Source organism: Streptomyces sp. NPDC006283, assembly GCF_040613325.1.
Lineage (GTDB): Bacteria > Actinomycetota > Actinomycetes > Streptomycetales > Streptomycetaceae > Streptomyces.
On record NZ_JBEXRZ010000034.1, the window covers coordinates 1 to 46,775 of the forward strand.

At 70.1% G+C, this 46,775-nt stretch carries 71 protein-coding genes and 3 pseudogenes; 52 read left to right on the forward strand and 22 right to left on the reverse strand.

The annotated features are described in order from the left end of the window. The 15 genes and pseudogenes from ABZ070_RS10115 to ABZ070_RS10185 all read left to right on the forward strand — a co-directional run. Window positions 1-93 (forward strand): annotated as a pseudogene (locus ABZ070_RS10115) (3,4-dihydroxy-2-butanone-4-phosphate synthase); the annotation flags it as partial. Between the two features lie 464 nt (window positions 94-557). Continuing rightward, window positions 558-995, forward strand: coding sequence for a hypothetical protein (locus ABZ070_RS10120; protein WP_356631908.1), 438 nt, complete (start codon window positions 558-560; stop codon window positions 993-995). Further along, entirely contained in the window at window positions 992-1,228 is a 237-nt protein-coding gene (locus ABZ070_RS10125) for a hypothetical protein (protein ID WP_356631910.1), read from the forward strand. The genes ABZ070_RS10120 and ABZ070_RS10125 overlap by 4 nt, the downstream gene beginning before the upstream one ends. Continuing rightward, complete coding sequence (locus ABZ070_RS10130; RefSeq protein WP_356631912.1) at window positions 1,225-1,602, forward strand: VVA0879 family protein; 378 nt, start codon at window positions 1,225-1,227, stop codon at window positions 1,600-1,602. The genes ABZ070_RS10125 and ABZ070_RS10130 overlap by 4 nt, the downstream gene beginning before the upstream one ends. Window positions 1,603-1,640: 38 nt before the next feature. After that, entirely contained in the window at window positions 1,641-2,078 is a 438-nt protein-coding gene (locus tag ABZ070_RS10135; RefSeq protein WP_356631914.1) for a hypothetical protein, read from the forward strand. 85 nt (window positions 2,079-2,163) lie between these two features. Then, window positions 2,164-2,955: a hypothetical protein gene (locus tag ABZ070_RS10140; RefSeq protein ID WP_356631916.1), complete on the forward strand. Its 792-nt coding sequence runs from the start codon at window positions 2,164-2,166 to the stop codon at window positions 2,953-2,955. Continuing rightward, window positions 2,952-3,266 (forward strand): helix-turn-helix domain-containing protein, encoded by a 315-nt coding sequence (locus ABZ070_RS10145; RefSeq protein WP_356631917.1) that lies wholly within the window; start codon window positions 2,952-2,954, stop codon window positions 3,264-3,266. The genes ABZ070_RS10140 and ABZ070_RS10145 overlap by 4 nt, the downstream gene beginning before the upstream one ends. Window positions 3,267-3,282: 16 nt before the next feature. Next, window positions 3,283-3,612, forward strand: a complete 330-nt coding sequence (locus ABZ070_RS10150; protein ID WP_356631919.1) for a hypothetical protein — start codon at window positions 3,283-3,285, stop codon at window positions 3,610-3,612. Further along, complete coding sequence (locus ABZ070_RS10155; protein WP_356631921.1) at window positions 3,609-4,223, forward strand: WhiB family transcriptional regulator; 615 nt, start codon at window positions 3,609-3,611, stop codon at window positions 4,221-4,223. Before ABZ070_RS10150 ends, ABZ070_RS10155 begins: the two co-directional genes overlap by 4 nt. After that, complete coding sequence (locus ABZ070_RS10160) at window positions 4,220-4,426, forward strand: hypothetical protein (protein ID WP_356631923.1); 207 nt, start codon at window positions 4,220-4,222, stop codon at window positions 4,424-4,426. The genes ABZ070_RS10155 and ABZ070_RS10160 overlap by 4 nt, the downstream gene beginning before the upstream one ends. A gap of 2 nt (window positions 4,427-4,428) precedes the next feature. Then, on the forward strand, window positions 4,429-4,785 hold the full coding sequence (locus ABZ070_RS10165) for a hypothetical protein (protein ID WP_356631925.1): 357 nt from the start codon (window positions 4,429-4,431) through the stop codon (window positions 4,783-4,785). Further along, on the forward strand, window positions 4,782-4,970 hold the full coding sequence (locus ABZ070_RS10170; protein ID WP_356631927.1) for a hypothetical protein: 189 nt from the start codon (window positions 4,782-4,784) through the stop codon (window positions 4,968-4,970). The genes ABZ070_RS10165 and ABZ070_RS10170 overlap by 4 nt, the downstream gene beginning before the upstream one ends. Further along, complete coding sequence (locus ABZ070_RS10175) at window positions 4,963-5,547, forward strand: hypothetical protein (protein ID WP_356631929.1); 585 nt, start codon at window positions 4,963-4,965, stop codon at window positions 5,545-5,547. The genes ABZ070_RS10170 and ABZ070_RS10175 overlap by 8 nt, the downstream gene beginning before the upstream one ends. Next, the gene (locus ABZ070_RS10180; RefSeq protein WP_356631931.1) at window positions 5,544-5,909 is read left to right on the forward strand and encodes a hypothetical protein; all 366 of its coding nucleotides are present in this window, start codon (window positions 5,544-5,546) and stop codon (window positions 5,907-5,909) included. The genes ABZ070_RS10175 and ABZ070_RS10180 overlap by 4 nt, the downstream gene beginning before the upstream one ends. 10 nt (window positions 5,910-5,919) lie before the next feature. Next, entirely contained in the window at window positions 5,920-6,267 is a 348-nt protein-coding gene (locus tag ABZ070_RS10185; RefSeq protein WP_356631933.1) for a hypothetical protein, read from the forward strand. A gap of 46 nt (window positions 6,268-6,313) precedes the next feature. On the opposite strand, the gene ABZ070_RS10190 is transcribed toward ABZ070_RS10185, so the two are convergent. The 5 genes from ABZ070_RS10190 to ABZ070_RS10210 all read right to left on the reverse strand — a co-directional run bounded on the left by ABZ070_RS10190 (window position 6,314) and on the right by ABZ070_RS10210 (window position 7,808). Beyond that, the gene (locus tag ABZ070_RS10190; protein WP_356631935.1) at window positions 6,314-6,538 is read right to left on the reverse strand and encodes a hypothetical protein; all 225 of its coding nucleotides are present in this window, start codon (window positions 6,536-6,538) and stop codon (window positions 6,314-6,316) included. An 80-nt stretch (window positions 6,539-6,618) separates the two neighbouring features. Beyond that, entirely contained in the window at window positions 6,619-6,897 is a 279-nt protein-coding gene (locus tag ABZ070_RS10195) for a hypothetical protein (protein WP_356631937.1), read from the reverse strand. Between the two features lie 85 nt (window positions 6,898-6,982). Continuing rightward, window positions 6,983-7,327, reverse strand: a complete 345-nt coding sequence (locus tag ABZ070_RS10200) for a DUF6233 domain-containing protein (RefSeq protein WP_356631939.1) — start codon at window positions 7,325-7,327, stop codon at window positions 6,983-6,985. Between the two features lie 10 nt (window positions 7,328-7,337). Next, entirely contained in the window at window positions 7,338-7,517 is a 180-nt protein-coding gene (locus ABZ070_RS10205) for a hypothetical protein (protein WP_356631941.1), read from the reverse strand. 30 nt (window positions 7,518-7,547) lie between these two features. Further along, on the reverse strand, window positions 7,548-7,808 hold the full coding sequence (locus tag ABZ070_RS10210; protein ID WP_356631943.1) for a hypothetical protein: 261 nt from the start codon (window positions 7,806-7,808) through the stop codon (window positions 7,548-7,550). 179 nt (window positions 7,809-7,987) lie between these two features. On the opposite strand from ABZ070_RS10210, the gene ABZ070_RS10215 reads away from it, so the two are divergent. The 36 genes from ABZ070_RS10215 (at window position 7,988) to ABZ070_RS10390 (ending at window position 33,436) form a co-directional block, all read left to right on the forward strand. Continuing rightward, window positions 7,988-8,833: a DUF2637 domain-containing protein gene (locus ABZ070_RS10215; RefSeq protein WP_356631945.1), complete on the forward strand. Its 846-nt coding sequence runs from the start codon at window positions 7,988-7,990 to the stop codon at window positions 8,831-8,833. Window positions 8,834-8,842: 9 nt separating this feature from the next. Then, window positions 8,843-8,995, forward strand: a complete 153-nt coding sequence (locus tag ABZ070_RS10220) for a hypothetical protein (protein ID WP_356631947.1) — start codon at window positions 8,843-8,845, stop codon at window positions 8,993-8,995. Window positions 8,996-9,003: 8 nt separating this feature from the next. Further along, window positions 9,004-9,504, forward strand: a complete 501-nt coding sequence (locus ABZ070_RS10225; protein WP_356631949.1) for a hypothetical protein — start codon at window positions 9,004-9,006, stop codon at window positions 9,502-9,504. Continuing rightward, a complete protein-coding gene (locus ABZ070_RS10230) occupies window positions 9,504-9,875 on the forward strand; it encodes a hypothetical protein (protein ID WP_356631951.1) in 372 nt (123 codons plus the stop codon). Before ABZ070_RS10225 ends, ABZ070_RS10230 begins: the two co-directional genes overlap by 1 nt. A 93-nt stretch (window positions 9,876-9,968) precedes the next feature. After that, the gene (locus ABZ070_RS10235; protein ID WP_356631953.1) at window positions 9,969-10,112 is read left to right on the forward strand and encodes a hypothetical protein; all 144 of its coding nucleotides are present in this window, start codon (window positions 9,969-9,971) and stop codon (window positions 10,110-10,112) included. A 7-nt stretch (window positions 10,113-10,119) separates the two neighbouring features. After that, window positions 10,120-10,527, forward strand: coding sequence for a DUF6221 family protein (locus tag ABZ070_RS10240; protein ID WP_356631955.1), 408 nt, complete (start codon window positions 10,120-10,122; stop codon window positions 10,525-10,527). Between the two features lie 160 nt (window positions 10,528-10,687). Next, complete coding sequence (locus tag ABZ070_RS10245; protein WP_356631957.1) at window positions 10,688-11,158, forward strand: hypothetical protein; 471 nt, start codon at window positions 10,688-10,690, stop codon at window positions 11,156-11,158. 97 nt (window positions 11,159-11,255) lie between these two features. Continuing rightward, the gene (locus ABZ070_RS10250; RefSeq protein WP_356631959.1) at window positions 11,256-11,672 is read left to right on the forward strand and encodes a hypothetical protein; all 417 of its coding nucleotides are present in this window, start codon (window positions 11,256-11,258) and stop codon (window positions 11,670-11,672) included. Further along, window positions 11,669-13,012, forward strand: coding sequence for a terminase family protein (locus tag ABZ070_RS10255; protein WP_356631961.1), 1,344 nt, complete (start codon window positions 11,669-11,671; stop codon window positions 13,010-13,012). The genes ABZ070_RS10250 and ABZ070_RS10255 overlap by 4 nt, the downstream gene beginning before the upstream one ends. Window positions 13,013-13,025: 13 nt before the next feature. After that, a complete protein-coding gene (locus ABZ070_RS10260) occupies window positions 13,026-15,335 on the forward strand; it encodes a phage portal protein (RefSeq protein ID WP_356631963.1) in 2,310 nt (769 codons plus the stop codon). 2 nt (window positions 15,336-15,337) lie between these two features. Beyond that, complete coding sequence (locus tag ABZ070_RS10265) at window positions 15,338-15,682, forward strand: hypothetical protein (protein ID WP_356631965.1); 345 nt, start codon at window positions 15,338-15,340, stop codon at window positions 15,680-15,682. After that, complete coding sequence (locus tag ABZ070_RS10270; RefSeq protein ID WP_356631967.1) at window positions 15,682-16,320, forward strand: HK97 family phage prohead protease; 639 nt, start codon at window positions 15,682-15,684, stop codon at window positions 16,318-16,320. Before ABZ070_RS10265 ends, ABZ070_RS10270 begins: the two co-directional genes overlap by 1 nt. A 215-nt stretch (window positions 16,321-16,535) precedes the next feature. Beyond that, window positions 16,536-17,759, forward strand: coding sequence for a phage major capsid protein (locus ABZ070_RS10275; RefSeq protein ID WP_356631969.1), 1,224 nt, complete (start codon window positions 16,536-16,538; stop codon window positions 17,757-17,759). Window positions 17,760-17,795: 36 nt separating this feature from the next. After that, window positions 17,796-18,098 (forward strand): hypothetical protein, encoded by a 303-nt coding sequence (locus tag ABZ070_RS10280; RefSeq protein ID WP_356631971.1) that lies wholly within the window; start codon window positions 17,796-17,798, stop codon window positions 18,096-18,098. Window positions 18,099-18,101: 3 nt separating this feature from the next. Then, a complete protein-coding gene (locus tag ABZ070_RS10285) occupies window positions 18,102-18,779 on the forward strand; it encodes a hypothetical protein (protein WP_356631973.1) in 678 nt (225 codons plus the stop codon). Then, window positions 18,779-19,228 carry an HK97-gp10 family putative phage morphogenesis protein gene (locus ABZ070_RS10290; RefSeq protein WP_356631975.1) on the forward strand — a complete coding sequence of 150 codons (450 nt, stop codon included), beginning with the start codon at window positions 18,779-18,781 and terminating at the stop codon, window positions 19,226-19,228. The genes ABZ070_RS10285 and ABZ070_RS10290 overlap by 1 nt, the downstream gene beginning before the upstream one ends. Next, window positions 19,228-19,680, forward strand: coding sequence for a hypothetical protein (locus ABZ070_RS10295; RefSeq protein ID WP_356631977.1), 453 nt, complete (start codon window positions 19,228-19,230; stop codon window positions 19,678-19,680). The genes ABZ070_RS10290 and ABZ070_RS10295 overlap by 1 nt, the downstream gene beginning before the upstream one ends. Then, window positions 19,677-20,006: a hypothetical protein gene (locus ABZ070_RS10300; protein ID WP_356631979.1), complete on the forward strand. Its 330-nt coding sequence runs from the start codon at window positions 19,677-19,679 to the stop codon at window positions 20,004-20,006. Before ABZ070_RS10295 ends, ABZ070_RS10300 begins: the two co-directional genes overlap by 4 nt. 46 nt (window positions 20,007-20,052) lie before the next feature. Next, entirely contained in the window at window positions 20,053-20,619 is a 567-nt protein-coding gene (locus ABZ070_RS10305; protein WP_356631981.1) for a phage tail protein, read from the forward strand. Between the two features lie 93 nt (window positions 20,620-20,712). Beyond that, window positions 20,713-21,216, forward strand: coding sequence for a hypothetical protein (locus ABZ070_RS10310; RefSeq protein ID WP_356631983.1), 504 nt, complete (start codon window positions 20,713-20,715; stop codon window positions 21,214-21,216). Then, window positions 21,189-21,329 carry a hypothetical protein gene (locus tag ABZ070_RS10315; protein ID WP_356632039.1) on the forward strand — a complete coding sequence of 47 codons (141 nt, stop codon included), beginning with the start codon at window positions 21,189-21,191 and terminating at the stop codon, window positions 21,327-21,329. Before ABZ070_RS10310 ends, ABZ070_RS10315 begins: the two co-directional genes overlap by 28 nt. A gap of 13 nt (window positions 21,330-21,342) precedes the next feature. After that, entirely contained in the window at window positions 21,343-23,961 is a 2,619-nt protein-coding gene (locus ABZ070_RS10320) for a hypothetical protein (protein ID WP_356631985.1), read from the forward strand. Next, a complete protein-coding gene (locus ABZ070_RS10325) occupies window positions 23,954-24,808 on the forward strand; it encodes a phage tail domain-containing protein (RefSeq protein ID WP_356631987.1) in 855 nt (284 codons plus the stop codon). Before ABZ070_RS10320 ends, ABZ070_RS10325 begins: the two co-directional genes overlap by 8 nt. A gap of 13 nt (window positions 24,809-24,821) precedes the next feature. Next, window positions 24,822-25,874 (forward strand): hypothetical protein, encoded by a 1,053-nt coding sequence (locus ABZ070_RS10330; RefSeq protein ID WP_356631989.1) that lies wholly within the window; start codon window positions 24,822-24,824, stop codon window positions 25,872-25,874. After that, window positions 25,871-27,079: a hypothetical protein gene (locus tag ABZ070_RS10335; protein WP_356631991.1), complete on the forward strand. Its 1,209-nt coding sequence runs from the start codon at window positions 25,871-25,873 to the stop codon at window positions 27,077-27,079. Before ABZ070_RS10330 ends, ABZ070_RS10335 begins: the two co-directional genes overlap by 4 nt. Before the next feature lies 1 nt (window position 27,080). Beyond that, window positions 27,081-27,563, forward strand: coding sequence for a hypothetical protein (locus tag ABZ070_RS10340; RefSeq protein WP_356631993.1), 483 nt, complete (start codon window positions 27,081-27,083; stop codon window positions 27,561-27,563). A 10-nt stretch (window positions 27,564-27,573) separates the two neighbouring features. After that, a complete protein-coding gene (locus ABZ070_RS10345; RefSeq protein WP_356631995.1) occupies window positions 27,574-28,593 on the forward strand; it encodes a peptidoglycan recognition family protein in 1,020 nt (339 codons plus the stop codon). Between the two features lie 8 nt (window positions 28,594-28,601). Beyond that, window positions 28,602-28,826 carry a holin gene (locus tag ABZ070_RS10350; protein WP_356631997.1) on the forward strand — a complete coding sequence of 75 codons (225 nt, stop codon included), beginning with the start codon at window positions 28,602-28,604 and terminating at the stop codon, window positions 28,824-28,826. Window positions 28,827-28,841: 15 nt separating this feature from the next. Continuing rightward, window positions 28,842-29,153, forward strand: a complete 312-nt coding sequence (locus ABZ070_RS10355; RefSeq protein WP_356631999.1) for a hypothetical protein — start codon at window positions 28,842-28,844, stop codon at window positions 29,151-29,153. Next, the gene (locus tag ABZ070_RS10360) at window positions 29,150-29,851 is read left to right on the forward strand and encodes a collagen-like protein (RefSeq protein ID WP_356632001.1); all 702 of its coding nucleotides are present in this window, start codon (window positions 29,150-29,152) and stop codon (window positions 29,849-29,851) included. Before ABZ070_RS10355 ends, ABZ070_RS10360 begins: the two co-directional genes overlap by 4 nt. Before the next feature lie 83 nt (window positions 29,852-29,934). Further along, window positions 29,935-30,411, forward strand: coding sequence for a hypothetical protein (locus tag ABZ070_RS10365; protein WP_356632003.1), 477 nt, complete (start codon window positions 29,935-29,937; stop codon window positions 30,409-30,411). A 109-nt stretch (window positions 30,412-30,520) separates the two neighbouring features. Continuing rightward, a complete protein-coding gene (locus tag ABZ070_RS10370; protein WP_356632005.1) occupies window positions 30,521-31,771 on the forward strand; it encodes a helix-turn-helix transcriptional regulator in 1,251 nt (416 codons plus the stop codon). 264 nt (window positions 31,772-32,035) lie between these two features. Continuing rightward, complete coding sequence (locus ABZ070_RS10375; protein ID WP_356632007.1) at window positions 32,036-32,305, forward strand: hypothetical protein; 270 nt, start codon at window positions 32,036-32,038, stop codon at window positions 32,303-32,305. Next, window positions 32,302-32,433, forward strand: a complete 132-nt coding sequence (locus ABZ070_RS10380) for a hypothetical protein (RefSeq protein WP_356632009.1) — start codon at window positions 32,302-32,304, stop codon at window positions 32,431-32,433. The genes ABZ070_RS10375 and ABZ070_RS10380 overlap by 4 nt, the downstream gene beginning before the upstream one ends. Window positions 32,434-32,561: 128 nt before the next feature. Beyond that, on the forward strand, window positions 32,562-32,990 hold the full coding sequence (locus ABZ070_RS10385) for a hypothetical protein (protein ID WP_356632011.1): 429 nt from the start codon (window positions 32,562-32,564) through the stop codon (window positions 32,988-32,990). A 65-nt stretch (window positions 32,991-33,055) separates the two neighbouring features. After that, the gene (locus ABZ070_RS10390) at window positions 33,056-33,436 is read left to right on the forward strand and encodes a hypothetical protein (RefSeq protein ID WP_356632013.1); all 381 of its coding nucleotides are present in this window, start codon (window positions 33,056-33,058) and stop codon (window positions 33,434-33,436) included. 57 nt (window positions 33,437-33,493) lie between these two features. Here the strand turns inward: ABZ070_RS10390 and ABZ070_RS10395 are convergent, their stop codons facing one another. The 17 genes and pseudogenes from ABZ070_RS10395 to proS all read right to left on the reverse strand — a co-directional run bounded on the left by ABZ070_RS10395 (window position 33,494) and on the right by proS (window position 45,635). After that, window positions 33,494-33,733, reverse strand: coding sequence for a helix-turn-helix transcriptional regulator (locus tag ABZ070_RS10395; protein ID WP_356632015.1), 240 nt, complete (start codon window positions 33,731-33,733; stop codon window positions 33,494-33,496). Between the two features lie 180 nt (window positions 33,734-33,913). Beyond that, the gene (locus ABZ070_RS10400; protein ID WP_356632017.1) at window positions 33,914-35,341 is read right to left on the reverse strand and encodes a recombinase family protein; all 1,428 of its coding nucleotides are present in this window, start codon (window positions 35,339-35,341) and stop codon (window positions 33,914-33,916) included. A 41-nt stretch (window positions 35,342-35,382) separates the two neighbouring features. Continuing rightward, window positions 35,383-35,634, reverse strand: a pseudogene (locus ABZ070_RS10405) (magnesium chelatase domain-containing protein); the annotation flags it as partial. Then, complete coding sequence (locus ABZ070_RS10410; RefSeq protein WP_356632019.1) at window positions 35,634-35,996, reverse strand: YraN family protein; 363 nt, start codon at window positions 35,994-35,996, stop codon at window positions 35,634-35,636. The pseudogene ABZ070_RS10405 and the gene ABZ070_RS10410, both read right to left, overlap by 1 nt. Before the next feature lie 194 nt (window positions 35,997-36,190). After that, complete coding sequence (locus tag ABZ070_RS10415) at window positions 36,191-36,499, reverse strand: DUF2469 domain-containing protein (RefSeq protein WP_005311352.1); 309 nt, start codon at window positions 36,497-36,499, stop codon at window positions 36,191-36,193. A 56-nt stretch (window positions 36,500-36,555) separates the two neighbouring features. Then, window positions 36,556-37,065 (reverse strand): NUDIX hydrolase, encoded by a 510-nt coding sequence (locus tag ABZ070_RS10420; protein WP_356632021.1) that lies wholly within the window; start codon window positions 37,063-37,065, stop codon window positions 36,556-36,558. After that, entirely contained in the window at window positions 37,055-37,798 is a 744-nt protein-coding gene (gene lepB, locus ABZ070_RS10425; RefSeq protein WP_356632023.1) for a signal peptidase I, read from the reverse strand. Before lepB (ABZ070_RS10425) ends, ABZ070_RS10420 begins: the two co-directional genes overlap by 11 nt. Window positions 37,799-37,869: 71 nt before the next feature. After that, window positions 37,870-38,775: a signal peptidase I gene (gene lepB / locus ABZ070_RS10430; protein WP_356632041.1), complete on the reverse strand. Its 906-nt coding sequence runs from the start codon at window positions 38,773-38,775 to the stop codon at window positions 37,870-37,872. After that, window positions 38,711-39,752 (reverse strand): annotated as a pseudogene (gene lepB / locus ABZ070_RS10435) (signal peptidase I); the annotation flags it as partial. The pseudogene lepB (ABZ070_RS10435) and the gene lepB (ABZ070_RS10430), both read right to left, overlap by 65 nt. Further along, window positions 39,745-40,539, reverse strand: a complete 795-nt coding sequence (gene lepB / locus ABZ070_RS10440) for a signal peptidase I (protein WP_356632025.1) — start codon at window positions 40,537-40,539, stop codon at window positions 39,745-39,747. The pseudogene lepB (ABZ070_RS10435) and the gene lepB (ABZ070_RS10440), both read right to left, overlap by 8 nt. A 71-nt stretch (window positions 40,540-40,610) precedes the next feature. Next, window positions 40,611-40,961 carry a 50S ribosomal protein L19 gene (rplS, locus tag ABZ070_RS10445; RefSeq protein WP_100109387.1) on the reverse strand — a complete coding sequence of 117 codons (351 nt, stop codon included), beginning with the start codon at window positions 40,959-40,961 and terminating at the stop codon, window positions 40,611-40,613. A 126-nt stretch (window positions 40,962-41,087) separates the two neighbouring features. Then, entirely contained in the window at window positions 41,088-41,909 is an 822-nt protein-coding gene (gene trmD / locus ABZ070_RS10450; protein ID WP_356632027.1) for a tRNA (guanosine(37)-N1)-methyltransferase TrmD, read from the reverse strand. Beyond that, window positions 41,909-42,454, reverse strand: a complete 546-nt coding sequence (gene rimM / locus ABZ070_RS10455) for a ribosome maturation factor RimM (protein ID WP_356632029.1) — start codon at window positions 42,452-42,454, stop codon at window positions 41,909-41,911. Before rimM ends, trmD begins: the two co-directional genes overlap by 1 nt. Window positions 42,455-42,532: 78 nt before the next feature. After that, entirely contained in the window at window positions 42,533-42,772 is a 240-nt protein-coding gene (locus ABZ070_RS10460) for an RNA-binding protein (RefSeq protein WP_003980229.1), read from the reverse strand. A gap of 2 nt (window positions 42,773-42,774) precedes the next feature. Further along, window positions 42,775-43,215, reverse strand: a complete 441-nt coding sequence (gene rpsP / locus ABZ070_RS10465; protein ID WP_356632031.1) for a 30S ribosomal protein S16 — start codon at window positions 43,213-43,215, stop codon at window positions 42,775-42,777. Window positions 43,216-43,448: 233 nt separating this feature from the next. After that, the gene (locus tag ABZ070_RS10470) at window positions 43,449-44,078 is read right to left on the reverse strand and encodes a hypothetical protein (RefSeq protein WP_356632033.1); all 630 of its coding nucleotides are present in this window, start codon (window positions 44,076-44,078) and stop codon (window positions 43,449-43,451) included. A gap of 144 nt (window positions 44,079-44,222) precedes the next feature. Next, entirely contained in the window at window positions 44,223-45,635 is a 1,413-nt protein-coding gene (gene proS, locus ABZ070_RS10475) for a proline--tRNA ligase (protein ID WP_356632035.1), read from the reverse strand. A 209-nt stretch (window positions 45,636-45,844) separates the two neighbouring features. Between proS and ABZ070_RS10480 the strand changes: the two genes are divergently transcribed. Continuing rightward, window positions 45,845-46,657, forward strand: coding sequence for an SAM-dependent methyltransferase (locus tag ABZ070_RS10480; protein WP_356632037.1), 813 nt, complete (start codon window positions 45,845-45,847; stop codon window positions 46,655-46,657). The last annotated feature ends 118 nt before the right edge of the window (window positions 46,658-46,775 follow it).

The window sequence follows — 46,775 nt, forward strand, 5'->3', positions numbered from 1 at the left end:
GCCTTCACCGTCTCCGTCGACGCCGGACCCGCCTACGGCGTCACCACCGGCATCTCCGCCGCCGACCGCGCCACCACCCTCCAGTTGCTGGCCGGGCTGCCCACCCGCCCGGCCGCGGCCGGGGCCAACACCCCGTACGTCATCACCCTCCGCCCCCGGCTCAAGCTCCTCAACTCCAACCAGCGCCTCCACTACAAGCGCCGTGCCGAGTACACCGGCAAGATCCGCGCCGCGGCCATGGAAGCCGTCAGCGAATGCCCGTCCCTGATGGAGGCGCTCGCCGCCGCCAAACCCGGACCGCTGTTCCAGCGCGCTCACGTCCTCGGCATCCTCCACCCGCCGACCGAGGGCCGCAGGGACCCCGCCAACTGGTACGGCTCGTTCAAGGCCGCCGTGGACGGGATCGTCGACGCCGGCCTCCTCGACGACGACGACCACACCCGCCTCCTCGGCCCGGACATGCGGCTCGGCGAGAAGCGCCCCGGCGGCCAGCTGGTGCTCGTCATCCGCGGTCTGGCGCCCGACGAGGACCCCCTCCGCTACGAGGCGGTGGCCCGATGAAGATCCGCGCCGATGTCGCCGAGCTCCTCCGCGCCGGACTCCCCGACCGGGCCATCGCCCGCCAGCTGCACGTGGACCACAAAGGCGTGAGCAAGGCCCGCGCCGCGCTCGGCCTGCCGAAGGCCAAGCCCGGGCTTCGGGCGGCCGGTAGCGCCGAGGACCTGTTCTGGCGGCGCGTCCAGCTCGTCGAGGGCGGGCACATGCTGTGGACCGGCAGCGTCAGCAACGACGGCTGCCCGGGCATGCGGCACGGCGGAAAGCACATGTCTGCCTACCGGATCGCGTTCAAGATCCGGCACAAGCGGGAGCCCGTCGGCAAGGTCACCAGCGCCTGCGACCGGGAGCTGTGTGTCTCCCCGCACTGCGTCGAAGACCGTGTGATCCGGCAGCGGACGGAAGCCACGTACGCCGCGATCTTCGGAGCGGCGGGGTGACCGGCCGCCGTCGGCGCCGCGCACCGCCTCCCCCGCCCCCTGGCGCGCTCCTCGACTGGGGCGACTCCTCGCACTGGTCCCAGAACGAACGCCCCTGCCGCTACTGCGGCTTCCCTACCAACCTCCGCGACTCGAAGCGCAGCCCGGCACACAAGGTCTGCGCCGAGGACGCCCTCTCAATCCAGGCCCGCGAAGCGGCCGACGCCTACCAGCAGAACGGACAACTCGGATGACCACCACCGCCAGCACACACCGCAAGCTCACCCAAGACGAGCTGCTCGCCGAGGCCCGCGAGCGCTTCGGCGACGACCCGCTGAAGTGGGCCTTCATCTGCCCGTCCTGTGGCGACACAGCCAACGGCGACGACTTCGCCAAGGCACTGGCCGACCACCCGCGCCAGCACCCGTCAGGCGAAGCGGTGATCGCCTCCGACGTCGTCGGCCAGGAGTGCATCGGCCGCACCCTCGGCGCACTCGAAACGTCCGACGAGGCCTGGAAGGGACGGGGCTGCACCTGGGTCGCCTACGGCCTGTTCTCCGGCCCGTGGGAGATCGCCCTGCCCAATGGCCGCACCGCCTACGGCTTCCCTCTCGCACCGTCCGTCTGACCCACCCACCCGCGCACCACACCCGGGAAGGAATCCCGATGCCCAAGCTCCCCGCCCACCAGACCCCCGAGGTCAAGCTCGACAGCGCCGCCGGGTTCATCGAGAACAGCCTCTCCAGCGAGCAGCGCCGCGGCCTGTTCGAGAAGCCCGGCACCGTCGTCGTCGCCATCGTCGAACTCACCTCCAAGTCCTACACGGGCCACGCCGACGGCGAAGAGAAGGACCCGCAGGTGAAGGTCCGCGTCACCGGCTGCGAAGTGGCCCGCACCAACGAAGACGCCGCCGCCCTGCTCGAGGCCAAGCGCGCCATGTGGCGCGGCCGCCGCATGGACGGAACGTTCGACGAGATCGGCGAAGGCCCGCAGCGCCCGGACGGCGACCTTGCCGACCTCACCGCCGACAAGCCCACCGAGGCCGAGTGGAAGGCCCACCAGCGCGCCGCCGAAGAGCGCCGCCGCGCCGAGTTCGTCCGCTGACCCACCCCGCTTCACCGTCCGGGGCGGCCGGCCCCGAGCCCCGCCCCGGACGACGACCCGCACCACGCCGACGTCGGAGACCCCCTTGAGCACAGACGAGCAGGCCACCCGCGCCGCCGGGAGCGTCCCCAACGCGTACGGGAACGCCCTCGCTTGGCGCTGGTCACGAGAGATGCCCACCGCCCTCCGGCGCGGCTTCCTCACCCTGCTCTACGCCCTCCGCGCCATGGCCAACGCCAACGGCGAACTCCGCTTCCCCGACAAGCCCATCCGCATCCAGGACATCGCCAAGGCCGCCGGGGCCAGCGAGAAGGACGCCCGCCGCTACATCAACGCCGCCATCGCCGCAGGGGTGATCACCGTCAAGGGCGAGCAGCGCCGCGGCAAGCCCACCCTGTACGTCCTCATGGTCGACCCGTCACCGGACTGGGCCGCCGCCGAGTCGTCGCTCAAGAGCACCCGCCGGCCGTCCGGGAAGGGCCCCGCTCCCTGGCAGTCGGACACCGAAAGTTCGGGGGACCGCGACCCGAACCAGTTCGGGGGACCGCGACCCGAACTTGATGCCCCGGAGCCGGAAGAAGTTCGGGCCCCCGCGACCCGTATGGGTTCGGGCCCCCGCGACCCGAATGGTTCGGGGGACCGCGACCCGAACAACCCAGGTACTACCCATGAGTCTTCCCATGACGCGGCCGGGGTGGTCTTCAAACCTCAGGTTGTTGGGCGCTCCCCAGCCCCAAAGATCGACTCCGCCCAAGAACAAGACCACCACGAGCAGCCGCCCGCCGACTTCATCCGCTGCGCCCGCTGCCACACCCCGATGGTCCCCCGACCCGGCCGCACCACCCACACCCACTGCACCGAGAGGACCGCGTCATGATCCGCCACCGCTGCCGCATCACCAACTGCCCCCGCACCCCGCAAGACGGACGCACCCTCTGCGACACCCACCGCGGCCGCCTCTACCGCCACGGCAACCCCCACCAGCCCCACACCCCCACCGACCAGCACGCCATCGAAGCCGCCGTCAGCAACCGCCGCACCCTTCCCGGCCTCCGGCCCGCCGAACGACGCGCCGCCGGCCTCACCCTCAGCGCCCTCGGCCTCCCCGCCTCCGAGATCGCCCGCATCTTCAGCGTCACCCCCCGCACCGTCTACCGCTGGCGCTCCCAGACCACGAACGCCGCCTGACCACAAGGAGCAACGCATGTACCCCACCCTCTTCACCACCCCCGGCGTGAAGACCTTCGCCGAGGCGATCGACACCGAGCGCCAGGCGCAGCTCGCCAAGTTCGGCGACCAGAAGCACCCCGACGGCACCAGCAACGACCCGACGTCCCGCCTGATGCGCGACTCCGCACGGTTCCTGTGCGAGCTCGCCGCGCAGCGAGGTGACGTTACGTGGGCGCGCATCCTCGACGAGGAGTGCCGCGAGGTCATGGCCGAGACGGACCCGGCCAAGCTGCGCGCCGAGCTGGTTCAGGTGGCCGCCGTCTGCGCCGCGTGGATCCACGACCTCGACCGCCGCGCCGCATGACCAACACCCCCTCCGCCAACCCTCCCGAGAGGACGGCCATGAACCAGCTGCTGCCCGACTTCCTCACCCTCGGCCGCGCCTCCTGCACCGCCACCCCCGACCTCTTCTGGTCCCGCATCCCCGACGACGAGCAAGCCGCCAAGAGCCTCTGCCACACCTGCCCGCTCCTCCTCGACTGCCAGACGTGGGCCATCGACCAGCGCGAGGACTGGGGCACCTGGGGCGGGCTCACCGCCACCGACAGGCTCCGGCTCCGACGCGGCAACGGCTGGTGGGTCGACCTCGAGGGCCGCATCCGGCACCCCTGCGGCACCGCGCAGGCCATCGGCCAGCACCGGAAGTTCACTGACCCCTGCGACGTGTGCGAGGCCGCGGAGGCGCAGCGCATCGAGGAGCAGCGGCGGGCCGTCCTCGCCGTCGAGCACGCGCTGGCGGCCGGCGGGTCCGTGCGCGGTTACGACACCCACCGTCGCCTCGGTGAGGAGGCGTGCGGACCGTGCAAGGCCGCGAAGGCTCGTGCGTCCGCTACCAAGCCGGACAGGCCCAAGGGCAGAGCGCGACGGGCCGCGCAGGCCGCGGCTGCTGCTGGACCGTTGGCGCTCGCGTCATGAGCGCCGTCCTGGCCGTTCTGGTCGTGTTCCTGGTCGTCATCGTGGCCGGCCTGCCGCTCGGCCACTTCATGTACCCGCCGAGGCTGCGCCGCCGCGAACGAGCCCGAGTTGCTGAACGTGCCGCCCGCCCCGTCGTCGACCCGGCGGCCGCCGCACGGAACGCCGCTGCGACCCTCCGCGCCCGGATCACCGAGGAGCGCTGACCGTGATCACAGAGTCCCTTGCCCTGTTCGACCTCACCCCGGCCTCGCAGCCCGTCGTCCCCGCGCCCGCGGTTGAAGTGCCGTGCATGTGGCATCACGGCCGCGGCCCCGAGTCCACGCACCGTGTCGTGTTTGCCGTCGACCTCATGGACTCCCGGTGGTGGCGGTGGGGCGGCATCCGCCCCGACGGCGCTCTCCAGTCCGCCGGCTTCCACCGTCAGCCCCTGTTCTGGGTCGGCGCTGGCCACTGCACGCCCTGCGTCGACCGAGACGCCGGGGTGGGAGACCGCCCCGGAATCGTCCAGCACTACACCCCGATGCCGCGGCGTAGCGCACAGAAGGAGACCGAGCAGCGATGACCGGCCCCTCATCCACCCCGCGCGGCGAGAAGGCCAGCCGCCCCGGCATCACGTGGGACACCCGCCTCGTCGTCGTCGAGACCGTCGTCCCCGACGACGACGCAGACGACGACGCCCCGACGTCCCGTCCGAACCGCGCCACCAGGCGCGCCCTCGCTCGCAGGAAGAAGGACCACCGTGCCTGACCCGTACCGCAGACTGACCGCCGCCGTCGTCGAGATCGGAACGCAGCTCCAACGCATCGCCGACCACATGAGGACACCCGTCGACGCAGGGGAGACGACAGGTGTCGCCGAGGCACGCGCCGAGCTGACCCGGTCCGAGAATGCCCGGGATTACCTCCGCCGCCGCGTCAAGATCGCCGAGACCGAACTACGCACCCTCCGCTCCGGCATCCTCGCCCTCGGCGGCGACCCCACCACCATTCAGAACCTGTGGGCGCAGATCAGCCTCCGCAACCGGCAGTGGCGAGAGACGAAACTGGAGCGCGACACCCTGCGCAGGTGGCTCGACGGCGACAGCCTCCGCACCATCGACGAGATGGTCGACGAACACGCCAAGCTCAGCGACCGGGCTCGCGCCGCCGAGGAGCAGCGCGACCAGCTGGCCGCCGCCCTCCGCGAAGTCCTCGGCCTCTTCGCCCCCGTCCTGGTGAACGGGAAGTGCGCCTTCTACCAAGCCAACGAGCAGCCCATCGCGCCGCAGGACTACCAGCGTTGGCGCGCCGTCCTCACCCAGCCGGCCACCGCGGAGCAGCCGTGATCGAGCTAAGCGACCCCCGTGTCTGGTTGGGAGACGGCGACGGATGGACCGAGCTGTCCGGCATCACCCGCATCACCATCGAGGAGAAGCACGCCATGCAGCCCGTGGCGCCGCCCCCGGACGACCCGCTCTCCGTGCTGCACCGAGACTGCGCCGAGGGCCCGCACTACGGTCCTCCCGACCTGATCGTGGGCTACGGCACCGGCGACATGCGTGGGATCCTCGCGTGGCTGAACGAGCCGCCGGGACCGCCTTCGATCGAGCGGGCCCTAGACATCCTCCGGCCGCTCCTCGCCCGCGAACCGCTGTACCGCCCGACCAGAACCTGCAACCGAGCCTCAACTGTCCGTGCTGAAAGGTAGGTTCCCGCCCATGGGACAAAGCGACAAGCTGCTCGAACAACTCATCAAGCGCGTCAACCAGACCGGAGCCCTTCTCGACATCACCATCATGGTCGGCGGCGCCATGATCACGGGTAAGCTCGCGGCTCGCGACGACTGGCTCAAGACGATGTCTGACGAGCTCGGCGACACATCAGCCGCCGACTTCGCCGTCGACTTCCGCAGCGAAGCCAGCATTGTCGACAGCGAGGAGTACCTCCACATGAGCGGCGGCAAGGTCATGTTCGGCACGGGCCCCCTGCCGACAAAGGGCGGCCTCATGCGCGTGCGCACTTCGGCAGTCGACTCCTGGATGATCGGTCGCATCGCTACCAAGTAATCGCAGCGACCTGGCCCCGCCGCCTATGCCGGACGACGGGGCGTCGTCACGCCGCGCCCCACTGGTGCGCCCGGCCGCCCCGCCACTCCACCCACGTCGGATCGTCGAGGAGCGGCTCCGGGTCCAAGATCCCCGCCTGCTCGAGGAACACGACCACGTCGTAATCGTTGTGGGCCAGGCCGAGGATCTCGTCCCGCTCGCCCCGGCGCACGGTGACGCGCCGGCCGCCGCTCGGGGACAGCCGGTGGACGACGATCGGCGCGCCGTTCATCTGTCCATGCTGCGCTGGTACTGGTGGGATCGCATCTCCCAGCAGCAGAACGCCCGCCCCTCACGGGGCGGACGCTGGCACTACATGGCTTGCTGCTCCTGATGCTGATGCAGCGGGTGGACGCTTGCGGTGAGCGTGCCGTCCTGCTGCTCATAGTGGGAGAGGGCGAGTCCGAGGCCAAAGAAGGTGGGCGCCCATTCGCCGACGAAGATGCCCCACCGGTCGGCGCGGGCGATGCCGGCGCCGGGCTCGGCGTTGAGGGATAGGGCCCAGGTGGCGATGGACAGGCCGATGGACGCGAAGGCTGCGGTGTAGGCGTGTTCGCTGCGGAGGCCTTTCTCGTGCAGCTTCTGGATCATCACGTGTCTCCCTGGTGTGTGGGGGGTCAGGGCACTTTCACCAGGGTCACCCGACTGGCGGACCTTCGCATCCGGGAGCGCCGTTCTAGCCGAGCACACCGAGCTCTGTGTCCGGACGGCAGAAGGCGCAGGCCTCCACGCCGCCCGTCGTGATCGCTTCGAGTGCCTGCTCCCGGCTGACGGTCTTCGTGCGCTTCGCCATGCCGCAGCCGCCGACGTGCACCTCGATGGGCCGCCGCTGGGCGCCGATGTCGTAGGACAGGCACCAGCTGGGTTCGGCGGCCATGCGTGCCCGATGTTCCGCTGCCCGGTGGGCCTGGGCGGCGGCGCGCTCCTCGACGGCGATGTCCTCGTCTACGCGGCGGAGCTGCCAGGCGAGCCAGGCGCGGACGCTGCGGAGCCGCTCGAGACGAGACACGTTTTCGGACACATATTCGATTCTAGGTCGGGGGCTCCGGGAGTCGCCGGGCGAGGCGCATGATCAGCTCGTCGGCCGCCTCGGCATCCTCACCGCCCTCGTCGGCGACAGGCTGCAACAGGCGTAGCACGGCGTGCCCCTCGCCGATCGTGAGCAGCGGTTCCCGGTCGCCGGGGGTGTCGAGGAGGTCGTCGAGATCCATGCCCGGACAACCGACGACGCAGGTCAACGGTTACGACGACGCCCGGCCCCGGCCTGCCGCGATCTGCCCGACCGCCTCGCCCGTCATCCCGAGCCGCTCGCCGATCGCGCGGTACGTCACGTTCTGCGCCTTCGCTGTGAGCACCGCCTGCTGCCGCACATCCGCCACCAGGCGGTGCAGCTCCGGCCACTCGCGCAGCAGCTCCGTACATGCGGCCGCCCGATCCAGCGCATCCGGGATCGCCTCCAGCGCCCGCAGCGCCTCACGCACCCGCTCAACCTCACCCGCCACCTGCGACACCTCCCCGCCCGGAGCGTAGGTCTGCACACAGCGCCGCCCAAGGGGTACCCTCTGGATCCAAGGGGTACCCCTTGGGCCCGTCGGGACGCCCCGACGACGCCCTACAACTGAACGAGGCCCGCAGGTGCGCTAACACCGAACGGGCCTCTGACCACCGGAGAGTGACCTCCATGGCTGACCAGCAGCCTACCCGCGCACGCCGCATCGGCGGCCCCATCCGAGCCGCCTGGTTCTTCGTCCTCGTCATGATGCTCGCCGCCGCCGCATGGTCCATCAGCGGCAAGCTGACGGCCTGGGGCATGGACCCCCGCCTCGCCTGGGGCCTGTCCCTGATGTTCGACCTGGCCGGCCTCATCTGCGCCGAGTACGCCCGCCGCGCCATCGAACGCGGCTCCCCCGCCGGCCTGGCCCGCCTCTCCATCGCCGGGTTCGTCGTCGTCTCCGGCGCCCTCAACTTCAGCCACGGCCGCCAGATCGGCGGCCTCGTCGCCGGGTGCGGCCTCGCCTCCATCTCCGGCGCCGTCGAGCTGCTCTTCGAACTGCACCGCCGCGACGTCCGCGACGAGCAGCGCGCCGCCCGAGGACTCATCGCCGAACGCATGCCGCACATCCCGCTCCTCGGCTGGGTCATGTTCCCCGCCCGGTCGTGGCAGACACTGCGCGGCGCGGTCGGTGCCCGGCTCGACGTCCTGGACCCGGTACAGCAGCCGAGGACAGTCGTCGTCGAGCGCGTCGTCACCCCGCCGCCGACGGAGAATCCGGCACCGCAGCTGCCGCCCGCCGAAGAGGAAACCACCGCGCTCATCACGTACCGAGACCCGCGCTGCGCCGTGATCCGCCCGCTGTACGCCGACGGCACCCGGCCCGGCACCAAGGCCATGCGCGACGCCCTCCGCGCAGCCGGGCACGGCGTCGTCGGCGACTCCACGATCCGCGGCGTCCTGCGCGCCGAGGTCGAGGAGCACGAGCCGCACCTCGCTGCACTGCCGCCCGCGATCACCCCGCGCACCGCGTAGGGCCGCGTCATGTTCGCCATCCTCGGCGTGTTCTTCGCCTTCGCCGTCCTCGGCAGCTTCCTCGCCCTCTGCGTCGTCGCCGCCCACGACGTCCCGCTCATCGCCGGGACAGCCGCCTTCATCCTGACCCTCGCCGCGCTCGGCGTGGCCATCCTCCACTGAGGACCCCCGTGAACATCACCAACAACCTCGTCACCCTCGGCGGCGTCGTCGTCGGCCTCGCCATCCTCACCACCACCCTCATCCGCTGGGTCTTCCAGGAAAAGAAGCGCCCCGCCGCCCTGGCCCCGTTCCTCCTCGCCCTCGCCTACGGCATGCTCCTCATCCTCTCGGCCGGCGGGATCCTCGGCGCAGCCGCGGACATCGCTCTGTGGGGAGCCAACGGGCTCGGCGACTTGACCCTCGTCTGGGGTGTCGGCGGCGGCACGCAGAACGTCACGCGGGCCGCGCAGATGGCGCTCACCAACGGCGGGCACGCGGTCGTCATCCTGCTGACCGTCGCCCTCCTTGCACTGTGGAAGTTCGCGGGCAAGGTCCCGAACGGCAAGCTCGCCGCGGGCATCCTGTGCGGCATCTGCCTCGGCCTGTCCGGCGCGGTCGCAGGCGCAGCCGCGGTGCCCCTCGCGTCCGGCGCGAACCTGCTCGGCCTCGGCCTGACGGCGGTCCTGTGATGGGCCGCGCCGCGAGGGCCGGCCACCGGCTCGCCGCCGGGACCGGGCGCCTGCTGTACGGGCTCGGCGACGTCCTCGACTCCCCGACCGGCTGGGGTGCGCTCGGCCGCATCGTGGGTGTCGGGGGCGGGGCGCTGTTCGTCGGTGCGCTGATCGTCCGGGCCCCGGTCCTGGTGTACGCCGTGCCGCTGGTGTGGGTGGCCGCAGCGTGGCGTCTGTCCGATTCGTCCGCCACTCCCCCACCGAGAGGGGCTGGCCTCTCCGGCGACGTTCTCGCAGTTGAGCGCGCCGAAGTCGCGAGAGTGGTGCCGATCGCGGAAGGGGTTGGCTGCATCCTGCATCCAGTCCGCGAGGAACACCCGCAGCCCTGACCACGCGAGCTCAACAGACCCCGGGGCGGCCGCCATCCGCCAAGACATCGGCCGCCCCGGTCCCCATCCCAACCAGGAGACAGGACCGCCATCATGGCACTGCGCAAGACGATGCCCGCCCGCGACGAGAAGCAGGCGACCCCGGACAACCCGCACTCCCGCGAGTACTCCGCATCTCGCGGCGGCTACGTGCAGGCCGAGCCGAAGCCTGTGCCCGGCACGCCGAAGAAGGGATGATCGGCACATGAATGCTCTGGTGCAGTTCGTTCGTGAACGGCTCGACTACGACGAGCAGTTGGCGCGGTGGGCCGAAGGACAATCCCCCGCCTGGTACGCAAGTTCGGCGTCCGATGAGCCCAACAACCCAGATCGAGCCTGCGTCGTCAACGGAAAGGACGAGTCCATCACCGGGGATACCGACGCGGGATACGCGGACCACATCCGAACTCACGACCCAGAGCGCACTCTGCTCCGCGTTGCGGCCGACCGTTCCCTGGTGGAGGCGTATGCCGATGTGGCCGACTTGGACACGGACGATCCAGAGCCGTCATTCGCCTCAGGGCGAGCCGTCGGGCTCGGTATCGCGGTACGAGCACTGGCAGCCCTGCACTCCGGACACCGCGACTACCAGTCCACGTGGGCCCCGCGGTAACAACCGTTGTCAGTGCCCCGGCGTAGCGTGGATGCATCCCACCCGCGCTTGCTGGCTGCAGCGCTGCTGAGACCGGAGCCCTTGCCGAACGGTCCCCCGTCGGCAGGGGCTTCGCCGTACCCTGGCCCCCTCTCATCACCGCCACGTCCTTGGGGGGACCATGCGCCACACCACCGCCGCGGCCGCCGCCGTGCTGCTTCTCGCCCTCACCGCCTGCTCCACCGAGTCGGACAACCCGCCGGCCACCGCCTCGCCGAAGCCTGGCCAGACCGCCGCCACCGAGCAGACCGAGCAGCCGACCGACAGCCAATCGCCGGCCGACGAAGCCACCGCGAAGGCACTGGAGCAGGCCGTCCGCGCCTACTCCGACGCCTACTTCGCCGCCGACACTAAGAAGGCGCACGGCATGATGACGAACCGCTGCCAGGCGACGGCACCGATCGAGGTGTACGGCCCGGTTGTCGAGGCGGCCGTGAAGCAGTACGGCCAGCAGGAGATCAAGACGTTCGCCGTGGACCAGCTGTCGGGCGATCTGGCGCGCGTGACGTACACGTACTCCGTGCCGATGCTCGATCAGAAGCAGCAGCCGTGGGCGCGTGAAGGCGGCGCGTGGCGGTTCGACGGCTGCTGACCACCGCAGCCGACGGGGCTGCGGCTTGCGTAAGTTGCAGCCCCCAAGATCGTGATCTTTCGTTTTTTCGTACCTTCCCCACCAGGGAGGTACGGGCATGGCGACCAAGCAGAACGAGGAGATCGCGCGGCAGCGTGAGGACGAAGTCGTCCTGCTCTACACCCGTGACCGGCTCACCTTCCGTGAGATTGCCGAGCGCATCGGCGCCGACGTCAAGAACACGCACCAGGCGTGGAAGCGCGGCAGGGCTCGGCTCCACAAGGAAGCGTCCGAGGCGTTCGGCGAGATGGTCGGCGGCCAGCTCGCCACCTGCAAGCAGATCATCGACGGCCTGATGCCCGTAGTCCTCCGCGGCGACGCCAACTCGGCCAAGGCCGGTGAAGCGATCGTCCGCGCCATGGACCACGAGGCCAAACTCCTCGGCCTGTACGCCCCCGTCCGCGCGAACGTCACCGTCACCGACGAGATGACCGAGCGGGTGAAGGCCCTCGCCGCCGAGCTGGCCGAGCTGTGACCGCCGACCTCGACGAGCGCCTGGCCGCCATGTCGCCGGCCGAGCTGGAGCTCCTCGAATCCGAGCTGCGCGCCGCACTGTGGCAGAAACGGTGGAACCGCTGGACGCCGTACCCGTGGCAGGTCCCGCCCGACGAGATCCCCACCATGGGCTGGTGGCTGCAGCTCGGCGGCCGCGGCACCGGAAAGACCGACGGCTGCGCCCGGTACATGGTGGAGCACGTCAACGGGCCCGCCTGTGACCCCCGTCTGCGGGGCGGGCACCGCATGGCGATCGTCGCCCCGACGCAGGGCGACGCCGTCGAGGCCTGCGTGAATGGCCCGTCCGGGCTGCGCGCCCACGACCCGCGCGTGACGCTGAGGACGACCGCGGGCGGCACGTTCGCCCGCTGGCCCACCGGCGCCGAGGCCAAGCTGTTCGGCGCCCACTCACCCGACGACATCGAGCGCCTGCGCGCCGGTGGCAACAGGTGCCTGGTGTGGATGGAAGAGGTCGCGGCGCAGCGACGGCTGAAGGAAGCGATCACACACTCGGAGATGGGGCTCCGCATCGGCCCGAACCCCCACTACATCGCGAGCACCACCCCGAAGCCCCGCACCGAGATTGTCGAGCTGACGCAGCGCGCGGACGTCGTCATGACCCGTGGCCGCACACGCGACGCTGTTCACCTGCCGCAGGACATGCGCGACTTCCTCGTCCGGAAGTACGCCGGCACCCGGCTGGAGAAGCAGGAACTCGACGGAGACCTCCTCACCGACATCGAGGGCGCGCTGTGGAAGCGGGCCCGGCTGGACGCCACCCGCGTCGGCGCGGCCCCGCCCATGGTGCGGATCGTCGTCGCGATCGACCCGGCGGCCAAGGGCGGCGACGAGTCCGACGAGATGGGCATCGTCGTCGCCGGGCTCGGCCAGGCCTACATCCCCGACCGCAACGGCTACCCGCGCAGGCACGGCTACGTCCTCGACGACCTGTCCGGCCGCATGTCGCCCGAAGAGTGCATGCGCAAGGCCGCGCAGGCGTACCACGCGTGGAAGGCCGACGCAGTCATTGCCGAGGTCAACAACGGCGGAGACTGGATCGGGACGACGCTCCGGCAGATCGACAAGACGGTGAACTACCGCACGGTCACCGCCACCCGCGGCAAGCAGACCCGCGCCGAGCCGGTGGCCGCGGTGTTCGACCAGCTGGCCGCGCACATCGTCACGTCGCTGCCGGAGTTGGAGGAGCAGCTCGTGACGTGGGTGCCCAGCGAGGACTCCCCCGACCGGCTCGACGCCATGGTGTGGGCCCTCACTGATCTCATGCTCGCGCCCGCGGGCAACCTGGCCGCGGTCGCCTGAGGAGGCAGCACTGATGGGACGATTCCGAGACGTGGCCGACGCGTTGTTCGGCCGGCGCGCGGGGGGCCTGGACACGCTCCGGGACCGGCGCCCGATCACCGTGGCCTCCATCGGCGGGCAGCAGTCGCTGACGCTGGACCTCGACGCCGAGGCCCGCGGCTACGCCAACAGCGCGGTGGCGTACCGGTGCGTGGCTGCGATCGCCGACAACGGCAGCTCGGTGCCCCTTGCCGTGCACCAGTCGGACGGCTCGGTCATCGACGGCCACCCGATCGCGCACCTGTTCAACAAGCGGCCCAACCCGCTCATGTCGGCGCGCGTATTCAAGTCTCTCGTTCTCCAGCAGGGTGAGCTGGCAGGCCAGTCGTTCGTGTGGCTGGACCGTGGGGAGACCGGCCTCGGCGACGTCGCCGAGGGGCACATCGTCTTCGACCAGGTCGATGTCATCGTCGACAAGCCGCTCGCGCAGCGGCCAACGATGGCGAACCTCATCGGGTTCATGATCCGGCGGGCGGACGGGCAACAGGTCCCGGTCCTGCCCGAGGAGATGCTCTGGCTGCGGTACCCGCATCCGTTCGACCCGCTCGGCTGCCTCGCCCCGTGGAAGGCCGCCCGGCACGCCGTCGACATGGACGCGTACGCCCGCGAGTGGCAGCGCTCCAGCTACAAGAACGGCGCCAACCCGACGGGCGTCGTCTACCTCGGTCAGATGGACGAGCAGCAGTTCGCGGCCGCCCGCGCCGCGTGGCGCTCCTCGATGCAGGGCCCGGCGAACGCGGGCAAGAACCTCCTCGTCTCCTCCCCGCCCGGCGGCGGCACCCCGGTCTCCTACGCCCGGGTCGGGCTGACCGCCGAAGAGATGGACTACCTCGAGTCCCGCATGGCGAACGCGGCCGAGGTGATGATGGCGTTCGGCGTGCCTCACGACTACCTGGCCGCCGGCACCACGTACGAGAACCGGGCCGCGGCGAAGGCCACGCTGTGGTCGGACACGATCAAGCCCAAGTTGGAGATCATCGGCTCGGAGATCGACCGCGTCCTCCTGCCGTCCGACTCCGAAGAGGCCGAGTTCGACCTGTCCGGGGTCGAGGCTCTTCAGGAATCGCAGGACTCCAAGGCGCAGCGGGCACGCGCGAGCACGTACGCGGACATCACCACGATCGACGAGGCCCGCGCCGAGCTGGGATACGACCCGCTGCCCGGCGGGATCGGCACCCAGACCCTGACGCCGTACCGGGCGCAGTACGCGCCGGTGGGTACCCCAGCCCCGCCGGAGGAGGAACGGGCGTGGCTCGCAGACTTCGCTCGCCCGTCGACGGACGTCGGGCCCGTCGTCGAGCGGGCCGTCGAGTCCGCACTCGCCCGCATCCTCGACGCGGCCCGGCCGCAGGTCGACGCCCCGACGACACCCCGTCGTCTGGAACTGACACGCGCCGACGACACCCCGTCGTCCCCATCGCTGGCGGACATCAACGAGGCGTATGACGAGCTGGAGGCCACCGGCCGCCGCGCCGTGCAGGCCCTCGCCAAGGAGCAGCGCGAGCGTGTCCTACGCGACTTCGACCGGCTGATGAAGAAGCCCGAACGGTCGGCGGCCTGGCTGACCGAGGTACGCACCGAGGCGTGCGCCATCGCCCGCGAGCAGCTGCTCACCCTCGCCCCGCCGGACCTCGACATCGTCCCGGCAGACCGCGCCACGGACATGGACGTCGCCGCCGGCCCCGACGGGTGGGAGCAGCGGATCCGGGTGCGGGAGATCTTCGACGGCGGTTACTGGCGGCGCCGGACCCGGGAGGTGCTGCGCCCGTTCGTCGAGCGGGCATGGCGCCGGGGCGGTGCCACGATCACCGGCACTTTCGACCTTGACGAGCCAGACGTCGCTGGAGCGCTGCGGGACCGGATCGACGAGTTGGCCGGGCAGGTGACGGCGACGACGGAGCAGGTGCTGCGGTCGCAGCTCCTCGCGCACGGTGTCGCCGAGGGTGAGTCGGTGCCCGAGCTGCGGGCGCGGATCCAGCGGGTGTTCACCAACCTCTCCGACTACCGGGCAACGATGATCGCCCGCACCGAGACTGTCGGCGGCTACAACGCCGCGTCGCACATGGCTGCCCTCGACGCCGGGGCCGTGCGCAAGACGTGGCTGTCCACCGACGACGCCCGCACTCGCCGCACACACCGTGCTGCGCAGGGCAGTTCGGTGCCGATGAACAAGCGGTTCCCGCTCACCGAGTCACGGTGGCCGGCGGATCCGGCCGCGCCCGCCAACCAGTCCATTCAGTGTCGCTGCGCGCTGACCTTCGAGTTCGAGCCCGAGGAGTCCTGACCATGGCCACTCTGCTGCGGGGCGAGGTCCCCGTCATCCTCCAGCCTGCGGGGAGCGTGCAGTACCGCGGCGCGTACTGCCCGGTCGGCGTCCCGTTCTCCGAGGTGCGCCGGGGGCCGTTCGACGGCAAGACCGATCTTGCTGTCGTGCCGGACCCGAACGGTGACCTGCCGAAGCACGTCAGCTTCGGCGGCGGCCGGATCGTCTACGAGTACGACGGCCGCGACAACAAGGACCGTGCCGTCTACCGGTACGCCCCGCGCCTGTCCCCCGCCCACCAGTCCGTCATGGACGGCGTCGCCGAGGTGTACGCCGAACACCAGTTGAAGCAGCAGGGAGGCCAGTGATGGCAGAGATCGAGTTCCGGTCGCTCGAGGATGTCGAGTGGCGCGTCGACGAGGGCAGCGACGGCACGTTCGCCGGGTACGCCTGCCGCTACGGCAAGAAGGACAGCTACGGCACCACGTTCCACCCTGGCGTGTTCCGCAAGGGAGTCGACAAGCAGGACTACGCCCTGCTGTTCATGCACTCCCCCTACCAGCCCGTCGGCACCTTCCGCGCCGAGGAGAAGTCCGATCACCTGTGGATCGAGGGCCGCTACGACGACACAGCCGCCGGCCGGGACGCCCGCGTCATGGCGCGTAGCGGATCCGCGCGGGAGCTGTCGGTCGGGTTCGTCCGCACCGACCTCCCGGACTGGAAGAAGCTCTACGAGCTCGGTGACGACGAGCGGGCCGAGCTGCTGGAGAACATCCGCAGTGCCCGCCTGGTGGAGGTCTCCCAGATCACGGCACGCATGGCGGCGGTGCCCGGCTCGAAACTGAAGACCGTCCGGTCCGCGCTCGGTGACCTGTACGAGCAGGTACAGGCCCCGACTCTCGACGAGCAGGCGGCCGCGGCCGAGGAGGAGCAGCAGGCCGACGAGCAGCGGATGCAGGAGCGGGCGCGCCGTGCGGCGTGGCTGCGACTGACGACGATCGGCTGACCCGTGAGCAGCTGTCGGCGGTGCAAGTTGCAGCCCCCGCCGACGGGCGTCACAGATTCGATCTACCCTCGCCAGCAACTGATCCGGGCGCTCACACCGGACGTAAAAGCCGTGAGCATGCCGGGCGCGATCCACCGGCCGTGACAGACGGACCGCAGACACCCATGACCCATGGGTGGGCTGCTGGCCCGCCCCACGGAACCGAGGAGGACGCGATGCCCAAGGCACCCACCCTCATCGAGCAGCGGGACGAAATCGTCGCGCAGCTCCAGGACCCCAACTACGACGGCGACCCGAGCGAACTCCTCGCCCGCGCCGACAAGATTGCAGCAGACATCGAGGCAGCGAACCAGCGCGACGCCCGTCTGAGGGCCCTGCGCGGCGCGCAGCTCCCCGCCGGTGACCCGCAGCCCCAGCCCGGCCAGGGCAACCAGCCCGGAATGCAGCCCGACGAGCGCGGCAACCCCGACCCCGTGTCGGCCGCCGAAGCGTTCGTCCGGTCCGCGGCGCTGGCCCAGTTCCGGGAGCACGGCAAGCGCGGCCAGTTCTCCGTCGAACACCGCGCGGCCCCGGCCGGCACCGTCACCACCGGCACCCAGCCCCAGCAGAACACCCGAGTCCCGGGGATCATCCCGAACAACCCCGACTTCCCGCTCCTCGTCGCCGGGCTGCTGGACCGGCAGACATCCGACGGCACCACGCTGGAGTACATGCGGGACACGTCCGGCCCGCAGTCGACGTGGAACAAGGCCGCCGTTGTCGCGGAAGGTGCGGACAAGCCGAAGACGGGGCCGTTCACCTTCGACCTGATCACGACCACGCTCAAGACTGTGGCGCACTGGGTGCCCATCACACGGCAGGCCGCCGACGACAACGGCCAGCTGATGGGCTACATCAACGGCCGCCTGACGTACGGGCTGGAGTACCTGCTCGACAGGCAGATCCTCACCGGCAACGGCACCACGGAGATGCAGGGCATCCTCACCACCCCGGGCATCGGCAGCTACCAGCCCGGCGTCGGCTCCACGGACGTCAAGCTCATCACCGTCCGCAAGGCCAAGACACAGGCCGAGCTGGCGATGTACCCGCCGACTGCCGTCGTGATGAACCCGCTCGACTGGCAGGACATCGAGCTCGACGAGGACGCCAACGGGCAGTTCCGCGTCATCGCGAACGTCACCGACCCGGGCGCCCCGACCCGCCTGTGGGGCCTTGCCGTCGTCACCACCGTGGCGATGACCGCCGGCACCGCGCTCCTCGGCGGCTTCCGCACCGGCGCGACGCTGTGGGAGCGGCAGGGGATCACGATCCTCATGACCGACAGCCACGCGGACTACTTCACCGCGAACACGCTGGTCATCCTCGCCGAGCGCCGGGCGAACGTCGCGGTGCACACCCCGCAGGCGTTCGTCCGCATCACGTTCGCCGCGGCGACCTGACCCCTGGCCCGACCCGACACCGTGAGGAGGCCAGTGATGGCCGGAGCACGAAGCACGAAGTCCGACACCCCCGAAGAGCAGCCGAACGCGGCCGTCGTCCGCACGCAGGAGTACGCGGCAGGCGAGGGCTGGGACATCGGCCAGACCGCGCCGCAGGACGCCTTCCGGGCGCTCGGCGGCGAGGGCATGTCCACCCCGGTCGGCCCGGTCGTGAACAAGCACCCGGGCGGCTTCGCCCGGCAGATCGTTTCCAAGGGCGGGCTCGTCACGGCCGGCGTCAAGCGTGAGCTCGACGCCGCCGAGGCCGAGCAGTCCGACGGCGACAAGGCCGAGGGCTGACCGATGGCGTACTGCTCTGTGGCAGAGGCGCGGGAAGCGGGCTGCACCGGCTCTGACGCCGAAGTCAGCGCGTGGATCGCTGCTGCCACGGAGCGGATCACCCGGTACACGCAGCAGCTCTTCGAGCCAACCCCCCTGGTGGTGGTGGCGGACGTGGCGGCGGATGGACTGGTCATCCTTACCCGCCGCGTCCGCACGGTCACTGCTGTGACGCCCGTCGTCTCCGATGGGTCGGCGTCGTCGCTGCCGTCGTCGGCGTGTCGGGTCACGTCGTCTGACGTGCTCGGGCAGATCGACGCCGTGCACCTGCGGTGGGGCGGCTACGACGACCTGATTGCCGGGGCCGAAAGCTACTCCGGTGGCTGGCGTGGCCTGTTCGAGCGGTGGGGACTGGAGCAGGCAAAGGTGGAGGGCGAGTTCGGATACGCCACTGTGCCGGCCTTGGTGGGCAAGGCGTGCGCCCTGCTCGCTGCGCACATCGAGACCCAGACACGCCCGTCGGACGCAGATGCCGCACAAGACCCGGGGCTGGACGTCGACGACGAGGGCAACAACGTCCGCATCGAGGACGACGCCCCGTCGGACCCCGTCACCCCGTCGTCGTCGACCGGATCGACGCAGGCAGACGCCCTCCTCGTCGACTACATCAACCGCGCCGTCCCGTCCTTCGGAGGTGTGTGATGCGGTTCGGAGCCTCCGCCACCGCCCGCCTCAACACCCGCGCGTACGAGCGCGGCCTGCGTCGTGTCCTCGGCGGCATGTCCGACGACGTGAAGCGCGCCGTTGAGCGGACCCGCATCGACGTCCAGAACGAAGCCCGGCGCCGCGCCCCCGTCGACACCGGCCGGCTGCGGTCCTCCATCGTCTCCCGCGCCGAAAACTCCGGCCGCTCGGTCGGCTACGTCGTCGGCACGAACGTCAACTACGCGGCCGCCGTCGAGTACGGCACCGCCCCGCACGTCATCAAGCCCCTCACCAAGAAGGCGCTCTACTGGCCCGGCGCCCGCCATCCGGTCGCGCAGGTCAACCACCCCGGCACCCGCCCGCAGCCGTTCATGAGGCCGGCCGTGGAGATGGCAGAGATCTTCTTCCGCGCCAACATGGGTCGCGCCGGGCGGGGGCGTCGCTGATGGCCGCCACCACCGCAGGCGCGATCAAGGCCCGCCTCGAAGCCCTCGGCACGAGCGTGCCGTTCTTCCGCGACGGTCCGCGCCCCGGGCAAGCACCCCCCTTCGGCGTCATCACCGAGGCAGTGTCCATCGGCCTCGACCTCACCGGCCAGGGCGACTTCGGCGACCCGGACGCCTCGGTCCCGATCATCGAAACCGTCACGGTCGACCTCATCGAAAACGCCCGCACCAAAGCCACCGCAAGCAAGGCCCCGAACGCCGAACGCTACGGCCTCGCCGAACTGTTCGCGCACGCCCTGCACGGCCACCCACTGCCCGCGCATCCAGCGAAGGTCACCGCCGTCCGCGTCCAGGACATCGACCGCTTCCCCATCGCCGACAACCGCATCCGGCACTCCATCACCGTGGCAATCCACCGTGAGCTGCTCCGCTCGGAGGTGCTTCCCGCATGACCGTCGCCTACATCCCCATCGACCGGACCGAGGTCGTGTCCTACCTCGGCTCGTCATGGCCGCCGGCCGCCACCGCCACGTTCCTGCGCGTGCCCACGGAACAGGGCGTCACCGACGGCGCGGTCGTCATCCACGAGGTCGAGGGCCAGCCCGGCATCACATGGTGGCTCGTCGACGGGATCATCCCGCCGCAGGACGCCGGCCCCGTCGATGAGGCCCTGGCCGCCCTTGTGCCCGGCTCCGCGCTCGAGACCCCGGCACCGCAGGACGAAGAGCCACCGGGCCCGCCCGCGGGCGGCTTCGCCACGAGCGCTCCCACCCCGTAACCCGCCCGTCCGGGCCGAACCCCGGCACCAGGAAGGAAGAACCGCCATGCCGATCCAGCGCTTCACCCGCGTCTACGGAATCCAGGACGCGAAGATCGCGCCGCTGACCGCCGACCCCGCCGGGGGCACCCCGACGTACGGGGCCCTCATCGACGTGCCCGGAATCAAAACTCTCGAGATCTCGGGCGACGTCGAGGTCAAGAAGCTCCGCGGCGACAACGTGCAGCTTGCCTCGAACTCCAGCATTTCGAACGTCCAGGTGTCGATCACCCACGCCAAGATGTCGCTCGACGTCCTGGCCGCCATCATCGGCGGCACCGTCACCGACTCCGGCACCACCCCGGCACAGAAGGCCACCTGGGACCTGACCGCCGACACGGCCAACTTCCCGCCCTTCAAGCTCGAGGGCGTCACCCCGCCGAACGGTGTCGACCTCGTCGGCGGCGATGTGCACGTGGTCCTGCACAAGCTCACGGCCTCTTCGTTCCCCGACCTCGGGTTCGCCGAGGAGGACTACCGCATCGCCAGCTTCACCGCCGACGCGGACCCCCTCCAGGCCAACGGCAAGTGGATCTCCGTCGTCCTCAACGAGACCGCCGCGGCAATCGCCTGACCGCCGGGCGGGCGCGGCCTCCACCCACTGCCGCCCGCCCGGCCCCCGCCCCTTCCGCAGGCCGAAACCCGGCACTGACCCAAGGAACGCACCATGACCACAGGACTCGACCTCATTGCCGAGGGAAGCACCGTCACCCTCACCGACGGCACCACCGTCCAGCTTCGCTACGCCTTCCGCGCCCTGGCCCTCCTCGAAGCCCGCTTCGGCAGCATCGCCGCCGTCCAGGCCGCGATCGACTCCACCGGCCAGGGTGCGGCGTTCGGCCCCCTCCTCCAGATCATCGGCGCCGGCAGCGTCGGGCCCGGCGGCTTCGAGCCCCACATCCGCGAGCACCAGGACGCCAAGGGCGAACGGAAGATCTCCGGCGACATCGTGTTCCGCCGTCGCACGGACGGCGTCGACCTGGCCGACCTCCTCGACCCCGGGCGCCTCGACGAGTACGTGTCAGCCTTCTCCGCCGCCCTCTCCAAGGCGCTGCAGCACCGGGGAAAAGCCCCGATGACGGACGTGACCCCGGGCCTTACCCCTGGTCAGAGCTCTACTACCTCGCCGTCGGTGCCCTCCACATTCCTCCCGACACCTTCTGGGACATGACGCAGGCGCAGCTCCTCACGCTCGCCGAACAGCACAAGGCCGCCCACAGCAGCGGCCCTGCCCAGACCGTCCAGTCCGGCCCCGGCCTCATGGCCATGGCCGCCATGCAGTAGGAGGTGACCCGAGGTGGCCGACGACATCAACTTGCCGAATTTGATCAGCCATCTGCAGGTCAACCTCGCCAACACCAGCGGGTTGGTAGCGGACGCCACCCGGCAGGGCTCATCGGTCGGAGCCGCGCTCGGCTCGTCGCTGCAGCGCGAACTCCGCGACACCGTCCGCAACATCCCCGACATCCCCATCAACGGCGACAGCTCGGACCTTGACCGCGACCTGGCCCGCGTCCGCCGCGAACTCGACGAACTGTCCAACCAGCGCATCGGCGTCGACATCAGCGTCGAGGAAGCCCTGCGCCGCATGGCCGAGCTGGAGCCCCACCTCGACCGGCTCCAGCACACTCACCCGAACATCAACGTGCAGGCCTCCGTGGGCGGGGCGCTGCGCCAACTCGCGGAGGTTAGCGCCGCGGCCCGCCAGGTCGATGACGAGGACATCGATATCGACGTCGATGTCGACAGCGACAACGCCCGGCGCCAGCTGGACGAGGTCCGCCGTGCACTCGGCCGCGTCGTCGGCATGATCGGCGGCCTGGCCGGGCTGGCCGCCCCGTTCGTCACCGCGGGCGCCGCCGTGGGGGCCCTGGTGCCGCTGCTGGGCGCAGTGGTCACCACCCTGGCGCAGATCGCGCCGGCCGCCGCGACGGCCGTGTCCGGACTGATCGCCGTGAAGCTGGCGACGAGCACGATCAAGCTGGCCATGGTCGGCGTAGAGGACGCCATCTCAGCGGCGCTCGACCCGGAGAAGGCCGAGGAGTACGCCGAAGCGCTGAAGAAGCTCTCCCCGAACGCGAGGCTTTTCGTCGAGGAGTTCCGTAAGGCACGGCCCGTGCTCGACGAGATCCGCAAAACCGTGCAAGACAAGGTATTCGCCGGGCTCGACAAGGAGCTGCGGAACACGGCCAAGGCAGCTCTACCGTCCCTGCGGACGGCGCTCAACGACACGTCCGACAGCCTCAACCGGATGGCCAAGGGCGTCGGAGCGGCAGCCCGCGACCTGGCTGACCGGGGCATCCTCGGTACCGCGCTGAAGGGCGCCACAAAGGGCCTCAAGAACTTGGAACGTGTTCCGGGCCAAGTCGTCACGGCACTCGGGAAGATCGGTGCTGCCGCCGCGCCTGGCTTCGACAGACTGACGAAGGCGGCCGCCAAGGCGGCCGACGAGCTGGCGGAGAAGATCGACCGCAGCTTTGAATCCGGGGCGATGGAGAAGGCGATCGATCGCGCGATCGACCTGCTCGGCGACTTGAAAGACATCGCCGGGAACGTTGCTGGGATCATCGCCAACATCTTCAAACCGGCGCAGGACAACGGCGGCGGACTCATCGGCGTACTCAAGACGATCACCGGAGAGCTGGAGAAGGCTTTCGCTGACCCGAGGGTTCAAAAGGGCCTCGGTGCGCTCTACTCGGTGATGAACCAACTCGCCAAAACGGTCGGCCCACTGCTCAGTGAAGCCCTGAAAATCGTCGGCGACGTCTTCGCCGAAATCGGCCCCGACCTCGAGACTTTCATCCGCGAAATAGGCCCGGACCTCAAGGACCTGCTCAAAGAGCTGGGCCCCATCGCCAAGGACATGGCCAAAGCCACCGGTGAGCTACTGGTCAACCTTGCCCCGGTCGTGTCCAAGATCCTGCAGCTGGTCACGCTCCTCGTCCATGAGATCGGCCCCGCCATCGAGAAGGTGGCGCCGCTCATCTCCGACACCCTCGGATGGGCGCTCGACGCCCTCGCCGACCTGCTCAACGAATTCGTGATCCCCGCCCTGCGGACAGTGAAAGCAATCCTGACGGGCGATTTCAGCGAAGCCACCCGCATTGCTGGCGAAGCGGCACGCGACATGTCGGTATCGGCCGTCATCAACTTCCAGGAGTTGCGCGACAAAGCGTCGGAACATATCCGCACCATGCGCGACAACGCGGTCCGCTACTCGCTGGACATGGCCGCAAGCCTCGTGCGGCTCACCGCCGAACTCGTGGCCCGAATCGCAATGTTCCTGCAAGAACTGCCCGGCAAGGCACGCAGCGCACTGAGGGGCCTGGCCTCCAGCATGTCGCAGCGCGCCGTCGAGGGCGCGAACGCCTTCCTCAGCGGAATCTCGAACGGCTTCCGGCAGGTCGTGTCACTGACCGCGTCCATGCCCGGCCGGGTGCTATCCGCGCTCGGCAACCTCGGCAGCCTGCTGTGGAACGCAGGCGCCCGTCTGATCGGCGGCTTCATCTCCGGTATCCAGTCGCAGATCGGTCGCCTGCAGAACACCCTCTCCAGCATCACGAACATGATCCCCGACTGGAAGGGGCCACCGGAGAAGGACGCACGCCTGCTCACCCCCGCCGGCCGTCTGGTGATGCAGTCCTTCATCACCGGCATCGACGACACCGTGGGTCAGCTGCGGGCGCGGCTGCTGCAGATCACGCGGGAGATGCCGGGCATGCTCGGCGCGGCGAACCTGACCGTGGCCGCGGGTGCCCTGTCGACCGTGCCCGGACGCGGCCAGCTGACCCCCGCCTATACGGCGCCGGCCGCGGCCGCCGGGCACACCTTTCACCTGCACCAGACCGACGCGTCGCCGGACGGCATCCTGCGCGCCCTGTCGTGGCGCGGACTCGTAGGGGGCACCAGTGGCTAACGGACGCCTCGGCCGGATCCAGTGGGACGGGCTCATCTTCGGCCCCGGATCCCGCTACCACGTGACCACGATCCACGGCCTCGACGACATGCCCGACATCCGCGCCGAGGACTCGGAGCGGCCGGGCCAGCACGGCGACTACACCGGACCCGACTACACCGGGGCCCGGACGATCCAGCTCGGTCTGACCCTGCTCGGCGAGACCCCAGACGATCTGCGGGAGCTGGTCCTCGCGCTGCGCGCCGCGACGCAGCCGCAGACCAGTCCGCTGCCGCTGGCGTTCCTCGACCAGGACACTTTGATCTACGGCAAGGTCCGGCGCCGCAGCATCCCCTACGACGCCGAACACCTGTGGTCCTCGGGCACGGCGGCGCTCGAGGTGTACTGCGCCGACCCGTTCCTGTACGGGCTCGAGGAGCGGTCGACGTCGACCACCGCCTACAGTCGCGCGGCGGGCCGCACCTATCCGCTGCTGTACCCGCGGACGTACGGGTCGGCCGGTGAGTCCGGGCGGGTCACTGCGGTGAACGCCGGTGCCAGCCCGGCATATCCGACGCTCCGCATCGACGGGCCGGTCGCCAACCCCTCGATCGAGCAGGTGACGACCGGCCAGTCCCTGATCATCGACGCCACCCTCCAAGAGGGCGAATACCTCCTCATCGACACCCGCACCCGCGCAGTCCTCTACCAGGGCACCAGCCCCCGCCGCTCATGGGTCCGCGCCGGATCCATGTGGCCGCTCCTCAAGCCCGGCTCCAACGAGTTGGCGTACCGCGGCGAAGCACTGCCCGGCGGATCCGGCATCCCGTCCCTTCTGACCGTCACCTGGCGAGACACCACCCTGTGAAAGGAGGCCAGCGATGGCCGTCATCAACCCCCCGGCATGGATGCAGGCAGGCTCGTACCCGGCGCAGACGGACCGGCTCGTCGTCTCCTCGCTGCTCGGCTACCCGGGTTTCCTCGCCGACGAGGCGACCCCGACCCGGATCCGGCAGGGCGTCCGCCCCTCGTACCAAAACCAGCAGCTGAAGGTCCGCGCGGCGCCGACCCCGAACATGACCGTCATCGTGTCTGCGGGCTACTGCTACATCGACAATCACGACACCGGCGGCAAGGGTACGTACGTCTGCGTGAACGACGCGGACATCACGCTCGCCGTCGCCCCGGCTGGCGGGGCCGGGCAGTACCGGAAGGACTGCGTCGTCGCGAGCGTGTACGACGCCGAGACCGCAGGCAGCGTCTCCGAATGGCGACTGGAGGTCATTCAGGGCACGTATGCCGCATCGGCCGGCGCCGCGGTCCGGCCGTCGCTTCCGCCGAACGCGCAGATCCTTGCTGATCTGGCTATCGGCCCGTCGCAGACGAGCGTTGCCGCGGCGAACATCACCGACATCCGGCAGTACTCCACGGGCTTCGGTGGGATCCTTCCGGTGGCTTCGGCCGCAGCGCCGAACCGGCCGCACCCTGGGCAGCTTTTCTACCTCACCGACCTCGACCGCTTCCGCTACGGGAAGCTGGACGGGTCGACTGCGGATATGCAGGCGGTCACCGCGTCGGGGTGGAAGACGCTGACGACGATCGGCTCGTACCTGTCCGGCGCAACGGCGGCGGCGTCCCCGAACACCCCTGAGGTGCAGGACGTCGTGATGGGCGGCCTGAGGATCCGGTACTTCCGCGGCATCATCAACTTGAGCGGCGTGACGACGGCAGCTTTCAACATGTTCAACTTCAGCGCGGCGTACCGGCCCGCTGCTGAGATCAACTGGGGTGGCGGCGGCGCTCCGTCCAGTGCGCCTCTGCGCGCCTATCTGTCCGGGTCCGGGAACCTTGGCATCACCGGCCAGTCCACCCCGGTCACGTCCATCAACCTGCGGCAGTTCTTCATCGTCGACGCGCCCGGGGTGGTGTCGTGACCATTCCCGCGCTGGAGGCCCTGTTCGCCCGGCAGGAATCCCTCGCACCACAGAGCAGGGCGCACACGTACACGTACCTGTTCTGCGACCTCAAGACGGACGTGCTGCTCGCCGAACTTCCGCTGTCCGGCGTCCAGTACGGCACCGTCCTCAACGGCATCGGGGTGATGCGCGCCCACGTGCCGTACGCCGACGAGACCCTGCCGCTCGGCCCCGACGCTGCCACCGTCCCCGGCCGGACCGCCGTGTACGTCGACCGGGACGGCGTCATCGTGTGGGCCGGGATCCTGTGGACCCGCACCCCGAACGGCTCCGGCTGGGACATCGCCTGCGCGGAGTTCCTGTCCTACTACGAACACCGGTATATCAAGACCACGCTGTCCACCGAGCCGGATCAGATCACGGACACCGACCACGTGCCCGACGGGCAGATGCTGTACGCGAATCAAAAGCACATGGTCTGGTCGCTCTTCAACTACTGCCACGCGCAGCCGTACGGAAATCCGGGCATCAGTACCGCCCTGCTGGCCACCGCCGCGGAGGGCCCGAACAGATTGATGACCTACCGCGGGTACGAGCGGCCCGAGGTGTACCGGGCCGTGTACGAACTCTCGCAGGCAGAGGACGGCTTCGACTTCGGCGTCGAGGTCGGGTGGACAGCGTCGACCAACAACAACCCGCCGACCCGCTACAAGCGACATCGCATGTGGTACCCGCGCCGCGGCCGCACCGCCGCGGAGAGCGGGCTCGTGTTCGCGCACGGCGGGCCTGCCTCCTCAATCGTCTCCTACGACTGGCCTGAAGCCGGCACCCAGTTGGCCACCGAGACATCAGGCATCGGAGAGGGCGAGGGTGAGGCCACCATCGTCCGCACCGCGCAGGCGACCGACATGCTCGAATCCGGCTGGCTGCTGCTCGAGGCGGTCTCCAAGTTCGAGGGCGTTTACGACGCCACGCGTCTGCAGTCCCTGACGAACGCCGACTTGGCGGCGAGGTCGCAGGCCACCACGCAGCCGCGATTCGTCGTGGAGGCGGACGCGGACCCGCCTTTCGGCTCGTACAGCGTGGGTGATGAGGGCCTGTTCGTGATCGACCCCTCCACCCGCATGCCCTCCGGGAAAGAGCAGGTACTCCGCATCATCGCCATCGACGCCGCCCCGGCCACCGGCGCCGAGCGCGTCGCCCTCACCTGCGCGGCGGTGTGACATGCCTGCCTACGCCTCCACCCCGAATGTCCTCCAGCGGATCGCCGCGCTGGAGAAGCGGCTCGACCAGGTGCAGCGACGCGGCAACGGGCTGGCCGACGAATTGCCCGTCTTCCCGACGGCCTTCAACGCGATGCCCATGCTCGACAGCACGTCCTTCATCACCGCGTGGGAGACGACGTTCGCGCCGCGGACCGCGTCTCTGTCACTCGGGCTTGTCTTCTTGGGTGATCAGGTGTCGAGCACGAACACGGGCGGGCAGTGGCAGGTGCTGTTGGACGGCTCCGTAGTCATGTCCGGGTCCGTCGCAGCCACGTACTCGTATCAGTTTGCTGCGCAGACGCTGAATCTGGGCGCCTATCAAGCCTCGGCCGGCGTCAAGTTGGACATTCAGTGCAGGCGCACATCCGGCGCCACAACCGGCGGCCACTTCGGTACCGGCGGAACCATCTCGATCGCCCCCCGGTACGCCCGTCTCCTCTGAAAGGACCCTGATGGCCACACCCATGTCTGCTGACCGGCTGCTCCGCGTGCTGCGCGGCGCAGGCCTGCGCGTGATCGAGCACCGGTCGTGGCGGACGCACAACCGCAACCACAAGGGCCCGTGGGGCCCGGTGAACGGTGTGATGATCCACCACACCGTGACGGCCGGGACGATGTCGTCCGTTGAGCTCTGCTACAACGGGCGCTCGACCTTGCCCGGCCCGCTGTGCCACGGCGTCATCGCCAAGGACGGCACGATCTACCTCGTCGGCAACGGGCGCGCCAACCATGCCGGACTCGGCGACGACGACGTCCTGCGCGCCGTGCAGAACGAGCAGGCGCTGCCCGCGGACAACGAGGCCAACACCGACGGCAACCGCCACTTCTACGGCTTCGAGGCCATCAACCTCGGCGACGGCAAGGACCCGTGGCCGGCGGCGCAGCTCGAGGCGATCGAGAAGGCGGCCGCCGCTATCTGCCGCGAGCACGGTTGGACTCACCGCTCGGTCGTCGGCCACAACGAGTGGCAGCCCGGGAAGGTCGACCCCCGCGGCTTCACGATGGCCAGCATGCGCGCCCGCGTCGAGGAGCGGCTTGCGCCCCCTGCACCCCAACCCCCCGCCCCTGCACCATCCGAGGAGAGCATCGTGCCCGCCAACTGGAACCGCGCCACCGAGACCGACATCGAGCTGACGCCCGGCGAGTGGAAGACCGTACCCGCCGGATCGGTCGACCTCGTTACCGGCGCCACGTCGTACACCGGCTCGATGCACCTGACCCTCACTGCGCCCGCGGGCGGCACGGTGCAGGGCCGCTTCTTCCACCTTCGGCCGGACGGGACGCGCTGGACGTCGCCGATCGTCGAGCGGCTCACGACCAGCGGCGGCAGCTTCATGGACTTCCCGCACGCCGGCAGCGTCGACCCGACAGAGCGGGTCCGCTTCGAAGCGATCTACTACCCGGCCGACGACACCGACGAGACCCCCGCCCCCATCACGTCCGCGCGCCTGCGCGGCCTCTACTGGAAGTGAGAACCCTCATGGCAACAGCACCCGTCGAAACCAAGGTCAAGGCCGCCAGCGCGGTGACGTTCGTCGTGGGCATCGCCCTCGCCGTCCTCAACGCCGTGGCCGCCGACAGCTCGCTCCTCGGCCCGCTGCCCGCCTGGCTCCAGGCCATAACCCTGCCGCTCGTACCGACCGCGCTGACCTGGCTGGCGGGCTACCAGGCCCGCCACACCGCGCGCGGCCCGATCGGCAGCTGAACAACCGGAGGAACTGTGGACGCTGCGACCATCGGCGCGGTAGCGACCATCGTCGTCGGGCTCGCAGCGGCCACGGCCGCCGTGATCGGCCAGCGCAGCAACGCGCGCGCCACCCACCAGGGCGTGGTGATGACCGGCTATGGCGGCCTCGTCAACGAACTGCAGGAAGAGCGCTCAGACCTGCGCGCCAAGCTCACCGAGGCCTACGCCGACCTCGCCCGCGAGCGCGCGGACAAGGCCGAGCTCGTCGCCCGCATCGCACACCTCGAAACCGAGATCGCCGCCCGTGACCGACAGATCGCCGCCCTAGGAGGGCCGACATCGTGACCCCGACCCACCGCACAGAAGGGATACTCGCGCGCCGTTGGCGATCGCTTGCCGTCGCGGCCGTGCTCACGGTCCTCTCCGGCGCCGTCGTGCTTGTGTGGCTGCGCATCGACGCAGCCGACCAGCGCGCGCAGCAGCTGGCGGCCGAGGCGAACGCGCGCGGCACAGCGGTCAGCACTCTGGCCGGTGACGTAAGGATCCTGCGGGCGCAGATCGAAGCGGGCGGCGACACGCCCGCCGTGCCGGATCCGGCACGTGCGGTCGACGACCTGCCCGACCGGGCCGAGGTGCCGGTGCCCATTCCCGGACCGCCCGGACCGGCCGGCGCGCCCGGCGAAGATGGGGAAGCGGGCGAGCCCGGCGACCCGGGAGACGCCGGTCCCACCGGTGCGCCCGGGGAGCAGGGCCAGCCCGGCCAGGATGGATCCGACGGACAGCCCGGCGCCGATGGGCAGCAGGGCCCGGTCGGCCCGGAGGGTCCGCAGGGCGAACGCGGAGAGCAGGGGCCCCGCGGCGAGCAGGGCCCGGCCGGGCCGCCCGGCCAGTCCTGCCCTGACGGCTACTCCTGGCAGACCCCGAGCTACGACCCGGATGCCAAGATCTGCCGCCGCGACGGGGCACCGCCACCGCCCGAGGACGAAGATCCAGCGCCGCCGCTGCCTTTGGCGCTGGACCCGGCGCGTCGCCAGTACCCGTGAAGCCACGATTCCGTCACAACTCCTGCGCGCCGCAACCACAGGGCGGATGATGCGTCCCATCATCACCACCCTTGGGGGGAATCATGCGCACCCGCACTATCGCTGCCGCTCTGCTCCTGGCCGCTGCTCTCATCGGCTGCTCAAGCAGCAGCGACGACAAGCCGGCCGCCAAGCCAACGCCCACCACGGACGCGACGGCTGACAGCACAGTCGAGGATGTGAAGCTCGAAACCGAGTGGGCCCCGAAGCTGGCAGCCGCCCAGGGGGATGCGACGGCTGACTGCATGACCCCGAGTAGCACTGCGTGCTCTGACGCCGTCGACAGGATCATGACCGTCGTCGATGGCCTGGACACCGCGATTGAGCAGTCTGGGAAGCGGTACGCCCAGACGACTGCCCAGATCGTGCAGATGCAGGACGCGGAGCAGGTGTACATCAACGAGGGTTGCGCGGGAGACCCGGCTGCCGACGACCCGAACTCGCCGTGTACCAAGGTTGTCGCTATCACCGTCGGCGCCTCCACGCTCCAGATGACGCTGGCTACTGACGACCTGGCCTAGCGGGCCTTGCGCGGATCCTGGCGAGGGCTCATTCCTCCGGGGACTCCACGAGAAAAGGCCCTGCCCCATACCCTGACAGTGACGAAGCTGTTCAGAGAGGGGCAAGGCCGTGTCATCTGATGCTACCCCGGACCCGTACGCCGACAAGGTGGCGTTCGGTCAGCGCTTGCAGATCCTCCGCACCCGGAAGGGCCTGACCCGCGAGCAACTCGGCGGGCTCATGGGCCGCTCCGGCTCCTGGGTCAAGGGCATCGAGTCCGGGCGCCTGAAGACACCGAAGCTCGAGATCGTCCTTCGCCTCGCCGAGATCCTGCGCGTCCGCGACCTGGCCGACCTCACCGGAGACCAGACCGTGCACGTCGACCTCTTCACCGGACCCGGCCACCCGCGCCTCGCAGCAGTCAAAGCCGCCGTAGACGCTTTCCCCCTCACGCCCACCGGGGAAGCGCCGCCGGCCGCGCACCTGCAGCACCGTCTCGCCCGTGCTTGGACCGCACGGCACACGGCGCCGAATCACCGGGAAGTTATCGGCGCACTGTTGCCCGACCTGATTCGGGACGCTCAACGCGCCGTCCGCCAGGCCGACACCGCCGCCCAACGGCGAGCAGCGCAGGCCGTCCTGTCCGAGGTCTACTCGCTGTCGCAGTTCTTCGTCGCCTACCAGCCGGACGCCGCGCTGCTGTGGCGCGTCGCCGAGCGTGGCATGGTCGCCGCGCAGGACTCGGAGGACCCGCACACCATCGGCGTCGCTGCGTGGCTGACCGCGCAGGCCCACCGCGACTCCGGGCCCGGACACTTCGACAGCGCCGACGCCGTCACGGCCGAGGCGCTCCGCTTCCTCGAGCCGCAACTGCCGGACGCCACCAACGACGTCCTCGCCATCACCGGGGCGCTCACCTTCGAAGCCGGATACACCGCAGCCCGCCGAGGAGAGACCGGCACCGCATGGCGCCACTGGGACCAGGCGCGCGCCATGGCCGCCCGGCTCCCCGCCGACTACTACCACCCGGTGACCTCGTTCTCCCGCGCCATCATGGGCGCCCACGCGGTCACCATCGCCGTGGAACTGCACGCCGGCGGAGAGTCCGTGCGGCAAGCCGCGGCCGCCGACGCAACGACGATCCCCTCCCGGCCGCGCCGGGCACGGCACCGCATCGAAGAAGCCCGCGGGTACCAGCTGGACGGGCAGCCCGACGTCGCCCTGGCCACGCTCGCCCAAGCGCACGAAGCCGCGCCCGAGACCATCCAGTACAACGGATACGCCAAGCGCATCGTCCTCGAGGAAACCGAGGCGAAGAGCCCCGACCGCCGACGCCGGGCCTCCGCGCTCGCGGTGAAGCTGGGCATGCTCGCCGCCTGAACGAAGGGGCACAAACTGTGCCCCTGGTGTAGCTGGTCCGCCCCGACTCTGATCTAAGACCTGACAGCAGATCAGACCGGGGTGACCGATGGCCGACGAACGAGACTGCACCTACTGCCCGGAGCCGGGCGCCGACGTGTGCGTGCGGGTTCACGAATCATCATCGGCCGCCAGCATGTCGGTCTACGCCCATAGGGCCTGCGCCGAGACCCGAGGCGTGCCCGTCCTCTACAGCATCCTTCCGATGCGGACGGAGCACTTCGGATGAGCCCGCGCACCATCATCCGGGCCGCCGAGTGGACGCTCGGCCTGGACCACGAAGAGGGCGCGCCGCAGGAGCCGCTGTACGAAGCGCAGTGCACCACGTGCGGCGCTACATCAGGCGCGACCGAGGGACGCCGGCTGCCCGCGGAAACGTGGGCGCTGAAGCACACAGGCGAACGGCCCGGGCACCGGTCGTTCCGCGCGACACAGACGTCGTTCTGGCGTGTCAGCCCTGCCGTCGGCAACCCGTATGCCGAGGACGACTCATGATCTGCGCACGCTGCCACCAGACCATCCGGCCCGGCGAACGCTACGAAGAGCTCGACAAGTTCTCGGCGTCCGGCGCGGGCACCACCGTCGTCACGCACACGCCGGCCTGCCCGCCGAAACCCCACTGACCCCGCCCCGGCCGGTGATCCACGCCCGGAGACCGGCCAGGGCGGTGAGGGCTCCTGCATGAGCCCAGCACGCGCACCACGACGCGCGGGTAAGCCGCGCGTCGAACACGCACCCAAGGGAGCATCGCATGACCGCTCTTGCAGTAGAAGCTCGCAACGGCCGGGACCTCGTCCCCGCGGAGCTGTTCGACCGCCTCGCCGCGTTCTGCGCCGAGGAGGCAGGCCTCGAACTGTCCGTCGCCGAGCGCGTGATGGACCAGGGCCTGGCCTTCCTCGACGTTATGGGCAGCACCGGCGAACCGCTGTCCCCGTCCAAGCTGGTCGACCCCGCCTGGCACACCTTCATGCTCCACAGCGCCGAGTACACCGCCTGGTGCCAGGAGCGCTACGGCCGCTACATCCACCACGCACCGAACAGCCGGTACCGCGACAGGGCCGCGATGGTCGACGTCGTCGGCAAACTCCGCGCGGCCGGCTACTCGGTCGACGAGTCCCTGTGGGGCACCACGGCCGACTGCAACGAACCCGCATGCTGCGGCGACGGGCCGTGCTGCTAGCTGACCCTCCATTGGGCGGGCCGCAGCATCGGCGGCCCGCCTGCCCGACCCTGATCGGAGCAGCAGTGCCCACCCTCGAAGTCGTCTCAGCCGTCAGCCGCCTGACCGTCTTCCCGCTGCACGGCCTGCAGGTCGCCTACACCACCCAGTCCAGCGACCGCCGCGGCCTGGGCGACGTCGGCATCGTCGCCGTGCTCGAGCCAGCCAGCGCGTCCGGTGAGCATCTGTGGCGCATGGCCGAGTCGATGTACAGCAACCCGCCCACCGGCCAGACGGCAGCGCGCTGGATTCTCACCCAGTGCACCAGGGCCCGCATGTGCCGTGCCCCGGCCCACCGCGATCTCCCGGAAGCAAAGTGGACCGCCGAGCTCGACCGCACGTTCCACCTCGACGGCCTCTTCGCCAACCACGACATCATCCGCACGGGCCGACTTGTCATCGAATAGGCCCCGGACCCTGGCCGCCCGGTCGGTCTGCGTTCCCCGTCGCAGGCCGACCGAGGCTCATTCGCGTACGAGCTCGGCGAGCGGCACACCGATCGCGTCGGCAATCCGGATCAGGGTGTCGAGGAGTGGGCTGCTGTGGCCCTGCTCGATGCGGCTGTAGGTGGCGACGTCGATGCCGGAGCGGCCGCAGACGTCGAGCTGGGTGAGGTTGTGGTGCTCGCGCACATGACGGATCCGGTCCCCGACCGCTCGACGGCGGGCGATGACCCGGTCGTCGGGGTGGGTGAGGCGCGGCACTCGTCCACGCTCCCGACACCAAGATCAAAAATGATTAGGGCCGAGCCTAATTTGTGTGATCATGGCGATCGCGGGTATCCCAAAACCGGAACCCCCCACTCCCCAAACGGCCCCGCCCAGTCAGCCCCCCAGGCCACGGGCGGCGGCCACCGCGCCCCCGGTGACGACCGGGGGCGCGGCCTACTTCCAGTCGATCCGCACAGCGTCCGGATCCCAGTAGCCGCCCCCAGGAACCCGGCCCCGACGGGCAGGCAACACCGTCACAGCCATCAGGTGCGCAATCACCGCCCGCTGCCGCGACAGCCCGAGCCCGTTCCACTCAGCATCGATGTCCTCAGCCCCCACAAGGCCCGCCGCCGGGTTCACCTTCACCGCCCGCGACAACAGGCCCTGCGCGTCCTCCAGCCGCTTCCTCGCCCCCTCCGACGCCACCCGGTAGGACCGCATGTCCAACTCGCCGGAGCCGAGCGCAGCCGCCAACTCATCCAGCGTCGCCCGCGCCTGCCGCATGTCCTCCTGCGCACCCCGCACATCGACCGGTTCCTCCCGCTGCGCCAGCCAATCGGCCGCGTCCGACCGGGCGAGGCGATCGAGGAGCACCATCTGCACGTGGTCGTCGAGCAGGGCCTGGCGGCGGCTCAGGTGCTTACTCGTCCGGCACCGGTAGACCGACCACAGACGGTTCGCGCCCTGTGGGGTGCGACTGTTCGATGTCCCGGACCGCATCGTCGTGCCGTCCTCACACACACCGCACAGGTAGATCCCGGACCCGAGGTACTTCCGTTCATTGCTCGGGCTGACCGCCCGCGACGGGTCGGTCAGAACGCCAAGGACGCTGCGCCACGTGGCCTCGTCGAGCGCGGCCGGCCACTGCGCCGCCCCGACCTCCTCGCCGCGATGGACGAAGATGCCGGCATTCCTTGGGCGCCGCAGCATGCCGCCGACCTCTGGCCCTTCCCAGTCGCCGCCGGTGCTGGTCGTGATGCCGCGTGCGTTCCAGCCCGCAGCGATGGACCGGAGAGACGCCCCGGCGAGGACCGCCCGGGCTGCTTCCTGGATGCACTCGACCTCGAACTCGACGGGTGTCATCCCGTCGGCCTCCCACCCGAAGGGGCGGCGGCCGCCGAAGTGCTTGCCGTTCTTCGCCATCTCGTCGCGCTTGCGTTTCTGCCGCTCGACCATGCGCTCAACTTCGTACCGGGCCTGGACGCCGAGCTGCCGGGCGATCATCCGCCCCGTGGCTGTGGTCAGATCCAGATTGCCCGCCTTCACCGTGCGGGTCTCGACGCGCCGCGGCTCGCACACGTCGATGTACTCCTCCAGCTCGGCCGGGGAGCGGTGCAGGCGGTCGGTGTGCCAGGCGAGGACGGTGTCTGCGCGGCCCTCTCGCAGGTCTTCGAGGAGCTGGCGGTATCCGGGGCGGGGCTTGCCGCTGTAGGCGCTGAGATCGTTGTCGTCGTAGACAGCGACGATCTCGATGCCAAGCTGGGTGGCAAGCTGTTCGCAGTCCTCGCGCTGCCGCTCGACGCCGAGGCCGGCGCCTTCCCGGTCTCGGCTGATGCGGCAGTAGATGATGGCGCGGGTCGGGATGGACACGTGGGCTGGCATGGCCCCAGCCTGACACGTTAGAACAGCCTCTGTCTCGGGTTCGCTAGGTCGAAGCCGCTCCCGCTCTTGGGCACGGACGCAGGGCTGAGCCCCACGGTGAGCTTCTTCTGCGGCCATTCGGCGCCCGAGTTGACCACGGCCGCACGCACCCGGTCCCTGCTCTCGACCAGACTCTTGTCGGGGAGCCCGACCAGCGCGAACGCGGCGACTCCCGGCTCCAGGTCCGCCTGGACCTCGACCACTACCCCCTCGACGCCCACCAGGGCCACGGAACACGCACGGGCGAAGCCCATCAGGCCACCCCGCGGGCATGCTCGACGACTGCCGCGCCCCGCCGGGGCAGCAGCACGCCGACGAGATCGATGCGCACACCGCCGACGGGCGGGGTGCCGTGCCGCTCCAGCCAGCACTCGGCGAGCTGTCTGAGCCGCTGCGCCTTCGCGGGCGTGATCGCGGCCATGGGATGCTCGTAGCAGCCGACCCTGCGGGTCTTCACCTCGCAAACGACCACCGTGTCGCCGTCGCGGGCCACGATGTCGATCTCACCGGCCCGCCCGCAGCGCCAGTTCCTCGCCAGCAGTCTCATGCCGGACCTGGTCAGCAGCCGTGCCGCCAAGTCCTCGCCGTACCGTCCCAGTGCCCCCGTCGCGTTCATCCCGGCACCACCTCCGGCACCGACTCTGACGCGTGGGGCGCCTTCCTGTGGATCTTGGTCGAAAGCCGTGGAAAACCCTCGGGTTGTGGAAAACCGGGTCACTCGCACGAGTGAAGTCAGCTGCCGAAGACCTGGACCCTGGCTGCCCGGGAGCTGGAGCCCAACGTCGGCTGCCCGGGAGCTCGAGGTCGACGTCAGCTGCCGGGAAGCTCGAGGTCGCTCTTGTTCAGCTCCTCGATGTTCACGTCCTTGAAGGTGAGCACCCGGACCTGCTTGACGAATCTGGCCGGCCGGTACATGTCCCAGACCCAGGCATCCGCCATCGAGACCTCGAAGAAGACCTCCCCCTGAACCGAGTGCACCTGCATCTCGTAGTCGTTGGTGAGGTAGAACCGACGCTCGGTCTCGATCACGTATTTGAACAGCCCGACGACATCTCGGTACTCCCGGTAGAGCTTCAGCTCCATCTCGGTCTCGTACTTCTCGAGGTCCTCGGCGCTCATGGCATGTTCCCCTTCAGCCTTGCGTCCCCCTATTGTGCGTCAGCCGCCCTGGCTCCCTAGACGATTTCCGGGGCCAGAACCACCGGCGATCTCGGGGGTCCCTCGTCGAGCAGCGTGCGCAGCAGCTCGGCGAGCCTGGTCGGATACACCGTCTCACGCGCCGCCGACAGTTCGGCGGAGGTCCACCACCTCAGGCCCGCGACGCTCCGCTGCTCGAGCTCCGTCAGAGCGCCGGGGGCAGTGACGGTCTGCCGCGTGCGCCCCAGGAAGTACCACTCGTCCTGCTCCCAGCGGCGCCCGTCGAAGGGGAACGAGCAGTGCCGCTGCCACAGCACCGGCCCTAGTTCCACCTCGGTGATCCCGGTCTCCTCCGCGAGCTCGCGCCGGGCCGCCTCCTCGCGGGTCTCCTCCCCTTCCAGGCCGCCGCCGGGGGTGAACCACCAGGTGTCGGCGGGATCCGCCGGCTCGTATCCGTGCATCAGCAGGATCCGGTCCTGCGGATCGAGGAGCACGATCCTCGCGACCTTCCGCAGCCGGGGCGGGGCGCCGGGCAGGTCAGGCGACACGGGAGACGGTCCTGTCGCGCCTCTTGCGGCCGAGGAGGCCGGCCACCGGCCCGTACGCCGCCCCGCCCACGATCAGAACGGCACCGGCCACGACGGCCCCCAGCATGAGCCTCACCGGGCCGGGCTGCGAGATGCCGCCCGGCAGGGCGGCGAACCCCTCGGGGCGGTCGACCATGCCGCCGTCCAGCGGCCACGCCACGGCGTCCAGGCGGGCCGTCACCGCGGACCGGGGGACGGAACCGTGGCCCGGGTCCTGCAGATGCGACCTCGAGTCGAGCGAGCCCCCGCGTTCGTCGCCGAGGAGGAACAGGTGCCCGTCCGGCACATCCGCGGTGAACTGCTGCGACGCGTTCTCCTCCGGCTGCAGCAAATACGGTTCTTCGACGGCCTCGCCGTTGACGGTCAGCCGACTGTTCTCCGCGCAGCAGGCGATCTCGTCGCCGCCCACGCCCACCACACGCTTGACCATGGGCATGTCGCCCCACTGCTTGTCGCGGAAGACCACGATGTCACCGCGGTGCACCTCACCGCCGTCGATGCGCTCCGCCAGCACCCTGTCGCCCGCCTTCACGGTCGGCGACATGGAGTCCGTCGGCACCGTGTACGGCTGGTAGACGAGAGCGCCCCAGACGAATCCGCCCAGGAAGAGCACACAGCCGACGGCCACGGCCAGCCCCGACAGCGCACTGCCGAGCCGGCCGCGGCCGTCGTCGTCACGTCCCATTCCGCCCATCCCGGCGCTCCCCACCTCGGAGATTCGACCCCGAGAAGCTCTTTCTCGGGATCGGCGATATGGGCGGCACCCTACCCGGCGGTACGCCCGCCGGTCAGCCTCCTGCGCCACAGCACGATCGGCAGCGCTCCCGCCAGGCCGAGCGCGGCAGGCGCGGCGGGCAGCGCGGCAGCCGCAGCGTTGATCCCGGGCTGGTCGAAGGTGACCGGCACCGGAAGCGTGGACCAGCGGCCGAGCGGCCAGGCGACCACCACGGCGCGACCGACGACCTTGTCGACGGGGACGAAGCCGCTGTTCACGTCCTCCATGTGGTAGCGCGAGTCCTGGGAGTTCTGGCGGTTGTCGCCCATCACCCAGATCTTGTCGTCCGGCACCTTGAAGGGCCCGAACGGCATGTCGTCGCAGGCGCTGCTACCCGGGTAGATGTACGGCTCGTCGAGGGCCTTGCCGTTCACCTTGACCGGGCCGCCCTTCTTGCACTCCACCGTGTCCCCGCCGACGGCGATGGTCCGCTTGATGAGGTCCTTCTCCTCGGCGGACGGCATCAGGCCGATGAAGCTGAGGAACTCCTGGACGAAGTTCGGTTCCGGGGTGGGCTCGCCCTCGAGCCAGCCGCCCGGGTCGTGGAAGACCACGACCTCGCCACGCTCCGGCTCCGAACCGAACCACGGCGTGAGCTTGTCCACCAGCACGCGGTCGCCCCGCTGCAGCGTGTTCATCATCGAGTCCGAGGGGATCGAGAACGCCTGCACCAGAAACGTCTTGATCAGCAGCGCCAGAAGGAGCGCGATACCGATCAGGAGCGGCAGTTCCTTCCAGAAGGACTTCTGCTTCTTCCGATCCGTACCGCTGCCCTCCGAGGAATCGCCGTCGCTTCCGGTCGCCGGCGTCGCGTCGCCCGTCACGTCCGAGGGCGTCTCGGGAAGCCCGTGCCTCTCCTCGGGATCGTCGTGCCCGGACCGTGCGCCGACCGCCACATCCCCCACATCCACTCCTCACTCCGTGCGTACCGCCTGCGCCACAGCAGGGACAGGCCCACCACTCCCATAACGAGCGGGAGTTCCGCAGGGGTCGGGAGCAGGACCATTCGGTTCTGGTCCTGGGAGGACAGACTATTCGACGGCGGCTGTGCCACCGTCGTCCCGGCGCGCGCGTTGGGGACGGATGCGTAGGTCTCCGGCTCCTCGAGCTGCCGCCAGTGGTCGAGCGGCCACGCGATGACAACAGCGCGCCCGACGACCTGGTCCTCGGCAACCGTGCCGCTGCCCTCCTCGTCGAGGTGGAAACGCGAATCGGCCGAATTCGACCGGTGGTCCCCCATCACGAAGATCCGGCCCTCCGGCACCGTCACGTCGAACTTCATCGTCGAGGGGACGTTCCCCGGATGCAGATACGGTTCGTTCAGCGGTACGCCGTTGACCGTGACACGGCCGCCCTGGTCGCAGCACTTCACGGTGTCGCCGCCGACCGCGACGACCCTCTTGATGAGGTCGCGCTCGTCGTCGGACGGAAGCAGTCCGATGAAGGTCAGGCCCTGCTTGACCTGCTTGACCCCGATCGGGTCGTCCTCTTTGGGCTTCTCCTCCTGCGGCAGCCAGCCGCCGGGGTCCTTGAAGACGACGACGTCCCCCCGCTGCGGCTTCGAGCCGAACCATGGGGTGAGTTTGTCGACCAGCACCCGGTCCTCGATCCTGATCGTCTGCTCCATCGAGCCCGACGGGATCACGAACGCCTGGACGAGGAACGTCTTCAGCACCAGGGCTATCAGCAGCGCCACCGTGATCAGGAGGGGTATCTCCTTCATCGCGGACCGGCGGCGCTTGCGCTTGACCTTCTGCGCCAGCCGGCGCCGCTCCGCCCTGCCGGGCAGTGGCCTCGCGCCGTTCGTCGGCCGGGTCCCGGTGGGCAGCCGGGTGTCGGCCCGGTGACTGGCGCTGCGCCCGCGGTTACCCATGGGCGCTGCCCGGGGGAGCGTCGGGCACGCCGGTGAACGCGTCGGCGGGCTCGACGCCCGACCAGCGGGTGATCGGCCAGCCGATCCAGTCGGCCCGCCCGATCACCTTGTCGACGGGCACCATGCCGCCGCCCGGCTCACCGAGATGGTCCCTCGAGTCACGCGAGTTGCTGCGGTGGTCCCCCATGACCCACAGGGTCCCCTCGGGGACGACGATGTCGAAGGCGACCTCGGAAGGCGCGCCGTCGGGGTGCAGATATCTTTCGTCCACCGGTACGCCGTTCACCTCGACCCTGCCCCCCTTGTCGCAGCAGACAACTCGGTCACCGCCCACGCCCACCACCCGCTTGACGAAATCGGTCTCCGCCGGCTCGGCGAGTCCGAGTGCGGCGAGCCCCTCTCGTACTACGGAACTGACCGGGTTTTCCGTCACTCCCTCTTGCACGAAGGAGCCCGTGCCGTCGAAAACGATCACGTCTCCGCGTCGGGGCTCTTCACTGAAACGGTACGCCAGCTTGTTCACCAGCACCCGGTCCCCGACCTGGAGCGTGGGTTCCATGGAGCTGCTGGGGATCTGGAAGGGCTGCACCACGAAGTGGCTCAGGAGCAGTACGAAGACGGCGCAGGCGGCTCCGATGATCCCCGCCGTGCGCAGGGACATCGGGGAGCGGCCGGAGCGGCGCCTCGAGGGCCCGTAACGACGCGCGGAGCGCGACCCCTCTCCCTCGTCCCCGGCAGGCGGGGGGGAAGAGTGGTCGCGCTCCGTGTGCTGTGCTTCGGTGTCCATCGAGGGCAGAGCCTATCCGGCCGCCCTGTGACCGGTTGAACCGAAACGTCGTCGCGGCGGTGAGCTCAGGCTCAGTTGTCGCGCTTCTCCTTGATCTTCGCGGCCTTGCCGCGCAGCTCACGGAGGTAGTACAGCTTGGCGCGACGGACGTCACCGCGGGTGACGAGCTCGATCTTCTCGAAGATCGGGCTGTGCACCGGGAAGGTGCGCTCGACGCCGACGGAGAAGGAGACCTTGCGGACCGTGAAGGTCTCGCTCACGCCCGCACCCTGGCGGCGGATGACGACACCCTTGAACTGCTGGATACGGGAGCGGTTGCCCTCGATGACGCGAACGTGGACGTTCACGGTGTCGCCGGGGCGGAAGGCCGGGACGTCGCTGCGCAGCGATGCGGCGTTGACGTTGTCGAGCAGGTGAGCCATGGTGGTCTGCTTCCTCGCCGATGCCACAGGTCATCGACGGAATTCGGGATGAGAATCGGGGTGCTCCCGCCGAGCGGGCGTCGTTCCCCCTGTGGCAGGGGCGCCGGCCGGGCGTACAGCAGCGGCTTATTCTTCCACGGCCTCGGGCCTGCGCCAAAATCGGCCCTCGGGCTCCGGTGCCCAGCCGAGCATCGAGAGGATCTCGCGGTCCTTCTTGTCGAAGTCCGCCGCGTCGCAACGCTCTATCAGGTCCGGCCTGTTGAGCGCCGTGCGCCGGAACGCCTCGTCCCGCCGCCACCGTGCGATCTTCCCGTGGTGGCCGCTGACCAGCACGTCCGGGATCGCCCGCCCGCGCCAGGTGGGGGGCTTGGTGTAGACGGGCCCTTCCAGCAGGTTCGCCATCGCGCCGGGCGCGAAGGAGTCGTCGCGGTGCGACTCGGCGTTGCCGAGGACACCGGGCAGCAGGCGGGCGACGGCCTCGGTGATGACCAGTACGGCAGCCTCGCCGCCGGCCAGCACGTAGTCGCCGATGGACACCTCGTACACCGGCATCCGGGTCGCGTACTCGTCGACGACACGCCGGTCGATGCCTTCGTAGCGGGCGGGCGTGAAGATCAGCCAGGGGCACTCGGACAGCTCGACGGCGAGCTTCTGGGTGAAGGGCCGGCCGCTGGGCGTGGGCACGACCAGCGCGGGGCCGTGGGCGCCGGCTTCGTAGCCGTCGGCCAGGGTGCCGTCGAGCGCGTCACCCCAGGGCTCGGTCTTCATGACCATGCCGGGCCCGCCACCGTAGGGAGTGTCGTCCACCGTGTTGTGCCGGTCGTACGTCCAGTCGCGCAGGTCGTGCACATGGACGCCGAGCTGCCCGCGGGCGCGTGCCTTGCCGACCAGGGAGACGTTCAGAGGCTCGAGGTACTCGGGGAAGATCGTGACGACGTCGAGGCGCATCAGGACTCGTCCCGCGACGACGCGATCTCGGCCTCGGCGTCGTCGAGCAGACCGGGCGGCGGCGTGATGACGGCCCGCTGCTCCTCGAGGTCGATCTCGGTGACGATCTGCTCCACGAACGGAATCATCACCTCGCTGCCGTCGGGTCGTTCGACGATGAACAGGTCCTGCGAGGGCAGATGGCTGATCTCGGTGATCCGGCCGATCTCCGTGCCGTCGGCCAGCACCACGTCGAGGTCCATCAGCTGGTGGTCGTAGTACTCGTCCGGCTCCTCGGGGAGCTCCTCCGGGTCCACCTCGGCGATCAGCAGGGTGTTGCGCAGCGCCTCCGCGGCGTTGCGGTCCTTGACGCCCTCGAAGCGCAGCAGCAGCCGACCGCTGTGCACCCTGCCGGACTCGATCGTCAGCGGCCCGGCGCCGGCCGGGTCGGTGGCCAGCACGGCGCCGGGTCCGAGCCGCAGCTCGGGCTCGTCCGTACGCACCTCGACGGTGACCTCGCCCTTGATGCCATGGGCGCGGCCGATCCGCGCGACTACCAGCTGCACGCTTGCAAACTCCTTAGATACGACTACGGGCCGGGGACGGCCGTCGGCCCTCCCCGGCCCGAGCCGGTGTTCAACTGTTCAGCGAACCTGGTCCACGTCGACGAGGTCGACGCGGATGCCACGGCCGCCGATGGCGCCCACGACGGTGCGCAGGGCGCGCGCAGTGCGGCCGTTGCGGCCGATCACCTTACCGAGATCGTCGGGGTGTACCCGGACCTCGAGCACGCGCCCGCGGCGCAGGGTGCGTGAAGCCACCTGCACATCGTCCGGGTTGTCGACGATGCCCTTCACGAGGTGCTCGAGAGCCTCCTCGAGCATCCTCAGGCCTCGGTCGACTCGGCGGGCGCGGCCTCGGCCTCGTCCGCCTTCTTGTCGGCCTTCTTCGCCTTCGGGGTGATGGCCTCACCCTTGGCGTCGTCACCCTCGAGGGTCTTGGCGAAGGCGTCGAAGGAGGCGCGCTTGTCTTCCTTCGTCTCCGGCTGCTGCAGCGGCGCCGGGGCCGGGAGGCCCTTGTGCTTCTGCCAGTCGCCGGTGAGCTTCAGGATCGCCATGACCGGCTCGGTCGGCTGGGCGCCGACGGACAGCCAGTACTGCGCACGCTCCGAGTCGACCTCGATGCGCGACGGGTTGTACGTCGGGTGGTACAGACCGATCTCCTCGATGGCCCGGCCGTCACGGCGGGTACGGGAGTCGGCGACGACGATGCGGTAGTGGGGCTGGCGAATCTTGCCGAGACGCTTCAGCTTGATCTTGACTGCCACGGGAGTGGTGTCTCCTGGTCTTGACGTGGTTGGGCACAACGAGATGCCACGTGGGGTTGCGGTACTCGGGTGCCCGATGGACGCGTCAGCCGGAGGCGAGAGGGTTCCTGTGCGGCTGTCGAGTACAGCTAGCCATTGTGCCACACACACGCGACGGCTTTTCACCCGACCGGGCAGGGCGCGGCCAGGCCGGCGGCCCGGCCCGGCGGCCCGGCCCGGGTGGGCGCGGACGATCAGCTCGCCGCGCCCACTACGTCCGGGATACGGAAAGGCTTTCCGCACCCCCCGCAGACGATCGGCGCCTGCGCGAGAACCGACGGAACGACTCTGACATTGCGGCCGCAGTCGCAGACGGCCTTGACCCGCACGCCGCCGCCCGAGGAGCCGTGCCGGGCGGCCGGTCCGCGGAAGGTCCGCTTGGTGTCGGAAGCCGTTGCGACCGTGTGCGCCTTGAGCGCGCGCTGCAGCCGCTCGATCGTGGGGCGATACCGCCGCTTGGCCTCGGGGTTGAGCGCGACCAGCGAGAAGCCGCTGCTGGGATGCGGCTCGTCCACATGGTCGAGGCCCATCTCCTCGGCGATCGCGAGGAAGCGGCGGTTGTGGTAGCGGCCGGCGCGCGAGGTGTCGCGGACTCCTCGCGCGGCGGCGATGCCGTGGACTGCCTCGTGGAGCAGTCGCTCGAAGGAGAGCTCGGCGCCGCAGGCGGACGAGGACTCTCCGATCAGGGACTCGGGCGCGGCAAGATCCGGCAGCTCGGGGTGGTGCCGCTGAATGTCGGCCCACGCCTGTGCCAGCTCTGCGGCGAGAACAGGTGGTGTCGTGCTCACGTCGTGATAACGAGCCGGAGGGCCCGCGGGTTCCATTCCGGGCCATCCCAAATATTTTGCACTTACCCGTCAGTTGCCGTTGATGCGTCCTGACGAGGGCGGGTACGCCGATCTGCGGAGAAGCCTCACAGCTCGCACCAAGGTGGTACGTAGCGACCGCCACGAGCCGGGACGGACGGCTCAGTAGGCGCGGGCCACGATCGCGACAGTACCGGGGGCGTCGTCGGACACGGGAACCGACCCGTCCTCGGCGACGAGGCAGCGCACCGACACCGCCTGCTCGGCCAGCTTCGCTTCGCCCTCCTCGCCCAGCGTCGCCCACGGAATGCGCGCCCATCCGCCGGCGACCGCGGCCTCGGCGGCCTCCTCGATCGTGGTGACCTCGCTGGTACGGGACTCGCGGCGGGCCCTGGACTGCTCGAGCAGCAGCGCCTGGTCGTCCTCGAGGATCTTGGGCAGCAGCGCGGCGAGCGACTCGACGGCCACCGCCTCCTTGCCGCCGGGGACGCGCCGGGCCAGCACCGCCGTACCCGCCTCCAGGTCGCGCGGACCGATCTCGATCCGCACGGGGATGCCCTTGAGCTCCCAGTCGACGGCCCGGCGGCCGAAGGGGGTGTCGACACGGTCGTCGACCTGGACCCGCAGCCCCGCCGCCCTGAGGGTGTCGCCGAGTGCGCGGACCCTGGCGACCGCCTCGTCGCCCTTGATGGCCATGACGACGACCTGGACGGCCGCCAGCCGCGGCGGTACCCGCAGGCCGTTGTCGTCGCCGTGGGACATGATCAGCCCGCCGACCATCCGGGTGGACGTTCCCCACGAGGTCTGCCAGACCAGTTCCTGCTGCCCGTCCTTGGAGAGGTACGAGGTGTTGAAAGCCTTGGCGAAGTTGGTCCCGAGCTCATGGCTCGTGCCCATCTGGAGCGCCTTGCCGTCGCCCATCATCCCTTCCAGGGTCAGGGTGTTGATGGCGCCGGCGAAGCGTTCCCTGGGCGTCTTGCGGCCGAGGACCACGTCGATGCCCAGCACGTTGACCATGAAGTCCGCGTAGACCTGCCGGTGGATGTACGCGGCGTAGTCCCTGGCGTCCTCGTACGTGGCGTGGGCGGTGTGGCCCTCCTGCCAGAGGAATTCCGTCGTACGGAGGAAGACCCGCGGGCGCATCTCCCAACGGACCACGTTCGCCCACTGGTTGATCAGCAGCGGCAGATCCCGGTAGCTCTGCACCCATTTCGAGAAGTAGTCGTTGATGATCGTCTCCGACGTGGGGCGCACCACGACGGGCTCCTCGAGTTCCTTGCCGCCCCCGTGCGTGACCACCGCGAGCTCGGGCGCGAAGCCCTCGACGTGCTCAGCCTCGCGAGTCAGGTAAGACTGGGGGATGAAGAGCGGGAAGTAGGCGTTCTGAGCGCCCGCTGCCTTGATGCGGGCGTCCATCTCCTGCTGCATCCGCTCCCACAGGCCGTAGCCGTACGGTCGGATGACCATGGTGCCGCGCACCGGGCCGTTGTCCGCCAATTCGGCCTTGTTGATCAGGTCCTGGTACCAGCGTGGAAAGTCTTCCGCCTGCGGCGTAAGAACGGGTGCCTTTGCCATGGCGCGCATCGTACGGCGACACGGGACCTCAGCGTGAATCGGCCAGGTCGCCCAGGGCGCACGCCCCGGGCTCGTAAGCAGTGCCGCACAACCCCTGGACGTGTGGACGCCCGCGGAGTTCCCTGGCATACGGGGGAGCGCGGGGCGTACGCACACGGGGGCTGAGCTTCAGGGCACAACCGACCTCTCGGCGGATTGGGGCGCTTTCGATGACATCCACGCTCGTCCGGCACCGGACCGACAAGGCGTCGGCGTCCTCGGCGGACGCAGGCACACGGGCCCGGGACTGGGCAGAGATCCAGGAACGCATGCTGGTGCCTCTCTACGAGGCGGTCTACGAACGTCTCGAGGTCGGCACCGGATCGAGGTTGCTGGGCCTCGACTGCGGTTCCGGTCTCGCCCTGCTCATCGCACAGGCCCGTGGCGCGACCGTGACGGGCGTCGACAGGGACGTCGACCGTCTCGCCCTCGCGCGGGAACGGTTGGCCGGCAACCCGAGCGCCCGCCTGTACGACGGCGACGTCGGCGCGGCAGTCGAGCCGGGCGGGGCCGCGTACAACCTGGTCACCGCTTTCCAGCCGATCGGCTGCAGCGCGGGCGACGGCGAGGAGCTGGGGCGGGTCCTCAGGGACGCGGTCGGTCTCGCGGAGCGCAGGAGCGTGGTGGTGCTCACCGGTTGGGGCCCGCCGGAGCGGTGCGCCACGTCCGGGGTGCTCCGTGTGGCGGGCGGCCCGGGCGGCGACCGGCGGCCCGCCCACCGTGACGCTCTGGAGGACGTCGCCGCCCGGGCCGGCCTGAACCCGGACGGTTCGGGCCGGGTGGCCTGCCCGTTCGGCTACGGGGACGTGGAGAGCGCGGTGCGCGGGCTGCTGTCGACGGGTCTGTACGACCAGGCCGTGCGGGAGACCGACCAGGCGCAGGTGGAGAAGGAGATCGCCGAGGCACTCCACCCGTACCGACGGTCCGACGGCACGGTGTGGATGCCCAACGTCTTCCGCTATCTGATCGCCCGCGCGCGCTGACCGCTGCCGTCCGCCTTGACTCCCGGGGCCGCACCTGCAATGGCTCATGGCCCACCACGAAGCAGCCCGCTTCGCCCACTCCTCAGCACGCATCCCCGTCGAGCACGGCATCGCCCAC

Coding starts and splice junctions, on each gene's coding strand:
- ABZ070_RS10340 (WP_356631993.1), top strand. CDS start 27,081: ATGCCTGCCTACGCCTCCACCCCGAATGTCCTCCAGCGGATCGCCGCG.
- ABZ070_RS10295 (WP_356631977.1), top strand. CDS start 19,228: ATGGCCGCCACCACCGCAGGCGCGATCAAGGCCCGCCTCGAAGCCCTC.
- ABZ070_RS10270 (WP_356631967.1), top strand. CDS start 15,682: ATGGCAGAGATCGAGTTCCGGTCGCTCGAGGATGTCGAGTGGCGCGTC.
- ABZ070_RS10215 (WP_356631945.1), top strand. CDS start 7,988: ATGGCTGACCAGCAGCCTACCCGCGCACGCCGCATCGGCGGCCCCATC.
- ABZ070_RS10400 (WP_356632017.1), bottom strand. CDS start 35,341: ATGCCAGCCCACGTGTCCATCCCGACCCGCGCCATCATCTACTGCCGC.
- ABZ070_RS10195 (WP_356631937.1), bottom strand. CDS start 6,897: ATGATCCAGAAGCTGCACGAGAAAGGCCTCCGCAGCGAACACGCCTAC.
- ABZ070_RS10130 (WP_356631912.1), top strand. CDS start 1,225: ATGACCACCACCGCCAGCACACACCGCAAGCTCACCCAAGACGAGCTG.
- ABZ070_RS10345 (WP_356631995.1), top strand. CDS start 27,574: ATGGCCACACCCATGTCTGCTGACCGGCTGCTCCGCGTGCTGCGCGGC.
- ABZ070_RS10415 (WP_005311352.1), bottom strand. CDS start 36,499: ATGAGCGCCGAGGACCTCGAGAAGTACGAGACCGAGATGGAGCTGAAG.
- ABZ070_RS10260 (WP_356631963.1), top strand. CDS start 13,026: ATGGGACGATTCCGAGACGTGGCCGACGCGTTGTTCGGCCGGCGCGCG.
- ABZ070_RS10285 (WP_356631973.1), top strand. CDS start 18,102: ATGGCGTACTGCTCTGTGGCAGAGGCGCGGGAAGCGGGCTGCACCGGC.
- ABZ070_RS10410 (WP_356632019.1), bottom strand. CDS start 35,996: ATGAACGCGACGGGGGCACTGGGACGGTACGGCGAGGACTTGGCGGCA.
- ABZ070_RS10365 (WP_356632003.1), top strand. CDS start 29,935: ATGCGCACCCGCACTATCGCTGCCGCTCTGCTCCTGGCCGCTGCTCTC.
- trmD (WP_356632027.1), bottom strand. CDS start 41,909: ATGCGCCTCGACGTCGTCACGATCTTCCCCGAGTACCTCGAGCCTCTG.
- ABZ070_RS10290 (WP_356631975.1), top strand. CDS start 18,779: ATGCGGTTCGGAGCCTCCGCCACCGCCCGCCTCAACACCCGCGCGTAC.
- lepB (WP_356632025.1), bottom strand. CDS start 40,539: ATGGACACCGAAGCACAGCACACGGAGCGCGACCACTCTTCCCCCCCG.
- ABZ070_RS10205 (WP_356631941.1), bottom strand. CDS start 7,517: ATGGATCTCGACGACCTCCTCGACACCCCCGGCGACCGGGAACCGCTG.
- ABZ070_RS10155 (WP_356631921.1), top strand. CDS start 3,609: ATGACCAACACCCCCTCCGCCAACCCTCCCGAGAGGACGGCCATGAAC.
- ABZ070_RS10245 (WP_356631957.1), top strand. CDS start 10,688: ATGCGCCACACCACCGCCGCGGCCGCCGCCGTGCTGCTTCTCGCCCTC.
- ABZ070_RS10470 (WP_356632033.1), bottom strand. CDS start 44,078: ATGGAACCCGCGGGCCCTCCGGCTCGTTATCACGACGTGAGCACGACA.
- ABZ070_RS10135 (WP_356631914.1), top strand. CDS start 1,641: ATGCCCAAGCTCCCCGCCCACCAGACCCCCGAGGTCAAGCTCGACAGC.
- ABZ070_RS10280 (WP_356631971.1), top strand. CDS start 17,796: ATGGCCGGAGCACGAAGCACGAAGTCCGACACCCCCGAAGAGCAGCCG.
- ABZ070_RS10310 (WP_356631983.1), top strand. CDS start 20,713: ATGACCACAGGACTCGACCTCATTGCCGAGGGAAGCACCGTCACCCTC.
- ABZ070_RS10380 (WP_356632009.1), top strand. CDS start 32,302: ATGATCTGCGCACGCTGCCACCAGACCATCCGGCCCGGCGAACGCTAC.
- ABZ070_RS10120 (WP_356631908.1), top strand. CDS start 558: ATGAAGATCCGCGCCGATGTCGCCGAGCTCCTCCGCGCCGGACTCCCC.
- ABZ070_RS10170 (WP_356631927.1), top strand. CDS start 4,782: ATGACCGGCCCCTCATCCACCCCGCGCGGCGAGAAGGCCAGCCGCCCC.
- ABZ070_RS10240 (WP_356631955.1), top strand. CDS start 10,120: ATGAATGCTCTGGTGCAGTTCGTTCGTGAACGGCTCGACTACGACGAG.
- ABZ070_RS10250 (WP_356631959.1), top strand. CDS start 11,256: ATGGCGACCAAGCAGAACGAGGAGATCGCGCGGCAGCGTGAGGACGAA.
- ABZ070_RS10480 (WP_356632037.1), top strand. CDS start 45,845: ATGACATCCACGCTCGTCCGGCACCGGACCGACAAGGCGTCGGCGTCC.
- ABZ070_RS10305 (WP_356631981.1), top strand. CDS start 20,053: ATGCCGATCCAGCGCTTCACCCGCGTCTACGGAATCCAGGACGCGAAG.
- ABZ070_RS10185 (WP_356631933.1), top strand. CDS start 5,920: ATGGGACAAAGCGACAAGCTGCTCGAACAACTCATCAAGCGCGTCAAC.
- ABZ070_RS10235 (WP_356631953.1), top strand. CDS start 9,969: ATGGCACTGCGCAAGACGATGCCCGCCCGCGACGAGAAGCAGGCGACC.
- ABZ070_RS10160 (WP_356631923.1), top strand. CDS start 4,220: ATGAGCGCCGTCCTGGCCGTTCTGGTCGTGTTCCTGGTCGTCATCGTG.
- ABZ070_RS10190 (WP_356631935.1), bottom strand. CDS start 6,538: ATGAACGGCGCGCCGATCGTCGTCCACCGGCTGTCCCCGAGCGGCGGC.
- proS (WP_356632035.1), bottom strand. CDS start 45,635: ATGGCAAAGGCACCCGTTCTTACGCCGCAGGCGGAAGACTTTCCACGC.
- ABZ070_RS10220 (WP_356631947.1), top strand. CDS start 8,843: ATGTTCGCCATCCTCGGCGTGTTCTTCGCCTTCGCCGTCCTCGGCAGC.
- ABZ070_RS10460 (WP_003980229.1), bottom strand. CDS start 42,772: ATGCTCGAGGAGGCTCTCGAGCACCTCGTGAAGGGCATCGTCGACAAC.
- ABZ070_RS10275 (WP_356631969.1), top strand. CDS start 16,536: ATGCCCAAGGCACCCACCCTCATCGAGCAGCGGGACGAAATCGTCGCG.
- ABZ070_RS10385 (WP_356632011.1), top strand. CDS start 32,562: ATGACCGCTCTTGCAGTAGAAGCTCGCAACGGCCGGGACCTCGTCCCC.
- ABZ070_RS10375 (WP_356632007.1), top strand. CDS start 32,036: ATGAGCCCGCGCACCATCATCCGGGCCGCCGAGTGGACGCTCGGCCTG.
- ABZ070_RS10230 (WP_356631951.1), top strand. CDS start 9,504: ATGGGCCGCGCCGCGAGGGCCGGCCACCGGCTCGCCGCCGGGACCGGG.
- rplS (WP_100109387.1), bottom strand. CDS start 40,961: ATGGCTCACCTGCTCGACAACGTCAACGCCGCATCGCTGCGCAGCGAC.
- ABZ070_RS10145 (WP_356631917.1), top strand. CDS start 2,952: ATGATCCGCCACCGCTGCCGCATCACCAACTGCCCCCGCACCCCGCAA.
- ABZ070_RS10265 (WP_356631965.1), top strand. CDS start 15,338: ATGGCCACTCTGCTGCGGGGCGAGGTCCCCGTCATCCTCCAGCCTGCG.
- ABZ070_RS10300 (WP_356631979.1), top strand. CDS start 19,677: ATGACCGTCGCCTACATCCCCATCGACCGGACCGAGGTCGTGTCCTAC.
- ABZ070_RS10150 (WP_356631919.1), top strand. CDS start 3,283: ATGTACCCCACCCTCTTCACCACCCCCGGCGTGAAGACCTTCGCCGAG.
- ABZ070_RS10350 (WP_356631997.1), top strand. CDS start 28,602: ATGGCAACAGCACCCGTCGAAACCAAGGTCAAGGCCGCCAGCGCGGTG.
- lepB (WP_356632023.1), bottom strand. CDS start 37,798: ATGGGCGGAATGGGACGTGACGACGACGGCCGCGGCCGGCTCGGCAGT.
- ABZ070_RS10330 (WP_356631989.1), top strand. CDS start 24,822: ATGGCCGTCATCAACCCCCCGGCATGGATGCAGGCAGGCTCGTACCCG.